The organism is Vreelandella sp. EE27, from assembly GCF_968206495.1.
Map to the genome: position 1 here is coordinate 2710335 of NZ_OZ309109.1, position 55066 is coordinate 2765400.

At 62.0% G+C, this 55066-nt stretch carries 59 protein-coding genes (2 of these 59 only partly in view); 18 read left to right on the top strand and 41 right to left on the bottom strand.

Annotation, left to right across the window (positions count from 1 at the left end):
• On the top strand, positions 1-1202 hold the 3' portion of the coding sequence (locus tag ACWHVV_RS12760; RefSeq protein ID WP_447926576.1) for a circularly permuted type 2 ATP-grasp protein. Its footprint begins 1192 nt before the window's first position; only the last 1202 of its 2394 coding nucleotides appear in the window; its start codon lies off the left edge, out of view; its stop codon occupies positions 1200-1202.
• The gene (locus ACWHVV_RS12765; protein ID WP_447926577.1) at positions 1199-2062 is read left to right on the top strand and encodes a transglutaminase family protein; all 864 of its coding nucleotides are present in this window, start codon (positions 1199-1201) and stop codon (positions 2060-2062) included. The genes ACWHVV_RS12760 and ACWHVV_RS12765 overlap by 4 nt, the downstream gene beginning before the upstream one ends.
• A gap of 20 nt (positions 2063-2082) precedes the next feature.
• Here ACWHVV_RS12765 and ACWHVV_RS12770 read toward each other — a convergent pair whose 3' ends face one another.
• Positions 2083-2790 (bottom strand): DUF3581 family protein, encoded by a 708-nt coding sequence (locus tag ACWHVV_RS12770; protein ID WP_447926578.1) that lies wholly within the window; start codon positions 2788-2790, stop codon positions 2083-2085.
• A gap of 209 nt (positions 2791-2999) precedes the next feature.
• On the opposite strand from ACWHVV_RS12770, the gene ACWHVV_RS12775 reads away from it, so the two are divergent.
• Entirely contained in the window at positions 3000-5819 is a 2820-nt protein-coding gene (locus tag ACWHVV_RS12775; protein ID WP_447926579.1) for a hypothetical protein, read from the top strand.
• A gap of 7 nt (positions 5820-5826) precedes the next feature.
• Here ACWHVV_RS12775 and ACWHVV_RS12780 read toward each other — a convergent pair whose 3' ends face one another.
• Positions 5827-6546, bottom strand: a complete 720-nt coding sequence (locus ACWHVV_RS12780) for a trimeric intracellular cation channel family protein (RefSeq protein ID WP_447926580.1) — start codon at positions 6544-6546, stop codon at positions 5827-5829.
• Between the two features lie 146 nt (positions 6547-6692).
• Between ACWHVV_RS12780 and ACWHVV_RS12785 the strand changes: the two genes are divergently transcribed.
• Positions 6693-7187: an NfeD family protein gene (locus ACWHVV_RS12785; protein ID WP_447926581.1), complete on the top strand. Its 495-nt coding sequence runs from the start codon at positions 6693-6695 to the stop codon at positions 7185-7187.
• Positions 7188-7189: 2 nt separating this feature from the next.
• The gene (locus tag ACWHVV_RS12790) at positions 7190-8251 is read left to right on the top strand and encodes an SPFH domain-containing protein (RefSeq protein ID WP_447926582.1); all 1062 of its coding nucleotides are present in this window, start codon (positions 7190-7192) and stop codon (positions 8249-8251) included.
• 84 nt (positions 8252-8335) lie between these two features.
• On the opposite strand, the gene ACWHVV_RS12795 is transcribed toward ACWHVV_RS12790, so the two are convergent.
• From ACWHVV_RS12795 to ACWHVV_RS12830, 8 genes are all read right to left on the bottom strand, one after another.
• A complete protein-coding gene (locus tag ACWHVV_RS12795) occupies positions 8336-9640 on the bottom strand; it encodes a DUF2252 family protein (RefSeq protein ID WP_447926583.1) in 1305 nt (434 codons plus the stop codon).
• A 71-nt stretch (positions 9641-9711) separates the two neighbouring features.
• On the bottom strand, positions 9712-11199 hold the full coding sequence (locus tag ACWHVV_RS12800; RefSeq protein ID WP_447926584.1) for a sodium:solute symporter family protein: 1488 nt from the start codon (positions 11197-11199) through the stop codon (positions 9712-9714).
• Positions 11192-11419: a hypothetical protein gene (locus ACWHVV_RS12805; protein WP_447926585.1), complete on the bottom strand. Its 228-nt coding sequence runs from the start codon at positions 11417-11419 to the stop codon at positions 11192-11194. Before ACWHVV_RS12805 ends, ACWHVV_RS12800 begins: the two co-directional genes overlap by 8 nt.
• A gap of 136 nt (positions 11420-11555) precedes the next feature.
• Entirely contained in the window at positions 11556-12470 is a 915-nt protein-coding gene (locus tag ACWHVV_RS12810) for a LysR family transcriptional regulator (RefSeq protein WP_447926586.1), read from the bottom strand.
• 16 nt (positions 12471-12486) lie between these two features.
• Positions 12487-12972, bottom strand: coding sequence for a GNAT family N-acetyltransferase (locus tag ACWHVV_RS12815; protein WP_447926587.1), 486 nt, complete (start codon positions 12970-12972; stop codon positions 12487-12489).
• A 37-nt stretch (positions 12973-13009) separates the two neighbouring features.
• A complete protein-coding gene (locus ACWHVV_RS12820) occupies positions 13010-13738 on the bottom strand; it encodes a DUF1963 domain-containing protein (protein WP_447926588.1) in 729 nt (242 codons plus the stop codon).
• Between the two features lie 162 nt (positions 13739-13900).
• The gene (locus ACWHVV_RS12825; RefSeq protein WP_447926589.1) at positions 13901-14377 is read right to left on the bottom strand and encodes a nuclear transport factor 2 family protein; all 477 of its coding nucleotides are present in this window, start codon (positions 14375-14377) and stop codon (positions 13901-13903) included.
• Between the two features lie 19 nt (positions 14378-14396).
• Positions 14397-15011 carry an NAD(P)-dependent oxidoreductase gene (locus ACWHVV_RS12830; RefSeq protein WP_447926590.1) on the bottom strand — a complete coding sequence of 205 codons (615 nt, stop codon included), beginning with the start codon at positions 15009-15011 and terminating at the stop codon, positions 14397-14399.
• Positions 15012-15167: 156 nt separating this feature from the next.
• Here ACWHVV_RS12830 and ACWHVV_RS12835 point away from each other — a divergent pair, with 156 nt between their 5' ends.
• On the top strand, positions 15168-15542 hold the full coding sequence (locus tag ACWHVV_RS12835) for a winged helix-turn-helix transcriptional regulator (protein WP_447926591.1): 375 nt from the start codon (positions 15168-15170) through the stop codon (positions 15540-15542).
• A gap of 50 nt (positions 15543-15592) precedes the next feature.
• Here ACWHVV_RS12835 and ACWHVV_RS12840 read toward each other — a convergent pair whose 3' ends face one another.
• Together ACWHVV_RS12840 and ACWHVV_RS12845 are read right to left on the bottom strand one after the other, a co-directional pair.
• Entirely contained in the window at positions 15593-16051 is a 459-nt protein-coding gene (locus ACWHVV_RS12840) for a GNAT family N-acetyltransferase (protein WP_447926592.1), read from the bottom strand.
• 79 nt (positions 16052-16130) lie between these two features.
• Complete coding sequence (locus ACWHVV_RS12845; protein WP_447926593.1) at positions 16131-16514, bottom strand: hypothetical protein; 384 nt, start codon at positions 16512-16514, stop codon at positions 16131-16133.
• A gap of 279 nt (positions 16515-16793) precedes the next feature.
• Here ACWHVV_RS12845 and ACWHVV_RS12850 point away from each other — a divergent pair, with 279 nt between their 5' ends.
• On the top strand, positions 16794-17681 hold the full coding sequence (locus tag ACWHVV_RS12850) for an alpha/beta hydrolase (RefSeq protein WP_447926594.1): 888 nt from the start codon (positions 16794-16796) through the stop codon (positions 17679-17681).
• 57 nt (positions 17682-17738) lie between these two features.
• On the opposite strand, the gene ACWHVV_RS12855 is transcribed toward ACWHVV_RS12850, so the two are convergent.
• On the bottom strand, positions 17739-18488 hold the full coding sequence (locus ACWHVV_RS12855; protein WP_447926595.1) for an NAD(P)H-dependent oxidoreductase: 750 nt from the start codon (positions 18486-18488) through the stop codon (positions 17739-17741).
• 86 nt (positions 18489-18574) lie between these two features.
• On the opposite strand from ACWHVV_RS12855, the gene ACWHVV_RS12860 reads away from it, so the two are divergent.
• Entirely contained in the window at positions 18575-19459 is an 885-nt protein-coding gene (locus ACWHVV_RS12860; RefSeq protein WP_447926596.1) for a LysR family transcriptional regulator, read from the top strand.
• 7 nt (positions 19460-19466) lie between these two features.
• On the opposite strand, the gene ACWHVV_RS12865 is transcribed toward ACWHVV_RS12860, so the two are convergent.
• Positions 19467-19808, bottom strand: coding sequence for a GlpM family protein (locus tag ACWHVV_RS12865; RefSeq protein WP_447926597.1), 342 nt, complete (start codon positions 19806-19808; stop codon positions 19467-19469).
• Positions 19809-19814: 6 nt separating this feature from the next.
• Complete coding sequence (locus ACWHVV_RS12870) at positions 19815-20336, bottom strand: MarR family winged helix-turn-helix transcriptional regulator (RefSeq protein WP_447926598.1); 522 nt, start codon at positions 20334-20336, stop codon at positions 19815-19817.
• A gap of 84 nt (positions 20337-20420) precedes the next feature.
• Between ACWHVV_RS12870 and ACWHVV_RS12875 the strand changes: the two genes are divergently transcribed.
• Positions 20421-21353, top strand: coding sequence for an EamA family transporter (locus ACWHVV_RS12875; protein WP_447926599.1), 933 nt, complete (start codon positions 20421-20423; stop codon positions 21351-21353).
• A gap of 44 nt (positions 21354-21397) precedes the next feature.
• Here ACWHVV_RS12875 and ACWHVV_RS12880 read toward each other — a convergent pair whose 3' ends face one another.
• Positions 21398-21823: a GNAT family N-acetyltransferase gene (locus tag ACWHVV_RS12880; protein ID WP_447926600.1), complete on the bottom strand. Its 426-nt coding sequence runs from the start codon at positions 21821-21823 to the stop codon at positions 21398-21400.
• 112 nt (positions 21824-21935) lie between these two features.
• Here ACWHVV_RS12880 and ACWHVV_RS12885 point away from each other — a divergent pair, with 112 nt between their 5' ends.
• Entirely contained in the window at positions 21936-22100 is a 165-nt protein-coding gene (locus ACWHVV_RS12885) for a YhfG family protein (RefSeq protein ID WP_447926601.1), read from the top strand.
• Positions 22100-22696 carry a putative adenosine monophosphate-protein transferase Fic gene (locus ACWHVV_RS12890; RefSeq protein ID WP_447926602.1) on the top strand — a complete coding sequence of 199 codons (597 nt, stop codon included), beginning with the start codon at positions 22100-22102 and terminating at the stop codon, positions 22694-22696. The genes ACWHVV_RS12885 and ACWHVV_RS12890 overlap by 1 nt, the downstream gene beginning before the upstream one ends.
• Before the next feature lie 4 nt (positions 22697-22700).
• Here ACWHVV_RS12890 and astB read toward each other — a convergent pair whose 3' ends face one another.
• The 5 genes from astB to ACWHVV_RS12915 are packed head-to-tail and all read right to left on the bottom strand — an operon-like array spanning position 22701 to position 28900.
• Positions 22701-24053 (bottom strand): N-succinylarginine dihydrolase, encoded by a 1353-nt coding sequence (astB, locus tag ACWHVV_RS12895; protein ID WP_447926603.1) that lies wholly within the window; start codon positions 24051-24053, stop codon positions 22701-22703.
• Positions 24050-25522, bottom strand: a complete 1473-nt coding sequence (gene astD, locus ACWHVV_RS12900) for a succinylglutamate-semialdehyde dehydrogenase (protein WP_447929150.1) — start codon at positions 25520-25522, stop codon at positions 24050-24052. Before astD ends, astB begins: the two co-directional genes overlap by 4 nt.
• Positions 25523-25533: 11 nt before the next feature.
• Positions 25534-26577 carry an arginine N-succinyltransferase gene (gene astA, locus ACWHVV_RS12905; RefSeq protein ID WP_447926604.1) on the bottom strand — a complete coding sequence of 348 codons (1044 nt, stop codon included), beginning with the start codon at positions 26575-26577 and terminating at the stop codon, positions 25534-25536.
• A complete protein-coding gene (locus tag ACWHVV_RS12910) occupies positions 26577-27668 on the bottom strand; it encodes an arginine N-succinyltransferase (RefSeq protein WP_447926605.1) in 1092 nt (363 codons plus the stop codon). Before ACWHVV_RS12910 ends, astA begins: the two co-directional genes overlap by 1 nt.
• Positions 27669-27685: 17 nt before the next feature.
• Positions 27686-28900, bottom strand: a complete 1215-nt coding sequence (locus ACWHVV_RS12915) for an aspartate aminotransferase family protein (protein WP_447926606.1) — start codon at positions 28898-28900, stop codon at positions 27686-27688.
• Positions 28901-29167: 267 nt separating this feature from the next.
• Here ACWHVV_RS12915 and ACWHVV_RS12920 point away from each other — a divergent pair, with 267 nt between their 5' ends.
• Complete coding sequence (locus ACWHVV_RS12920) at positions 29168-29962, top strand: SDR family NAD(P)-dependent oxidoreductase (RefSeq protein ID WP_447529465.1); 795 nt, start codon at positions 29168-29170, stop codon at positions 29960-29962.
• A 72-nt stretch (positions 29963-30034) separates the two neighbouring features.
• Here the strand turns inward: ACWHVV_RS12920 and ACWHVV_RS12925 are convergent, their stop codons facing one another.
• The 4 genes from ACWHVV_RS12925 to fabV all read right to left on the bottom strand — a co-directional run bounded on the left by ACWHVV_RS12925 (position 30035) and on the right by fabV (position 33693).
• Complete coding sequence (locus tag ACWHVV_RS12925; protein ID WP_447929151.1) at positions 30035-30955, bottom strand: GlxA family transcriptional regulator; 921 nt, start codon at positions 30953-30955, stop codon at positions 30035-30037.
• Between the two features lie 189 nt (positions 30956-31144).
• On the bottom strand, positions 31145-32065 hold the full coding sequence (locus ACWHVV_RS12930) for a PRC-barrel domain-containing protein (protein WP_447926607.1): 921 nt from the start codon (positions 32063-32065) through the stop codon (positions 31145-31147).
• Positions 32066-32188: 123 nt separating this feature from the next.
• Complete coding sequence (locus ACWHVV_RS12935; protein ID WP_447926608.1) at positions 32189-32401, bottom strand: hypothetical protein; 213 nt, start codon at positions 32399-32401, stop codon at positions 32189-32191.
• 86 nt (positions 32402-32487) lie between these two features.
• Positions 32488-33693 (bottom strand): enoyl-ACP reductase FabV, encoded by a 1206-nt coding sequence (gene fabV, locus ACWHVV_RS12940; RefSeq protein WP_447926609.1) that lies wholly within the window; start codon positions 33691-33693, stop codon positions 32488-32490.
• A gap of 178 nt (positions 33694-33871) precedes the next feature.
• Here fabV and ACWHVV_RS12945 point away from each other — a divergent pair, with 178 nt between their 5' ends.
• A complete protein-coding gene (locus tag ACWHVV_RS12945) occupies positions 33872-34255 on the top strand; it encodes a DUF7079 family protein (RefSeq protein ID WP_447896176.1) in 384 nt (127 codons plus the stop codon).
• A 10-nt stretch (positions 34256-34265) separates the two neighbouring features.
• Here ACWHVV_RS12945 and ACWHVV_RS12950 read toward each other — a convergent pair whose 3' ends face one another.
• Together ACWHVV_RS12950 and ACWHVV_RS12955 are read right to left on the bottom strand one after the other, a co-directional pair.
• Positions 34266-34760, bottom strand: a complete 495-nt coding sequence (locus ACWHVV_RS12950; RefSeq protein WP_447926610.1) for a glutathione peroxidase — start codon at positions 34758-34760, stop codon at positions 34266-34268.
• 87 nt (positions 34761-34847) lie between these two features.
• On the bottom strand, positions 34848-35465 hold the full coding sequence (locus ACWHVV_RS12955) for a LysE family translocator (RefSeq protein ID WP_447926611.1): 618 nt from the start codon (positions 35463-35465) through the stop codon (positions 34848-34850).
• 246 nt (positions 35466-35711) lie between these two features.
• Between ACWHVV_RS12955 and ACWHVV_RS12960 the strand changes: the two genes are divergently transcribed.
• The gene (locus tag ACWHVV_RS12960) at positions 35712-36443 is read left to right on the top strand and encodes a YebC/PmpR family DNA-binding transcriptional regulator (RefSeq protein WP_447926612.1); all 732 of its coding nucleotides are present in this window, start codon (positions 35712-35714) and stop codon (positions 36441-36443) included.
• Between the two features lie 9 nt (positions 36444-36452).
• On the opposite strand, the gene ACWHVV_RS12965 is transcribed toward ACWHVV_RS12960, so the two are convergent.
• The gene (locus ACWHVV_RS12965; RefSeq protein WP_447926613.1) at positions 36453-37304 is read right to left on the bottom strand and encodes a mechanosensitive ion channel family protein; all 852 of its coding nucleotides are present in this window, start codon (positions 37302-37304) and stop codon (positions 36453-36455) included.
• A 44-nt stretch (positions 37305-37348) separates the two neighbouring features.
• A complete protein-coding gene (locus ACWHVV_RS12970; RefSeq protein WP_447926614.1) occupies positions 37349-38497 on the bottom strand; it encodes a hypothetical protein in 1149 nt (382 codons plus the stop codon).
• A 204-nt stretch (positions 38498-38701) separates the two neighbouring features.
• On the opposite strand from ACWHVV_RS12970, the gene ACWHVV_RS12975 reads away from it, so the two are divergent.
• Positions 38702-38986: a hypothetical protein gene (locus tag ACWHVV_RS12975; RefSeq protein ID WP_447529474.1), complete on the top strand. Its 285-nt coding sequence runs from the start codon at positions 38702-38704 to the stop codon at positions 38984-38986.
• A 109-nt stretch (positions 38987-39095) separates the two neighbouring features.
• Here ACWHVV_RS12975 and ACWHVV_RS12980 read toward each other — a convergent pair whose 3' ends face one another.
• From ACWHVV_RS12980 to ybaK, 6 genes are all read right to left on the bottom strand, one after another.
• The gene (locus ACWHVV_RS12980) at positions 39096-40103 is read right to left on the bottom strand and encodes a zinc-dependent alcohol dehydrogenase family protein (RefSeq protein ID WP_447926615.1); all 1008 of its coding nucleotides are present in this window, start codon (positions 40101-40103) and stop codon (positions 39096-39098) included.
• Positions 40090-42036, bottom strand: coding sequence for an ABC transporter ATP-binding protein (locus ACWHVV_RS12985; RefSeq protein WP_447926616.1), 1947 nt, complete (start codon positions 42034-42036; stop codon positions 40090-40092). The genes ACWHVV_RS12980 and ACWHVV_RS12985 overlap by 14 nt, the downstream gene beginning before the upstream one ends.
• Positions 42037-42121: 85 nt before the next feature.
• Complete coding sequence (locus tag ACWHVV_RS12990) at positions 42122-43138, bottom strand: AbrB family transcriptional regulator (RefSeq protein ID WP_447926617.1); 1017 nt, start codon at positions 43136-43138, stop codon at positions 42122-42124.
• 110 nt (positions 43139-43248) lie between these two features.
• Positions 43249-44121 carry a PA4780 family RIO1-like protein kinase gene (locus ACWHVV_RS12995; protein ID WP_447926618.1) on the bottom strand — a complete coding sequence of 291 codons (873 nt, stop codon included), beginning with the start codon at positions 44119-44121 and terminating at the stop codon, positions 43249-43251.
• Between the two features lie 69 nt (positions 44122-44190).
• Positions 44191-45582 (bottom strand): ATP-dependent RNA helicase DbpA, encoded by a 1392-nt coding sequence (dbpA, locus tag ACWHVV_RS13000; protein ID WP_447926619.1) that lies wholly within the window; start codon positions 45580-45582, stop codon positions 44191-44193.
• Positions 45583-45687: 105 nt separating this feature from the next.
• Positions 45688-46155 (bottom strand): Cys-tRNA(Pro) deacylase, encoded by a 468-nt coding sequence (ybaK, locus tag ACWHVV_RS13005; RefSeq protein WP_447926620.1) that lies wholly within the window; start codon positions 46153-46155, stop codon positions 45688-45690.
• Between the two features lie 188 nt (positions 46156-46343).
• On the opposite strand from ybaK, the gene ACWHVV_RS13010 reads away from it, so the two are divergent.
• A complete protein-coding gene (locus ACWHVV_RS13010; RefSeq protein ID WP_447926621.1) occupies positions 46344-46529 on the top strand; it encodes a DUF3008 family protein in 186 nt (61 codons plus the stop codon).
• A gap of 60 nt (positions 46530-46589) precedes the next feature.
• Here ACWHVV_RS13010 and ACWHVV_RS13015 read toward each other — a convergent pair whose 3' ends face one another.
• Together ACWHVV_RS13015 and ACWHVV_RS13020 are read right to left on the bottom strand one after the other, a co-directional pair.
• Positions 46590-46859: a hypothetical protein gene (locus ACWHVV_RS13015; protein ID WP_447529482.1), complete on the bottom strand. Its 270-nt coding sequence runs from the start codon at positions 46857-46859 to the stop codon at positions 46590-46592.
• Between the two features lie 87 nt (positions 46860-46946).
• Positions 46947-47810, bottom strand: a complete 864-nt coding sequence (locus ACWHVV_RS13020) for a cation diffusion facilitator family transporter (protein WP_447926622.1) — start codon at positions 47808-47810, stop codon at positions 46947-46949.
• A 105-nt stretch (positions 47811-47915) separates the two neighbouring features.
• Here ACWHVV_RS13020 and ACWHVV_RS13025 point away from each other — a divergent pair, with 105 nt between their 5' ends.
• Both ACWHVV_RS13025 and ACWHVV_RS13030 read left to right on the top strand, forming a co-directional pair.
• Complete coding sequence (locus ACWHVV_RS13025; protein WP_447529484.1) at positions 47916-48785, top strand: LysR family transcriptional regulator; 870 nt, start codon at positions 47916-47918, stop codon at positions 48783-48785.
• Positions 48786-48959: 174 nt separating this feature from the next.
• Entirely contained in the window at positions 48960-50369 is a 1410-nt protein-coding gene (locus ACWHVV_RS13030; RefSeq protein ID WP_447926623.1) for a PhoH family protein, read from the top strand.
• 123 nt (positions 50370-50492) lie between these two features.
• Here the strand turns inward: ACWHVV_RS13030 and ACWHVV_RS13035 are convergent, their stop codons facing one another.
• The 4 genes in view from ACWHVV_RS13035 to ACWHVV_RS13050 are tightly spaced (each overlapping or abutting the next) and all read right to left on the bottom strand, a layout consistent with a single transcriptional unit that may run on beyond the window.
• Positions 50493-51494 (bottom strand): YihY/virulence factor BrkB family protein, encoded by a 1002-nt coding sequence (locus ACWHVV_RS13035; protein ID WP_447926624.1) that lies wholly within the window; start codon positions 51492-51494, stop codon positions 50493-50495.
• Positions 51491-53260, bottom strand: a complete 1770-nt coding sequence (locus ACWHVV_RS13040) for a proton-conducting transporter transmembrane domain-containing protein (protein ID WP_447926625.1) — start codon at positions 53258-53260, stop codon at positions 51491-51493. Before ACWHVV_RS13040 ends, ACWHVV_RS13035 begins: the two co-directional genes overlap by 4 nt.
• Positions 53257-54762, bottom strand: a complete 1506-nt coding sequence (locus ACWHVV_RS13045; RefSeq protein WP_447926626.1) for a proton-conducting transporter transmembrane domain-containing protein — start codon at positions 54760-54762, stop codon at positions 53257-53259. Before ACWHVV_RS13045 ends, ACWHVV_RS13040 begins: the two co-directional genes overlap by 4 nt.
• A protein-coding gene (locus tag ACWHVV_RS13050) for a complex I subunit 5 family protein (RefSeq protein WP_447926627.1) crosses the window boundary here: on the bottom strand, positions 54759-55066 show its 3' end. The gene runs 1183 nt beyond the window's last position; 308 of the gene's 1491 nt are visible here — the last part of the coding sequence; its start codon lies off the right edge, out of view; its stop codon occupies positions 54759-54761. Before ACWHVV_RS13050 ends, ACWHVV_RS13045 begins: the two co-directional genes overlap by 4 nt.

A 55066-nucleotide genomic window follows, 5' to 3' on the forward strand; every position in this document is an offset into this window, starting at 1 on the left:
CGACGGCCCCCGGCGCCCCCCGCGAGGAGTACCGGGTCATGCCCGGCGGGCTTTGCTGGCAGGGCGCGCCGGGCGCGCCGTCGCTCGAAAGCCCGGTGGTGAAGGATGTATGGGTGACCGCGGCCAGCGCCCAGCCCCACGTAAGCCAGCTCAAGCAGGCCCGCGGACCGATCGTGGTCACCCGCGACAACGAAGACCTGCCCAGCCGCGTGGCGGAAAGCCTTTACTGGCTGGGCCGCTACGGCGAACGCCTGGATAGCCGCGCGCGGCTTTTGCGCGAGGCACTGTTGCGGCTCATGGAGTACGACCAGGACGCCATCGCCGACCAGGTTCTGGACGAGCTTTTGCAAGCGCTCGACCTTTGCGACAAGCCAGAAGCGCAGGGCGCATCGTCTACCCGCCCCGCCGGCTTTTTGGCCAAGCAGACGGCGCTGCTAGTCCAGTTCGACAGCAGTGATCACCGCGCGCTACAGCCGCTTTTCTCGCAGCTTTTGCACAACGCGCAAAGCGTACGCGACCACCTGGGCGACGACTCCTGGCGCGTGATTCACCAGCTTCGCCACCAGCTCGATACGCTACATCCAAGTCTTGATACCCGCGGCGCGCGGCGCGCCTGCGAAAGCGTTTTTGCCCAACTGGCGGCTTTTTTCGGGCTTTGCAACGAAACCATGCCCCACCACTACGGCTGGCGATTTTTAGACATTGGCCGCTTTTTGGACCGCGCGCTGGGGCTTTTAGAGCTTTTGAAGCTCACCGTGAATGCCTTGCCGGAGCGCCGCCTGGCGATGTGGGAAGTGGTGCTGGCCACCACCGACAACTTCACCGCCTACCGGCGGCGCTACCGCAGCGAGCTTCACCCGGCGGCCATCATCGACCTTTTGCTGTTCGATGAGACCAACCCCCGCTCGGTGGGCTTCATGCTCAAGCGGCTCAATAAGCAGGTCGAGCGCCTGCCGGGTAGCGCCAGCCCTTACCGTAACGCCGAGCGCCGCCTGCTGATCCAGGCCAACGCTGCCCTTCACCTGGCCGACATCGACCGGCTCAGCCACCTAAGCGACACCCCGGAGGCGCAGCAGGCGCTCGGACAGTTGCTCGACGAGCTGCTAACGCCGCTCAACGCCCTCTCCGATGCGATCAGCCATAGCCACTTCAGTCACGTGGAGCGCGCCCGCCAGCTGGTCAACATGGAGCGCGACGAATGAAGTACGCCCTGCGCCACACCACGCGCTATCACTACAGCGCGCCGGTCACGCTATGCCATAGCGAAGCACGGATGCTGCCGCGCAAAACGCCCCACCAGCAGTGCGGCGCCTCGACGCTTGCCATTACGCCCACGCCCCACCACCAGGCCGAACGCCGCGACGTCTTCGGTAACCGGGTGCTCTATTTCGCGGTAGAAGCGCTTCATCAAACCCTCGATGTGACGGTGACCACGCCGATCAACACGCGGGCAATGGGCGCGTTGCCCGCGGCCTCGACAAGCTGGGAGCACACCGCCGAACTTTTAAAGACCACCCCGCGCTTCGAGACCGAACTTTACCGACTGGACTCGCCCTTCGTGCGGCGAAGTCAAGAGCTTGGCGACTTCGCTCGGCAGTGCTTTACCCCCGGTCGCGGGCTCATCGACGCGGCCATAGCGCTCAATGGCTACGTGTATGAACACTTCGAGTACGACCCCAGCTTCACGACACTAGCCACGCCGATCAACGAGGTATTGGCCAACCGCCGCGGGGTGTGTCAGGACTTTGCCCACTTGATGATCGGTGCGCTGCGCTCGATCGGGCTGGCTGCGCGTTACGTGAGCGGCTACCTGGAGACCGAGCCGCCACCGGGCCAGCCCCGGCTGGTGGGCGCGGATGCCTCCCACGCCTGGCTTGCGCTCTGGGTTCCCCAGTGGGGCTGGCTTGCATTGGACCCGACCAACGGGACGCTGGCCGGTGAGCGCCACCCGGTGGTGGGTTGGGGGCGCGATTATTTCGATGTCGCCCCGCTGAAGGGGGTGATGAATGGCGGCGGCGGCCACCACGTAGAGGTCGAGGTGGACGTGCTGCCGCTAGGCTAGACACCCGCCCACCAGGCGGCTCAGGCGGCCTCGTAGGCCGCTTTCAGCCGGTAGAACTCGTCGACGATGGCCGACATCTGGTCGTCGTCGTAGTCACAAAGCCCGCTGACCACGAGCTTTTTGGATCCGACCCCGACCGACTCCCCCTGGGACTCGATGGCAAACTCCAATAGCGCTTCGGCGCGCTTGCCCTGAACGCAAAGCGACGAGTCGGTCAGCGCCAGGTTGGGCGTAAAACCGTCCAGACGCGCCAGCGAGAAGCCCATGCTGTCGTAGATCACCAGCGGGCGTTTAGGATTGAACATGACGCCATGCTCTTCCATCAGCGGCTTCAAGTAGTGCGGGAAGTTCTTTCCCGAAAACGCCACGTAGCAGCGCGCGAAGCCTTCGACCACGTCCGGCTCGAAGGTGACATCGCCCTGGCGGGTAACATGCAGGTAGCACTTGCCCGTGTCGTCGCATACGCGGATCTGGCCGTCGTCGGCTTCGCAAAACTTCAGCGGTGTCTGTGCCGCGACCATGTTGGTGAAGCGAAATTCCATGTGGCGCGATAATCCAAACCTGGCTAAAACGAGTGTGAATAGCAGGTCACCGGGCACGCAGAAACGCCGCGCATCCGGATTATGGATAGGGTTGTAATCGCCGGCGACGCCTTTGGCGAAACGGCTGGCCTGCTCGGCGGAGATCACCACATAGTCCCCGCGCTGCGTGTAAAAATCCTTGAACATGGCTTTGCTGCCTGCCTAGCGTTGAAATCGAAAACCCATCTCAGTCCCTTGTCGCGCATAATGCCATAAAACATGCGCCGAAAGGAGCCATTATCAAAAGCCGATCGTCCCGCAAAACCGCTCCTTACCCGCGATGGCTACTGGCACTGATTATAGTCCTAATCAGCGCTTTCGTACTTTCTGTTACCTGGTGGCTTGCCACGACCCTGGTGCTCAACAGCCAATGGATGGCCGGTAAGCTCTCGAACCTCGACGGCGTCGACATTCATTGGCAGCGCGCAACGAGCCCCCACCCGGGCCAGTGGGAGGTCGAAAACCTCACCCTGACCCGCCAGGACCAAGCGCTTCCCGTTAGCCTCGAGGCCGAACGCGCTACCCTTTCGCTCTCTTTGCTGGCGCTATTACGCGGTGCGCTGCACATTCACGCCCTGGACGCCGAGGGCATACGCCGCTTTCAGGTAGGCGATATCGCCCTGGAAGCCGAAGGCGAGCTCCACCTGCGAGACAGCGAGCTAAGCGGCGACACGCTGGCAGCCCGTGAGCTCATGCTAGCCGTCACGCAAGGCCGCCTTTTGCGCCCAAGCGATGGCGCAATACTCGCCCGCGACATCCAACTGAATGCCCGGGCCACGTTGGCGCCCGTCGTCACGCGCCTTGATAAGCCGCAAACCCTCACCCCCGCCCTGCTCGAGGCACTTTCAGCGCGGCTGGACGCCTCGGCCAGCGCCGATGCCTGGGATGTCTTCATGCCCTACCTCGAGGCGCTTCCCTGGCTTGGGCTTTCCGGCAGCGGCGCCCTCGAGGCCTCGCTTGGCCTTGATAACGGCGTGCTCACCGAGCAAAGCGAGCTGGTTCTGAGCGCGCCAGCGCTTCGCTTTAGCGTGGATACCGGGCCACTGCTCGATGTGGCCCAGTCGCAAAGCGACGCCATACAAAGCGCCACGGGAAACGGCCAGGTACGCCTGGGGGTGGACGATAGCAAGCTTCACTTTTTGGCCACACTCAAGGACGTCGTGCTGGCCGACAGCGCCCCTTATGCCACCGATACCGCGCTAAGCGTGGCGACCTCGATACCCAATCGGCGCATCGACCGGCTCGCGCCCCCCAACGGCGCCACACTCGAACTCGACGGCCGCGTTACGCGGCTGGACATTCTCGACCGCTACGCCAGCGCCGCCGCCCCGGCGCCGCTGGCCTTCACCGGCCAGGGGCGGCTGCGCGCCTACGCAGAGGTGCAGGACGCCGCGCTTTACCGGGGTGAGATCCGCATCGAGGCCCAGGCGCTAAGCGCCGCCTATCAGGCGTTTCAGGCCCGAGGCGACGGCGTCCTTACCGCCGAGCGTCTACCCAATGCGCCGCTAAAGGCGCGGCTCGCCCTCGATAAGGCCACCCTGTCCCATCACGAGCGCACCCTGCTGGCGGATGCCGAGATAGCGCTGGACCTTGAAAGCCCGCTGGACGACGTGGGGCTGGAGCACGTTAGCGCCAACCTTGCCTGGCAAAACGCACGCCTGCCAAGCATTGCCGCGCTCACCCCCTACCTTGACGCCGCGCTGCCAGAGCCCGGCGCGCTTGCCCTCGTCAGCGGCCAAGCCCGCAGCCAGGGTGCGCTCTTGATCGACAACGCCCTGTTGAGCGGCGAAGTAACGCTTGCCGGCGAACGCTGGGTCACCCGCCTGGCCGATGATACCCAGCCGCGCACGCTGACAAGCGACGCCGAGCTTGCGCTCACGATCGCCAGCGCCTCGCTCGACGGTGAAACCTTCGATTTGAGCGGCTCCTCGCTTCGCTGGCAGGTGGAAAACGCCGACGCCCCGGGGGAGCGCCTGGAGAGCGCGCTGCTGCTTCGCCAGGGGCTTTTTCAGCGCCAGGGCGGCGTTACCGCGGGGCAGTTCAACCTGCAAGGCGGCGTTCAGCAGCTCGGCTTTTTGAACGCCTTTTTGCCCGAGGGCCACGGCCTGGCGCTGGCCGGGCGCGGCGAGCTCTTTCTGGACGGCGCGTTTCGTGGTGCTGAGCTACTCGCCCCCACTCGGCTGCGCGTCAATGCCAACGCTTTAGAAGCGCACTTTTTGGACTACGTGGCCGCCGGCCGGGGCGAGCTGACCGCCGAGATCACCAGCGCCGACGACGCCTCGCTGACGCTGGGTATTCCCCAATTCACGCTGCTGCGCGAAGGCGACGACCGCGCCGCACTCGCCGGGCGCCATCTAGCGCTGACCACCCAAACCGCACATTTTCGCCAGGCCCGGCAGTCACCGTCCCCGGAACACTTCACGACGCGCATTGCGCTGCCGGTGGTCGAGGTGCCCGACATCACCCGCTACAGCGACTACCTGCCGGATACCGACGGTTTCGCGCTGCTGGGCGGCCAAGCAAGCCTTGAAAGCGAGTGGCGCCTGACCGGCTACCAGGCCGAAGGCGAGATCACGCTGCGCGCCTTCGGGACCGAGCTTTCACTTCTCGAGCAGCGCCTGCGCGGCGACATCGAGCTTCACCTGGCGCTCGGCGAAGGCGACTGGCAAAGCCGGCGTTTTCGCGCAAGCGACTCCTACGTCAAACTCGAAAACGTGTTCCGGCTCAGCGAGCAAGGCGCCCAGGACGCCGGCTGGTGGGTGCGCCTGGCGATGACCGATGCCGCGCTCACTTGGGGCGAGCCCATTCATTTGGAGAGTTCGCTGCGCCTTTCCATGCGCGACTCCGGCCTGTTGGCGCGGCTCTTTTTGACCCGCGCGCGACAAAACGACTGGTTGGGCCGGCTGCTCGACGTGCGCGGCATCGAAGGCGAGGCGCAGCTTGATATGAGCGGCGAGCGTATCGCGCTTCACGGGATCACCCTGCGCGGCGGGCCGCTGCTGCTGCTTTCGGATATCACCCTCGAGCAAAAAAGCGTCAGCGGCGGCCTCTATGTTCGCCTGGGCGCGCTTGGCCTGGGCGTCGAGCTGGTGGAAAGCGAACCCAGCCTGCGCCTTTTGCAGCCCAGGCGCTGGTTCGACCGCTGGCGCCAGGCCAGCCGCTACCCACGCCCGTGACAGTGGGTCAGCGCTTGCGCTCAGGGCGCTCCCGGCGAATCATGCGTACTCGCTCCCGGGCCTTTTGCGAGGTCGACAGGGGCGCGCCGCTGTCATCGGCTTTGGGTGCCACGTTGACCCAGGCAAACTGCGGCAGCGCCAGGTGCCAGCGAATGGCGGCCAGGCGAAGGCCCAACGTGACCGCCAACGAGGCGGCGATAGTGATAGAAAGCGGCGCGGCCAGCGTGTAGAGCCCCGCATAGACGATGGCGCCGGCCATAGCGGCGGTGGCGTAAATTTCCTCGCGCAGCACCATCGGCACGCGCTGGGCGAGCAGGTCGCGCAGCATGCCCCCGGCCACGCCGGTCATGATCCCCATGACCACCGCCACCACGCCCGAAAACCCTAAAAAAAGTGCCTTGTGCGTGCCGATCACCACGAAAAGCGCCAAGCCGAAGGCGTCCGCGACGGGCAGAAAACGCCGCGAAAGACGATGCATGTAGTGAAAGCCCAAAAGCGATACGCCGACGGTCGCCAGGATGACCCACAGATAGGTCGGGTCGCTCACCCAGAAAACCGGGTGAACGCCGAGAACCAGATCGCGCAGCGTGCCCCCGCCGATGCCGGTCACCGCCGCCAGCACCAGCATACCGAACGGGTCCATTCGCGAACGACAGGCCAGCACGACCCCGGACAGCGCAAAGACGATAACCCCGGCCATATCAAGCCAATACACCACTCCCGACACGTGACTCTCCTCGTGATTGCGCGCACCCAAACAGGGCGCACGGCGGCTTTTATTGCGGTAAGCTAGCATTAACGCGCATTTTTACCTACGCGCGAGCGCCATTGGCTGACGGTTTGAAACGGCGCCTTAACGAAGGAGGAACGTCTATGGAGTGGAACCCCGCCTACGGCTGGCTGGTGCTGGCCCTGCTGCTTAGCCTGGCCGAGCTTACCTCCGGCGCGATGCTGCTGCTGGCGCTGGGCGTGGCCGCCGCGTTGACGGCGATGGTCACCCTATTGGGCCTTAACTTTCCCTGGCAGCTCGTTAGCATGGGCGTATTTGCCGGCCTGATGGTGCCCCTGGGCGTGATGGTCATACGCCCGCGCTTTTCACCCCGGGGCGTGGCTTACGGCACGACCGGCACCGGCGTAGAAAAAGGCAACCGCTACACCACGTTAAAGCGCGATTACGATAACGCCACGGGCATCAAGGTCAACGGCGACTTCTACCGCCTGCGCGTGCTCGAAAGCGGCGAAACCGAACTTCCCGCCGGGTCTCCAGTGATCTTCAAACGCTTCGAAGGCACCACTGCCCTTGTCGTGCTTACACCCCCACCCGAACCTTCCTATCCCCCTGATAACGCCAACCACGAGGAACCCTGACCATGGATCTACCTATCAGCCCAGGCTTGATCATAAGCCTCATCATCGTCGTGATCGGTATCACGATCATCGCCAAAGGCCTGGTGATCGTTCGCCAGTCCGAAGTCATGGTGGTCGAGCGCCTTGGCTCGTTCAACCGCGTACTGGAAAGCGGGATCAACATCATCATCCCGTTCATCGAGCAGCCCCGCGCGATCACTATGCTGCGCTATCGCAAGCTCGGTGAAGAGTACCAGGCGATCACCACCGACGAGACGCGCATCGACCGCCGCGAAACGGTCATGGATTTTCCGGGTCAGCCCGTGGTGACCACCGACAACGTCACGGTGCGCATCAACGGCGCACTCTACTTCCAGATCATCGACCCCAAGCGGGCGGTGTACGAGGTGGCGAACATGAGCCAGGCCGTCGAGGTACTCGCCAAGACGACGCTGCGCTCGGTGGTCGGCAAGATGGAGCTCGACAAGCTGTTCGAGTCCCGCGCCGAGGTGAACAACGAAATCCAGGCGGCGATGGAAGAACCCGCCTCCAAGTGGGGGGTGAAGATCTCGCGGGTCGAGGTGCAGGATATCGCCATGCCCGACGAGGTCGAAACCGCCATGCGCTTGCAAATGGCCGCCGAGCGTAAGCGCCGGGCCACGGTGACCGAGGCCGAGGGCGAGAAATCCGCGGCGATCGCCATGGCCCAGGGCCAGCGCGAGTCCGCCATCCTCAACGCCGAAGGCGACAAGCAGTCCGCGATTCTGCGCGCCCAGGGCGAGCAGGAGTCGATCAAGCTGGTGCTCAATGCCATCGGCGAAAGCGAAGACGACAAGCGTACCGTGGTGGGGTATCTGCTGGGCCAGAGCTACATCAAGGTGCTGCCCAACATGGCCAAGGACGGCGAGCGCGTGTTCGTGCCCTACGAATCCTCGGCGCTTTTGGGCTCGATGGGCATGTTCCGCGAAATGGCGGGCTCCCCGGAAGACACCGTGAAAAGCCACCTGCGAAACAGCGATTTCACCCGAGCCGAGCGCCAAAGTGCGTTTCAAAGCGGCGTGGTGGGTGGCGCCGCCGGCCAGTAAAGCGCCTGGGCGCAGGTTCTACTAAAAGCGCCTTATCGAAAAGCCGAGCCTCAATGCTCGGCTTCTTTATGCCGGCTGTCCTGGTCAGCTAGCGCTTGTCATGAAGTGTTCGATAAATAGCCGGTAATCCTGCTCGACGCAGTCGGCATAGCCTTTGGCAAAGCGCGACACGCTGTCGATAAACGCGGCCTCGCGCCCTTCGATACGCTGACACACCGCATCGGCGAAGCCTTCCTCCCCTCGCGCCAGCGCTTTGGCCCCCTGCACGTGCAAAGCGGCGAGAATTTCGCCCCATTGGCGCGCAAACTTGCGATACGCCTTGGCTCCCTTGAGCTTTTTGGCAGGTAGGCGTTTGGCAAAGCCGGGCATGCGGCGCACACCAAACACCCGGTCGTTCAGCGTCAGCCAGCCCAAATACGCATCGTCGTGAGCGGCCAGGGCGTGAAAGGCGGCGGCGTGGCGCAGCCCCTCGTTGGGGAAGAGCTTTCGCCAGCCCTGCTGGTCGGCCTTGCCCAGCAGGTGATACGCCTGGGGCGGGCGCTGCTCCCTGACCTCGATCAGCACATCGTCGTGCTGGCCATCGCCTCCGCCCTCCAGCAGCACGTAGTAGTGCTCGAGCCCCGAGGCGTTTAGCCGCCGGGCGGTATCCTTCACCCGAAAGTGGTTCGCATCCCCCTCCTTGGCGCTGGCTTGCAGGGTTTGTTGGTATTCGTTTTCGATGATGCGCTTGAGCTTGCTGGCCACGTCCGCCGGCAGGTTGGCAAGCTTGCCCGGCCGCGCAGCGAACTGGCGCCCTTTGGTATCCGTAAGCTCGGTCCATTTCTCCAGCGAGCGCTGGGGGTGCTGCTTGTCCGCCACCTTGCCGAGAAAATCCTTGAGCGGGCCCTTGGCGCTTTTCAACCCGCCCCCCTTGAGGGGTTTACCCTCGCGGTGCGCGCTCAAGGCTTCAAGATAGCCCGTGGCGAGCTCATTCAAGGCCTGGTCGACGGCCTTGGCGGAGAGCCCGGCGTTTTCCCGCGCTTCCAGCACCAGGCTGGTGGCCAGGCGCCAAAGATCGAACTGGTAGTCGCCGATCAGAGCGTGGTCCACACCCTGTAGTCCAAACCGGACAGGCTCGCCAGGGTAGGCCGATGCAGCAAAGCGGCAAAGCTGAGCGTCGCCGTGCAGCCAGGTTTGCGTTGCCGGCCAGCCGCCGAATAGGGTAAAGCGCCAGTCGCTCCACACGTCCTGCCAGTAAAGGACGTCCGCGGCGTCAAAAAACCGCGCCGACGAGGCCGCCATTTTGGCGAATTGGGTCTGACGCTGGGCGCTGGAAAGCGCTTCATTGGCGCCATAAAGCGCTCCGATGACCTGTTGAGGGCGATTGCGCCCGGCTAGCCGTTGGCTCATGGCACTGCCTTGTTGGGTGAACGTTGTCGATACATGCTGACCCTCCATCCTCGCCTTTTTTCATTAAAGGATTAAGACAGTGACCTGCCTTGCCGAAAGCCCCGGGGGGCGGCGATGCGGAAAAACCGCTCGACCACGCTCGCCTCGACCGCCGGTGTGACAAGCGAGACCGCCACGAACACCGGTAGGTTGAGCATCAAGCCCCAGAAACCGGCGTGAATCCCCAGCGGATGCGACCACACCGTGGTGAACGCCACCGTGATGACGAACCCCGCCAGAATCCCCGCCATGACGCCGAGCTTCGAAGCCCGCGGCCAGAAGAACATGCCGATGAACGCCGGCAGCACTTGCGATGCAAAGCCCAGTCCCACGAGCAAAATCATTACCAGGCTGCCCGGCTCGGCAATCGCCAACGGGGCGATAATGAAGGCCATGACCGGCAGCAGCAGCCAGCGGGCCAGCTTCGCGGTGAATGCATCGGAAAGTTTAAACAGCGGCTGCAGCACATCCTTGGTGGTCGAGAGCGCCACCGAGTGGATGAACGGCTCGCTCGAGGACATCGAGGCGGCCAGCGTCCCCGCACCCAGAAGCCCGACCAGCACCACCGGCAGATGCGCCATGGCGTACTCCAGCACCACGGTGTCGGCCCGGGCCAGATCCGGCAGCGAGTAGATACCGATAAAGCCGACCACCACCATGGGCAGGATCACCACGTAGTAGGTCGGCAGCCAGGTGGCGCTGCGGCGAATGGTGCGTGCCGAGCTTGCGCACATCCACTGGGTCCACACCGGGGGCATGAACGAGAACATCGAGACGATGATCGACGTGGTCCAAAAACTGAAGCTCATGTCGCCGCCGGCACCCGGTAGCGTGAGAAACTCGCCGTGATCCGCCTGAATACGCTCGAACACATCGGTAAAATTCAAACCACCGGTCGCACTGTGTACCGCCCATAACCCAACCGCCCAAGCCACCACCAGCATGAGCGCGCCCTGAAAGGCGCTGGTCCGGCCGATGGCACGCTGGCCGCTGACGTAGAGATACACTGCGATGCAGGCAAGCACGATGATCACGCCCAACCAAACCGGTATGGCGCCGCCGCTCATCACGAACAAAATGTAGGCCGAGCCCACGGTCTGCAGCACCGCGTAGGCGACAGACCCTACCGCCATGACCAGCGCGGCCAACGCGCCCAGCGCCGGGCTCTGGTAGCGATCCGCAATGGCGCTTGCCTGGGTCACGTGGCCAAACTGCTCACCGAACTGCCATACCTTGGGGCCGAAGTACCAGGCCACCAGCGCCAGATACGCGAGATAAATCGCCACGTAGAACACCGCCACGCCCTTGGAATAAGCCCAGCCCGGCGCGCCCATGAAGGTGTAGGCGCTCACGCTGCCCGCAGCAATCAGTAAGTAAAGCGTGACCGGCCCCATGCTGCGCCCGGCCACGCCCCACTGCTCGAGGGTATCCATGCGGTGGCCGGCGCGCGCCCTCAAGCCGATCGTCATGGCGATGGCGACGTACCCAAGCGTAATGACCAGCGGCCAAAAACTATTCATGGCCATCCCTCTCGACGATCCGGTTGCCCGCAAGCATCACACCTACGCAGGCGAAGATGACCCCGTAGCTCCACACGATCAAAAGCGGCAGCCCCCCTACCAGTACCCCCCGGTTGACCAGACCGATCACAGGCCAGGTACCGGCCAGCACCAAAACGATAAAGGCGATCAAAAGCCCCCACCCGGCACGGGAGGTGGGCAAGACGAACGAACGTCGCATAACGGTTCCCCTGATGTCGCTATTGCGTCAGCGTTGATGATTCATGAGATGGCAAACAGCGCCCTGGACACACAGGCGCACACCAGTGCACCTAATATTTCAATTTTTATAAGCGTGTGTCCACTTTTTGTGTGCGCTATTGGTCTAATGCGGCGTTTAGAGCCTGGAGGGAGTCGGTTAGAAGGGCGAGGCAGGTGTCCACCGCGACGCTTTGCGTGCGGTGACGATAGATGCATAGATCCATACGGGCAGGCTCCAGCTCGTTGGGCCCTAGCGGTACGCTGACGAGTTCACCGCGCTGGCACTCGCGGGCCACCGTCATGGGCGGCAAAATCAGCACCCCCGCCCCGTTCAGCGCCAGCGCTTTCTGGGTTTCAAGCGAGGCGGTATCGAACGATGGCAAGAGCTGAATGCCCGCCCGATGGGCGCTGCGCTCGAAGGCCTGGCGGGCACCGAACGTCTCGCCGGGCAAAATGATGCGGTGCCCGGCCAACGCCTGGAGCGAGACTTCATGAGCGCTTGCCAAAGGGTGATCCGCCGCCATGACGGCGTGATGCTCGAGCCGCGTGCTTTCCAGAACGACGATATCGTCGTGGCGCGGCGTGAAAAACGAAAGCCCGATATCCGCGGTACCCAGACGAAGCTGCTCGACGACCTGCCCGGCGCTGGTAATGGCGATATCGAAACGTAGCCCCGGGTAGCGCCGCCCCATGTCGGCCAGGGTGGGCGCCAATAGCCCGGCCACCACGCCTTCAGCGGCAACCAGGCGAACACGCCCGGTACGCCGCCCCTGCAAGTCGGCGATATGCTCCTGAACGCGCTCCATATCGCGAAGGGTATGCCGGGCCTGGGCGGCGAGCAGCTCACCTGCCTCGGTCAGCTGGATGCCGCCAGGGCCGCGCTCTAAAAGGGGCGCACCCAGTTCCTGCTCCAGCATGTCGATCTGGCGGCTGATGGCCGTCGGCGCGATATTGAGCCGGGCCGCCGCCTGGCGCAGCGAGCGGCATCGCGCCACGGTATCGAAATAGTGCAACGCGCGGCCGCTGATCATATCGCCTCCTTAATCCTTAGCTATTCTCTGCAACGAAATGGCACGCCATGATCGTCACCGCTTCGCCACGATACTCGACTTGCTCGATATCTTGCCAACCCAGCCGCCGATAGAGCGCCTGCTGGTCCGGGGTGTAAAGATAAAAGCGTTCGATACCGGTGGCCCGGGCTTCCTCCTCCACACGCTTGACCAGCTGCGAGGCGATCCCCTGCCCGCGCTTTTCAAACGGCACGAACACCGAGGCAAGCCAGGGACCCAGCTCGGGTCGCGTCGACATATCGTCTTCGATCAAGCACGCCGTGCCCACCGCCACGCCGTTCTCGAGCGCCACGAACGTCGTCGGCACGCCCTGCTCACCACACTCGGAGCGAATGAACGCGATCTGTTTTTCGAGAGTTTGCTCGGGGTGCAGATACCCCCAGGTCTCGAAAGTCCAGGTCGCCACGACCGGTACGAAGGGGCTGTCGGCGCTCAAGCGCTCGATATTCAAGCGGTTTTCCATAGAGTTTCCTGATGATTCATGGTGAGGATCTGACGGCTCACGTATTCTGCCTTACAAACTCGAAGGTCTGCGGGTGCTGCGCGCAGTAAAAAACGTAGATGAGTCCGCACGCGCCCCAATCCAGGTTCGCCTCCTCCTCGGAGTCGATCTGCACAAAGAACGTCATGGGCGCCTGGCAGTGCGGGCAATCGGGCACGTGTTCGCCCTGTAAATAGTGCGGATAGCCGCCGCGCCAGCTCTTTAGCTCATCGAGACAGCCCGCCCGCGTCGTGGCATCGTTCAGCGCCTCCCAAGGGCTTTGCGGGTCGAGCTCGCCGCAAAGGGTCTCGGCTTTCGGCGAGTGAGTATAGAGCCCTTCCCAGTCCGGCAGCACGCGCGCCGTCTGCGTGGTTATCCGACAGGGCGTGGTGGCATCAACATCGACGCAGGATCGCTCCAGGTGGGTCTGTTTCGCACTTTCGGGCGCCTTGAACCACTGCGCGTGCCAGAGGCCCCGGTCGCGCGGGTCGTCTCCGGCGGGCAGGCAATGATGGCAATAATAGAAGACAAACATGGCGTTCGCCGAGGCATCGAACAGCTGCAAAATGAACGAGAGCGGCTGCTCGCAGAGGCGGCACATGGGCCACGCGGTATCTGCCTCGGCGTAAGGTGCGCCGCCGAACTTGCTCTCGAGCGAAGGCTCTTTCATGGCCGGGTCGGCGTGGGACGTTACTACCTGCGCGTTTTGGATCAGCGGGGCGAGCAACGTGTCGAGTCGTTCTCTCATGGGCGGCTCCGGGCATCTATTAGGCGACTCTAACCTAAAACCCGCCGAGCGATAAGCGCCCCGGTTCGAGCCTTCGTCTATTGGTGTGCTTCAGGCAGCAAAAAGCCGGGCAGTCGCCCGGCTTCACGTTCTTGTATCGAAAAGCGGTGCGTTAGCGCTCGCTTAGAACATGGTGTTTTCGTTGGCCGCCTCTTCCGGCACCGCCTGGATGACGTCCCAGTGCTCTTTGATCATTCCATCTTCCACGCGAAAGATGTCGATCACGGCTTCGCCGCGGTCATCATCATCGTTGGTGGAGTGCACGTGCAGCCAGACCAGATCACCATCGGCGGCGCTGCGCTTGATGTCGGAGCGGGCGTCCGGGTTCTCTTCGAAAAAGCCGGTGAAGTAGGTGACAAGGGGCTCCTTGCCGTCCGGTACCCCCGGGTTGTGCTGGATGTAGTCGTCGGCCACGACCTCGGCCGCTTCGACGGTTTCGTGGTCGTTGAAGAAGCGCTCGTAGAACTCGACGACCAGCTCGCGGTTGGCCTCTTCGGCCTCCAGGTCGCGCTCGTCGGCCTGGGCGAACGCCGCGCCGCTGATCAGTGACGTCGAAAGCAGCAGTGCCGCCGAGGTCAGAACGGTTTTTTTCATGAACATGTGCAGGTCCTTTTCTTCTTTAGTAGCCAACGGTGAAACGTTGGCGGGGGTGCTGGTTTTTTTCCAGCTCGTCCACCAGGGCGATGGCGTAGTCTTCGAACGTGATGCGGCTGTTGCCGTCGCTATCGACGAGCAACTCGTCCTGGCCCAGGCGGAAATGACCGGTGCGCTCGCCGGGCTCGAACTCCGCCGAGGGCGACAGGAAGGTCCACTCGAGATCTCCCGCTTGCTGGAGTTTTTCAAGAAATATCGAACCGCTTCCGGCTTCCGGCTTGTAGTCATCCGGGAAGTCAGGCTGGTCGATCACGCGCTGGCCGGGGCCCACCAGTAGGCTACCGGCGCCGCCCACCACCAGGTAGCGATTGACGCCGGAATCCTTGACCGCGCCGATCAGCTTGTCCGGGTCGCTTGTCGAGAACGGCACAGCGCTAATGACGGCATCCACCCCCTCGAGCAACCGGGCGAGAGCGGCGCGATCGTCTGCGTCGCCCTGCACCGCTTTAACGCCGTCCAATGTGCTGATCTTATCGGAGTGGCGGGCAATCGCCGTGACCTGATGGCCGCGCTCGACGAGTTCTTTCAGGATGCGTGAACCAGCGTTACCGGATGCGCCAACAAGAGCTACCTGTGCCATTTGAAACCTCCACGTACGTGTTCGATGGTTTTGTCAGCATACCAGGTCTATAAAAAAGACCGTAAAGCGATCATAATCCAACGCCGGATCGAACCACAAGAAGTCACTTTTTACTTACCAGGTCACCCTACGCTGACCATGGAGTTCCGACAGACCATGCCCAACACGAACGCCTCGACCACCGGCTACATCTTTGAACAGCCCTGCCCCATTCGCGATGTGCTGGACCGTATCGGCGATCAGTGGAGTCTACTGGTGCTGGAAGCGCTCGAGGTACGCACGCTGCGCTTCAACGAGCTTGGCCGCGAGATCGGTGATATCTCGAAACAGATGCTTTCCAAAACCCTCAAACATCTGGAGCAGGACGGCTTTATCGAGCGTACGCTCTACCCGGAAGTACCGCCGCGAGTGGAGTACCGGCTGACCGCGCTGGGCCACTCGTTTCTGGCACCGATGAAGCAGCTCGTGGGCTGGGCGGATACCCATCACCAACGTATCTGCGAAGCGCGAGCGCGCTACCAGAGGGGATGAGTCTCACAGAGTAAACGGATGTCGAAAGCATCCGCCATAGGGAACTCCGCTTAACGATCGACGGGGGGCTTTAACATATCGATATGCAAGATGCCGTCTTCGTCGTAGGCCTCCCCCACCGTTTGAAAGCCCAGCGATTCGTAGAAGGTAGTGAGATAGACCTGCGCGCCGATACGAATGCCCAGGCCCGGGTAGCGCTCTTCGGTGAAGCGAATCGCCTCCGCCATCAAGGGGCGCCCGTACTGATGGCCCCGGTACGCCTGAACGGTCATCACTCGCCCGATCGAAGGCTCGGCGAATTTATCTCCCGGGCCCACCAGACGAATATAGGCGGCAAGCTTTCCTTCGAGCGTGGCGCGCAGATGCCACGCCAGCGGGTCGAGCTCATCGATCTCCTGATAGGCGCAGGCCTGCTCGACCACGAATACTGCCTCGCGTGCGCGGGCGATCGTGTAAAAGGCATGGACATCGAGTTCATTGAAGCGCGACCAATTGAATTCCAGCGACACAGAAGCCTCTCTCTAAAGGGTGATCGGACAAATACGTCGCAGTATAGTAACAACGCGCACGGCGCTAACTATCGACTTGTCACCAGTTACCTACGGTCAACGGATAAAGCGCATATAACGCAACGTAGAGCAGGCCCGCCAGGGCGGCACCGAAAGCCATGTGTGCGGCGTTCTTTGCCTTGTCGGTGCGACTCGTGCCGGAGGTATCAAAGACGGCGACGTCTTTACGCGCCGTGAGTAACACCAGCAAAAAGCAGAGGCCAGCTACGACAATCCCTGCCCAGACGCTCACCATGATCGTTAGACCAACCAGTAGAAGTGGCGCAACAGGCAGCAGTACCAAAAGCGGAAAAAGCGTTTTTTGTCGGCCGAACTCATCGTACATCGCGGACTCGGCGTACAAATTTCGCATGATGCCGGGAGTGAAAATCAGAAAACCTAAAAACGCTGCGATATCTACCATGGGAGGACTCTTTTGATCATTCGCCTTTGAACGTACTCATTCGAACCGGATGACCTGAGCTTGCGAGCGCGGGCCGTTACTCTTTCATTAATATCAATTATCGTTAACATTAACATTTTATCTATTTAACGACGATATCAACGCCGCGCGAGGTTACTCCTGACCTGCAAGCGTTGGATTAACCTTCATGGGAGTTTCATGATCCTTCCCTCGACGTGCGCTACGGCGTTCCGCATTCTGCCCCTTCTTCTGCTCACGATGCTCTGGAGTAGCCCTACCTTGGCCCAGCAACGCGATCCGCAACAGTCCATAGGCCACACCGTTTTGGATGAACGGCTGGAAACGTACCGCTTCGAGCGCTTTTTGGTCGGAAGCGAAAAGCGCTGGCGCGTCACGCTGGGCATTCCGACAGAAAGCGCTCCTGAAAACGGGTTTCCGGCGTTCTGGATGCTCGACGCCAACGCCGCGCTGATGGAGTTCGATACCGCCCTGCTCGACTCCCTCGGCGAGCAGAGTGTTCCATCGGTATTGGTATTCGTCGGCTACGACAACGACCTGCGTATCGACCGCCGACGGCTACAGGAATACACCTTTACCGCGCGCCCTCTCGAGGACGGCGAGACTCCGCCAGAGCACCCGGGCGGCGGCGCCGACGCCTTTCTGGAGGTAATCGAGGGCCAGGTCCGCGCGGAGATCGAAAAGCGCGTGGCCACCGACCCGGCGCAGCAAACGCTCTGGGGCCACTCGTTGGGCGGGTTGTTCGTGTTACATACGCTGTTTACCCGCCCTGACGCGTTCACCACCTACGCTCCGGGTAGCCCATCGCTTTGGTGGGCCGACGGCGCCCTGCTCGGCCAGCCACAGCACGACTTCACGACCCGCTACGCGGGCCAGCCGGTACGGGTGCTGCTGAGTCTGGGTGGCAGCGAGCGCGACCACAGCCACCGCGACCTGAGCGACCCGCGCGTGCAGGCGCACATCCAGCGCATTTCGAGTGTGGCACCGGATGCCCCGGAAAGACTGGCCAAGCGCCTCGACGCCATGGACGGCATCACGGCAAGCTACCGCGAATTTCCAGGCATGGGCCACGGCCAAACCTTTCGCGCTTCACTGATGGAGGCCCTTCATCAGGTCACCGGCGTCACCATTATCGACGCGCCGCGTTAAACACCCGCTACTCTTTCCGCCCGCCGGCCCGGCCTATGGCGGGGCGCCTTGCCAGCGCTAACCCACCCGCCAGCGAAGCGGCGCCGTGTCCTCGAGCACGCCCGTCTCATCCCAGTCGTCCCAGCCGGCGAAGGGGATCGGCCGCTCCTGGGTAAGCTTTTGCACGCGCTCGGCCCAACGCTCTTTGCACCTTTGTAGATGTTCGACCAGCGCATCCTGTTGTTGATACTCGATACCGCCGCCCTGTACCCCAAAACTCACCTGGGGCGCCAACACCTCGAACCCCACGTAGTAGAGCGAGGAGTGGATCGGCCAGAGCCAGGCGGCCATGTCGCCTGCCCGGCCAAAAGGCTGGAAGGCGTGTCGGGGTGAGCCGGCGGTCACCGAGAGCAGCGCACGCTTGCCCTTGAAGTAGCCCTGGTCGTAACGCATCCGGCTGGTGTAACGCCCCCCGTAAACCAACACACGATCGAACCAGCCTTTCAAAATGGCCGGCTCTGCGTGCCACCAGAGCGGAAATTGAAAAATCACCAGGTCCGCCCACTCGAGCCGCTCGAGCTCGCGCGCAACCTCCGCCGGTAGCGCTTGTTGCTCGTAGTGCGCGCGCTGTTCATCGAGCGGGGCGAAAACCTCGTCATTGTGGCGCCCGTAGTGTTCGGCGCGCTCGACCGGGTCGAAGCGCTCGGCGTAGAGGTCGTCGACCGCCACTGTATGCCCTGCTCTTTCCAGCCTGGAAACCGCCGTTTCGGCCAGCGCTTTATTGAACGAGCGCGGCTCGGGATGCGCCAGAATGATCAATACGTTCATGCCAACTCCTCTGTCATCGGTTTGGGTGACAGGCTAACCTGTTCGTATTTGCCGACCCATTCCCTAAAAATGACAAGTGGATTTGCATGAATGCACAGCAATTGAAGTGGGATGACTTACAGGTGGTGCTCGCCGTCGCCTCACAGGGTTCGCTCTCCGGCGCCAGCCGAGCGCTGCACGTTAGCCACGCGACGGTATTTCGTCGGCTCAACGCGATTGAAAAGCGTCTGAACGTCACCCTGTTCGAGCGCCATCGCCACGGCTATACCCCAACGCTTGCGGGCGAAGACCTGGCGGCCACTGCCGAGCGCGTTCAGCATGAGGTGTACGGCGCCGAGCGGCGCGTGGTCGGCCAGGATCTCACGCTTTCGGGCACGCTACGCATCACCACTACCGACACACTGTTCGCCGGGCTTTTAAGCCCGGTGTTCGCTGCGTTTCGCAAGCGCCACCCGGACATCGACCTCGAAGTGGCGATCTCCAACCAGCGCCATAGCCTCTCGCGCCGGGAAGCGGACATCGCCATCCGCCCCACCCGCACGCCGCCGGAAGCGCTGGTCGGGCGTCCGCTCGGCGAGGTGGCCCTGGCAGTGTATGGCCAGCGCGCGCGCTGGCAGGCAACGCCCACCCCGCGCCCGCCCGGCGCCCTACTCGATGAGTGCTGGGTAGGCCCGGACGTTCACATGGGCGACGCCGTTCTGGAGGACTGGATGAAGGATAAAAACGCCGCCTACCGGCTGGATAGCCTGCTGGGCATGCAATCAGCGGTACGCGAGGGTGCTGGCATAGCGGTACTTCCCTGCTACCTGGGCGACGGCGATAGCGCTTTGGTACGCTTGAGCGATCCTATCGAGGCGCTCGCAACGCCGCTTTGGCTGCTAACCCACCCGGATCTTCGCCAGGTAGCACGCGTACGCGCTTTTATGGAGACGGTGACGCAAGCAATCCGGCGCACGTCTATTTATAGTTGAGCGCCTTTTAGCCGGCGTAAAAGCGCGTCCAGCCCCATAGCAAAAGCAGCGCGAAAAGCAGCCAGACCAGGGTGGCCACGGTCAGCGTGCCGGTCAGGGTGAGCCGGTAGCTTACGTAGTAGATGGCAGCCAGATAGGCTGCGTATGGGATCAGCGAGCAGAGGCCGAACAGCGCCGTGGTGCGCAGATCCGCCATGCCGCGCTCGGAACCTACGATATAGTGCGCAATCAGCGCAAAAGTGGGAAACAGCGGCACCAACCCGGCGATGAAAAAGCTTTTGGTGCGCGACAAAAGTGCAATGAGCAGCACCGCCAGCGCCCCAAGCAGACATTTCAACAAAAGCGCCATCGCACGTTACCTCTCGTTTTCCTGGGTGTCGTTTTCCTGGGTGCGCTGATCAAGACTTTCCAGCATCTGCTTGAGCAACGCATCGAGCTCGCCGCGCTGCGCATCATCCAGGCTGCTGACCAGCGTCTGCTGCGTTTCGACGTGAGCGGTCACGGCGGCATCGATCAGCGCAAAGCCTTCAGTTGAAAGTGAAATCAAAAAACCGCGCCCGTCGTCCGGGTTTTTGACTCGTTCGACGAGCCCCGCTTTTTCGAGCTGCTGAATCCGATGGGTCATGGTGCCCGAGGTCACCATGGTCGAGGCCATAAGATCGCTTGGTGAAAGCGCGTAGGGCGGGCCTTCGCGCCGGAGCGTGGCGAGCACGTCAAAGCTCGAGTCGCTCAGCCCAAACGCCGCCCAGGTGGGCTCCATGGCGCGCATCAGGGCATTATGCAGCCGCTTGAGTCGGCCAAGCGTGCCCATGGGCGCCACGTCCAGGTCCGGGCGCTCTTGCTGCCACTGTTTGAGTATTTTATCGACGTGATCCATACGCCAAGCTTACGTTTTTTTATCTTGACGTCAAGGTAAAACCCCAGATACCTTGATATCAAGATACTTAACCAGAGGCTTGTCATGCAGCGAACCACCTCTTACCCAGCCGCCGTCAGTGCGGTCACTTCGAGCCGCCTCGTGCCGCTTGCCTATTTGCTCGCCGGCGGCATGCTGCTGGGGCTTTCCACCAACCTGGCCAAGCAGGCCGGGGAAATGGGCATTTCACCGTTAGCGTTTCTGTTCTGGTCGCTGGGCGGCGCCGCGTTTTTGCTGCTCGCACTGGGCGCGATGCGTGGGCGGCTGCCGCCGGTCAACGCCCGAACGCTGGAGTACTACACGGTGTCGGCGCTGGTCGGCGTGGCGGGCTCCAATCTGCTGTTCTTCTCAGCGATCGCGCATATCGGGGCGGGGTTCGTGGCACTCATCATCACTTTGCCTCCGCTGCTCACCTACCTGGGCGCGCTGGTTTTAAAGATGGAGCGCTTTCAGCTTAGCCGCGGCCTTGGCGTGCTGTTGGCGCTGGCCGGGGCGATGACGTTGGCCGCACACAAGGTGGCCGCCCCGGATGCCGACGTGCGCTGGGTGTTGCTGGCCCTGCTTGGCCCGGTGCTACTCGCCGTGGGCAATCTGTATCGCACGCTGCGCTGGCCGGCGGGGGTCTCCGGCGAGGCGCTTGCCCCGGGTATGCTGGTCGCCGCCGTGGTGCTTTTGCTGGGAGTGAGCCTGCTGCCCGGCTTCTCGCTTGGGCTGCCCGCTCTGCGCCCAGGCGTGGTGGCGTTGATGGCGCTGCAAGCGGCGGTTTTTGCCGGCCAGTTTTTGCTGCTCTTTTTGCTACAAAAAAGCGGCGGCCCGGTGCTTTTAAGCCTGCTGGGCTCCGTCGGCGCGCTGTTCGGCGTGCCGGTGGCGATTTTTCTGCAGGGCGAAAGCGCCCCGCAAGGGTTGCTGGCCGGCGCGCTGCTAATCGGCGCGGGTATTGCGCTGCTCAATTTAGGCAAAGCCAGGCCGCTTTCCTGAGTTCGGTTATCAACCAGGAAGGTTTTGAGGATGAGAAGGGGCGTTCAGAAAACCGGGCGCTCCATATAATGGGTGTTATCCTGGGTTTTACGGATATGAAACCCCATGCGCTCGTAGAGCGCCCTGGCCGGGTTGATGCAAAACACCCGCAAGCGCAAGGCAGAGACCCCCTCTCGCCGCGCTTTATCATGGGTAAAGCGGATGGCCGCCGCCCCCAGCCCCTGGCGCTGCCATGTTGGGGCAATCTGCAGCTCGCGAATGTAGTACGCATGGTCGTCGCGGTTGATACATAAAAGCCCTACCGGACACGCGTCGATCACCAGTTGATAGCTTTCGAGCTCGCGCCAATCGCGATCGAACACGGCGTCGTCCCAGTGCATGTCGAGCCGCTTGTAATAGCACGTCATGTTGTGCTGAATGAGCCGTGAAGCAAACGCCTTGTCGCGGGTTGGCTGAAAGAGCGGCGTCATGGGATAGAGTGTCCTTGAACGGCCTGAACGTTAAAGCGCCCCGTTATAAGATGAGCGCTCTTTCTTGATCCGCTATACTCACTATTAGCAAAGCCATAGCGAAGGATGATTGATGAACAACGTATCCATGGAAACAAAACGCCGCTATCAGGCAAAGGCAAGGCGTTCCAATTATCAGGCGAGTATGGAGCTGGAAGGAATCACTGTCGATTATCAAGCACGCAAAGCGAATAAAGCCGAGGTGTTAGCGAAATATGGGAAGCATAAAGCTCGCTGATGGATAAATACGGCACCGGGCAGGATCCTTATTGCTATACGGGTACCGGTGTTCTGCGCAATAAGCTGGAGATTATCGATGCCGAGGAGCTCGAAGCGGCAGAACTTGAGCTTTCCCTGATAAACGCTGACAGCATTGAGCTTTCATCGCCCCCCTACGATTTCGAATATCTAAAACATCTTCATTACCAGCTTTTCAATGACCTTTATAGTTGGGCGGGTAATGTCCGTACCATTGATATCGCCAAGGGCAATACGCGATTTTGCAATGTCAATCGCATCCCTCCCGAAGCAGAAAAGCTTTTCGCAAAACTGGCAGAGCAGCATTACTTCGCAACGCTCAACAAAGCAGATCTCATATCGGCCTGTGCCGAGTTGTATGGTGATCTAAACGTTTTGCATCCCTTTCGCGACGGCAACGGTCGCGCCCAAAGACTGTTTTTCGAGCACCTGATCATCAACTGTGGTTATCAGCTTTCGTGGCATCATCTCGAACGCAGTGAATGGATTGAGGCCAATATCGCAGGTGTTCATTGCAACTATCGGCCTTTGGCATCCCTCTTTGAGCGCTGTATCGGCTCACCTCTGCCGAGTTGACCTGCTACCCCAACTGAAACGGATACACCGAGCCGATCTCGAGAAGCTGCGTGAGCTCGTCGAGGGCGGTGAGCGACTCACGAGCAAGCTGCGGGTCGGCGAGATCTTCCGCGGCCAACCGATCGCGATAGTGGCGTTCGACCCAAGCGCTAAGATCCTCGAACAGCGCGGGCGTGAGCAGCACGCGGCCATCGATCGCGTCGCGTTCGACCTCGGAAAGCACCACACGCAAGCGCAGGCACGCGGGGCCGCCGCCGTTTTGCATGCTCTGCTTGACGTCCTTGACGATCACCTCGCTGATGGGGTTGTAGCCCGCCAGAATCAGATCCTGAAGCGGCCGCCATACCGCCTCGTTCTCCTGGCACTCGCCGGGCACGACCAGGGTCATGGTGCCATCCGGGTTGGAAAGTAGCTGCGAGTTGAACAGATACGAGCTCACCGCGTCGTCCAGGCTGACAGCCTCCTGGGGCACGCGCACCGCAATCAAAGGCGTGGTCATTTTGGCGCGTAGCGCGTCGAGCGTCGCCTCTTCGTCCAGAAACGCCATCTCGTGGTAGAGCAGTACGGGCCCGTTGCCCACGGCGATCACGTCGTTGTGGAACACGCCGGCATCGATGGCGTCCGGGTGCTGCTGGGCGAACACGGTTTGCGCCTCGCCCAGGCCGTGCTGGCGAGCCACGGCCTGGCTCGCCTCCAGCGTTTGCCGCGCCGGGTAGCGGCCAGGCTCGCGCTCGCCGCCGAACGCCTTACGCCCGTAAACGAACAGGTGCACGCCGGGTTCGCCGTACTCACCGCAAAGCCTGGTGTGATTGGCGGCGCCCTCGTCGGAAAAGGCCGGCGTGGCGGGCAGCGCCGGGTGATGGCTAAAGTGGCGCTCATTGGCAAAAATCGAGCGAAGCACGCGCCCGGTGGTATCGGGCTCCAGAAAGCGGTGAAAGCTCGACTGCAGGTTGGCCGAGGTAAAGTGCGCGCGGGCGTCCGGCGAATCCATACTGGGCGTGACGGTGGCGGCGTTGGCGGTCCACATGCTGGAAGCCGAACAGACGGCGCGCAAAAGCTGGGGGGCATCTTGCCCGGCGCGCGCCAGCACCTCGCCGTCGCTTCCGCTAAAGCCCAGATCGCGCAGCGCGCCGACATCCGGGCGCTGCTGGGGCGGCAGCACCCCTTGGGCGTAGCCAGCCTCCATGAGCGACTTCATCTTCAAAAGCCCCTGCAGCGCACCCTCTTTAGGGTTGGCCACGTGGCCTTCGTGGCGCTTGGAGGCCAGATTGCCCGCCGCCAGCCCGGCGTAGTTATGGGTGGGGCCGACCAGGCCGTCGAAATTGACCTCGCGAACATCCGCCTGGCCGTGGCTCATAGCGTGACTCCCGGCGGCAGGGTCTCGGGCATCTCCAGCGACTCGGCCTCCATGGAGGCCACCGGGTAGGCGCAGTAGTCCGCCGCGTAAAAGGCGCTCGGACGGTGATTACCGCTGTCGCCTACGCCGCCAAAGGGCGCATCCCCGGAGGCCCCGGTGGTCTGGCGGTTCCAGTTGACGATCCCCACGCGAATGCGCAGCAAAAAGTCGTCCCAGTCCGCCTGAGTACCGCCGATTAGCCCCGCGGAGAGCCCGAAGCGGGTGTCGTTGGCAAGCGTGATCGCCTCGTCCCAATCACCGTAGCGATGAATTTTCAGAAGCGGGCCGAAGTGCTCCTCGTCGGGCACGTTGAGCCCGGTCACGTCGATCAACGCCGGGCTCAAAAGGCTGGTGTTCTCTTCCAGGCGCTGCATTCGGTTGATCACCCGGCCGCCCAGCGCCTCGAGGTCATTTTGGGCCTCGAGCAGGCCGTTCGCGGCGGCAACGCTTACAAGCCCCGCGTAAAACGGCGCCGGGTTCTCTTCAAAAGGCCCGGCCACGTGCAATTTCTCGATTGCCGCGGAAAGCGCCGCTACCAGCCGGTCACCGGCCTCGCCTTGGGGCACGATCAAACGCCGGGCGCAGGTGCAGCGCTGCCCGCCGGAGAGAAACGCGGATTGCAAAATGGTCAATACGGCGGCGCGCTCGTCCTGCACGTCCTTGACCACCAGCGGGTTGTTGCCGCCAAGCTCTAAAGCCAGGATTTTATCCAACTGGCCGGCAAACTGCTGGTGCAGCATGCCACCGACCTTGGCGCTGCCGGTAAACAGCAGCCCGTCGATATAGGCGCTGCCCGCCAGCGCTTGGCCAACCTCGGCCCCGCCCTGCACCAGGTTGATGACCCCGTCGGGCAGGCCCGCCTCCAACCAGCACTGCAGAGTCAGGTCCGCGGTCAGCGGGGTCTGCTCACTGGGCTTGAAGACCACGGTGTTGCCCGCCAAAAGCGCCGGTACGATATGTCCGTTGGGAAGATGACCGGGAAAGTTATAGGGGCCGAACACCGCCATCACGCCGTGAGGGCGATGGCGCAGCACGGCCTTGGCGCTGCCGACTTCCTTCTCGCGCTCGCCGGTTCGCTCGGTGTACGCCCGGGCAGAGAGCGCGACCTTACCGACCATCGCGCCGGCTTCGGTACGCGCCTCCCAAAGCGGCTTGCCGGTTTCTGAAGCGATCGCCAGGGCGAGCTCTTCACTGCGCGACTTGAGCACCTCGGCGAAGCGCTCGGTCAGCGCGCGGCGCTCTTCAAAGGATGTGCGCGCCCAGCTCTCAAAGGCCTGGCGCGCGGCCGCGACCGCTTGCCCGACCTGGTCGGTACTTGCGCCTTCGCCTTGCCAAAGCGTTTGCCCGCCGACCGGGTCTCGTTTGGTCAAGGCCGCGCCTTCACCGGCCTGCCACTGGCCGCCGATCATCTGCTGCGCTTTGGCGTTCAAAGAAGATGAGGTCATGACGTCTCCCTGGTATCGAGTAGTCTGAGCGATTCGCCGGTGCCGACGCCAAGGCGCCGGGCCTCTTCGTCGCTGAGCACGAGCGTGCCGTTGTCGTCGGGCCCGCGGCCCACCCAGGCGGCGCGAAAATCGCCCATGGCGGTGGTCGCGGCTAGCCAGCGGCTCACGCTTTGGGGCGCGGCGTTTTTAACCACCTCTACCGGGCACACTCGCGAGGTACGCACGGCGCGCACATCGTCGATATACGCTTCGACGGTGGGGCCGCCGTCGAAAATATCGATATAACCCTCCCAGCGAAGCCCCTCTTTTTTGAGCATCTCGAGTGCCGGGCGGGTGTGGCGGTGCACCTGGCCGATACAGCCGCGGGCCTGTTCGGACATGAAGGTGGTGTAGATCGGAAACTTGGGCATCAGCTCGCCGATGAAGCTCTTCTGACCCAACCCCGTCAGCCGGTCGGCTTCGTTGAAGTCCATCGGAAAGAAGTGCTTGCCCAGGCTCTCCCAGAACGGGCTTTTGTTGTGCTCGTCGAATACCCCGCGCATTTCCGCCAGCACTTTATCGGGAAAACGGTCGCGGAACTGGGCGATGAATAGCCACCGCGCCTTGGAAAGAAGCGCCCCGTTTCGCAGGTGCTTGTTCGCTTCGCCGCGGTACTCCGGGCGCACGAACAGCGAACACACCTCGGCGTCGCCGGTGTGATCCGAGCTCAAAAAAAGCGTGTCGATGGTGCGGTGCAAGTCGAGCTGTATCGAGGAGTGGGCAAGTGTGCCCAGCCGGTAGTGATAAAACGGCACGTCGCGGCCGATCTGACCCACGATGGCGCAGCAACCGGCAAGCTCCCCGGTGATGTCGTCTTCGAGCACGAAAAAGTAGAGCCGGTCGTCGACCGGCGTGCGCTCTTCAAAAGCGCGCGCGGCGGATTCGATTTTCTCGACGAGAAACTCGCGGTTGTCGGGCAGCGAGGTAAACCCCACCCCGGCCTGCTGCGCCAGCACCTGAAGCCCTTCGATATCGTCACGGACAATGGGCCGAATGCGCATTACATCTCTCCCTCGTCAAGAACATCCTGGGCGCTGGGCAGCGCAAGCGGGGCCACCAGCACCGCCCGGCCCTCTTCCACGTTGAGCCGCTTTGCGTGCTCGGGGCTAAGCATCAGTTGGCCGGTGGGCGACAGCGCATAGCGCGCTACCAGGCAGCGAAAATCCTCGCCCTGATTGGCGATGAGCGCGGGCTCGGCATCCGGCAGCGTATGCGCCGGGCGGATACGCACCGGATGCCACCCCGCCTGGCGAAAGGTCTCCAGGCGTTCGCGCTCGGCCTTGACGATCGGCCCGGCGTCGAAAATATCGACATGGCGCGAGCGCACGAACCCTTCATTCAGAAGCTCCTGCAAAGGCGCCTCGTGGGCCGGGTGCTCGCGGCCGATCGCCGCCCGCGCCTGGGGCGTCAAAAGCGGCAAGTAGAGCGGAAACTGCGGCATCACCTCGGCGATGAAGCTTTTGGAGCGCATCCCCGCGATGTGGTTGATCTCCTGAAAGCTGCGCGCGAAGAAGTGATTGCCCACGCTCTCCCAGAACGGCGAGCGCTGCTCGCCATCCAGGTAGCCGGGAAACGCCACGGCCAGAATGCGCGAGAAGCGCTCCGGGTACTGGGCGATGAACATTAGCCTGGCCCGGCGCAGCAGGCTCTCGGCGCTGGTGCCCTGATAGCGTGGGTCGAGGGAGAACGCGCAGAGTAGCGTGGCGTCGGACACCTCGTGGGAAAGCGCCAGGGTCTGCACCTCGCGGCGCACGTTCAGCTGCTGGGAGGCGTGAATCAGCGTTTCCTGGCGGTAGGTGTAGTAGGCATCCGTGGCGCCAGCCTGGGCGCGTACCGTCGCCGTGCCCAGCACCCGCGCCGCGCCTTCATCGCTTGCCTCTTCCAGCACGAACATATACTGCTCGTCGCCGGGAAATTCCGCCTGACGGGCGAACGCTTCCAGCGAGCGCTCGATGCGCTCCTCCAGGCGTTCCCGATTGGCCGGCAAGTTGGTCAGTTTAGGCACGGCGTTTTCGGCCAGCGCCATCAGCGCGTCGATGTCCGCCATCGCCACCGGACGAACGATGCGTAACCCTACCCGCTCTGACGGCATGGTTGCGTCTGCCCGGCTCATGAAGCGTGAACGAGGCGTTTTATCGCGCGCTCCAGGCGCACCATGGCCTCTTCTATATCGGCTTCGGGGATCACCAGCGACGGCGCCAAACGCAGCACGTTGGGCCCGGCGATCAGCGCCATCAAGCCCTCTTCGAGGGCCAGCGGCAGAATATCCTTCGCCCGGCCATCGAAGTCATCGCTCATCTGCGCGCCGATCAAAAGCCCCATACCGCGAACTTCCTTAAAAACGCCATATTTTTCGTTGATCGTTTCGAGATGGCGACGGAAAAGCTGGTGACGCGTCTCGACGCCTTCGAGCACCTCGGGGGTGTCGATCACCTTAAGTGCAGCCAGCGCCACCGCCGAGCCCAGGGGGTTGCCGCCATAAGTGGAGCCGTGAGTGCCAAAGCCCAAAGAGGCGCCGATCTTGTCCGTGGTGAGCATCGCGCCGATGGGGAAACCACCGCCCAACGACTTGGCGCTGGTGAGGATATCCGGGGTCACGCCGTAGCGCTGGTAAGCGTAGAGCTTGCCGCTGCGACCCACACCGGTTTGTACCTCATCAAAGATCAACAGCGCGTCATGTTCGTCGCAGAGCGCGCGCAGCCCTTCCAAAAATTCCTGGCTAGCGGGAATGATACCGCCCTCGCCTTGCATGGGTTCGACCATTACCGCGCAGGTGTCGTCCCCCATCAGCGCGCGCACGCTTTCCAGGTCGTTGAACGTGGCGTGCTGAATACCGCCGGGGATCGGGCCAAAGCCCTGGGAGTACTTGGGCTGGCCACCGACGCTGACGGTAAACAGCGTGCGCCCGTGAAAGGACTGGCTAAAGGAGATGATCTTGTCCTTGTGCTCGCCGACGTGATCCACGGCGTAGCGGCGCGCCAGTTTCAGCGCGGCTTCGTTGGCCTCGCCCCCCGAAGAGCAGAGATACACTTTTTCGGCGAAGGTGCTATCGACGAGCTTTTTGGCAAGCTGCAAAGCCGGCTCGTTGGTATAGATGTTGGAGAGGTGCCAGAGCTTTTCGCCCTGCTCCTTGAGCGCGCCCACCAGCGCCGGATGGCAGTGGCCCAGCGAGTTCACGGCGATACCACCGGCCAGGTCGATATACTCGCGCCCGTCCTGATCCCACAAGCGGCTACCCTCGCCGCGCACCGGCACCACCTGCTGGGGCGAGTAGTTGGGGGTCATGTAGGTATCGAAATCCTGACGGCTTGGCGTATGGCTCATTGAGGGTCTCCAGTCGGGGCGAAAGGGTTTTAGTATACGCAGCCTGGCAGGTTTCGCACTTTCACGAATGGGACGGGTAATTATGGAAAGCGGCAGTTCGCCGGCAAAGACTGATGACCACGACCCATCAAAAAAGAAGCGCTTACGCCCCTGGAAGGCCGCTTGATTTTTGATGATCAGCCGCCATAGTTGTTATGCGTTGAAGATTCGCGTAAACGCGACGGTTTCATTAGGCGGCCATCCAGTTGCTTATTCAAGGAGAGCGAGATGCACATCGACTTAAGCGGTAAACGGGCAGTAGTGACAGGCTCTACCGCAGGTATCGGCTACGCGATCGCCAAAGGGCTCGCCGCGGCGGGTGCCGAGGTAGTGATTACCGGGCGCACCAAAGAGCGCGTCGACCAAGCGCTCGAATCCTTGAGTCGCGAGGTGGATAGCGCCAACGCCACCGGCGTGGCAGCAGACCTGGCAACGGCAGATGGCTGCCAAAAGCTAATAGAGCGCGTGCCCGAGGCCGATATTTTGATCAACAACGTGGGGATCTTCGAAGGCGGCGACTTTTTTGACACCGACGACGACACCTGGCAGCGCTTTTTCGATACCAACGTGATGAGCGCAGTACGCCTGTCGCGCCATTACGCCAAGGGCATGCGCGAGCGCAACTGGGGCCGGGTCGAGTTTATTTCCAGTGAATCGGCGCTGAACATTCCCACAGAGATGGTTCACTACGGCATGACTAAATCCGCCCTGCAGGCGGTCTCTCGCGGGCTTGCCAAAACCCTGAGCGGCACCAACGTTACGGTCAACGCCATCCTGCCCGGGCCCACGCGCTCTGAAGGCGTCATGCGCCTAATGGAGGCGCAGGCCAAAGAGAAAGGCATCTCGCTTGCAGAGGCCGAAACGCAGTTCATTGACGAAAACCGCCCTTCTTCCATCATCCAGCGCCTGGCAACGTCGGACGAGGTCGCCAACCTGTGCGTTTACGTAGCGTCTGAACAGGCCAGCGCCACCACCGGAGCGGCGCTTCGCGTGGAAGGCGGCATCGTGGATACCATGGCGTAGCGTTACTCGAAAAGCGTACCGGAGGAAGAAAAGGCCGCTCGACGCGGCCTTTTTGCCGAACGCTCGGTGCGCTCAAGGCACCAGTCGTTCCTCCCGAGGCGTAAGGCCGAAGTGATTACGGTAGGCGGTGGAGAAGTGCGCCCCGGAGGAGAACCCAACCGCCAGCGCGATATCCCCCACCGGCTGGTCGCTTTCCCGCAGGCGCTTGCGCGCTTCTTGCAGACGCAAGTCCAGGTAGTAGCGGCTGGGCACCGCCTGCAGGTACTTCTTGAAAAGCCGCTCGAGTTGGCGCCGTGAAATGCCCAGATGCTCGGCAAGCTCGAGGGTCGAAAACGGCTCTTCGATATTGGCTTCCATCAGCGCGACGGCGTCTATCAGACTTTGCGGCGCGTGGCCCAGGCGGCTGCGTAGCGGCACGTGCTGGGGCTCGTCGGCCATGCGCACACGCTCGTAGGCAAAGTGCTCCGAGACTTTTCGGGCAAGCTCCTCGCCCAGGTCCCGGCGAATCAGCGTCAGGCTCATATCGAGCGCGGCGGTGCCGCTGGCGCAGCTCAGCCGGGTGCGGTCGATTTCAAACAGCGTCTGGGTGAAGGTGACCGCCGGGTAGGCCTGGGAGAGCGCGGCGAAGCGCTGCCAGGGGAGCGTTGCCCGGTAGCCGTCCAGCAGCCCGCAGCGTGCTAGCACCTCGCTGCCGCCGGCAACCCCTCCAAGCGCCGTTTTGCTGGCAAGCGTTCTAAGCCACTCGACAAGCCTTGGAGAAAGCGGATAGGGCAATGGCGAAGGCGCGGCTATAAAGACGCTATCAAGCGCTACGGGGGCGCTTTGCAAGCCGTACTCGACCTGGGTGGTGAGCGCGGCGGCGCTGCGCACGCTGCCCTCGTCAAGGCCCAATGTGACGATCTGATAACGAAGCTTACCGCCAAGCTGGTTGGCCAGCAGCAACGGCTCGACCAAACAAGAATGAGAGAGCAGCGAGAAGCCGGGCAGCAGCAACACCCCGATACGATGGCCGGCAAACGAACGAGCAGAATGTAGCGACGCTTGCGCCATGGGGAAACGACCGGTTGATGACAAAGTCTCATCTTAACCAACAAAGCGTTTTAAATCAGCGTGAAATAGCGGGCAAGAAAAAGGGCAAGGGGGGAACCCCTTGCCCTGCTGCCTCGATATTTTAGCCAGGCGTTACTGGTTACGATTGGGGTGGTTGGCCACCTCGCCTACCTGCATGTCGCCATCGACCTGGCTGTAGTTATCCTCGTTATACTCTTCGGTGGCGGACTCGATTTCGTCGCTGCCGTAGGTCGTTTGCATGACGAGCTGGTCGTCCTCGACGTTGATTTCCTGAAGCGCCAGCGCCACATCCGTGGCACCGAAGCCCCAGAATCCGCCAATGGAGACGATCGCGTAGAGATCGCCAGAGTCGTTGTGCTCGACAACGTTATCGACGCTACCGATCTCTTCGCCTTCCTGGTTGACCACGGTCATGCCTTCGACCTCGCTGATCGTCAGCGACATCAAGCCACCCTGGGTATCGTTTTCGGCCAGGCTTTCATCGGATTCGCGGTTATCCGGGTCTTCCATGGCGTTCGGCGAGCGACCTTCATTGTCGCCCATCTGGCCGTCGCTGGCGGTGGTTTCGTCGTCGTCCACCGCGGTGTCGTCCGCCATGGTTTCTTCGGTGTTCATGTCGTTATCGGTGGGGCTGGGCTCGCTCTCCATTTGACCCGCACTATCACCCCCGGCGGCGTCGTCGCTCATGGCGTCTTCGTCGGTATCCATGCCCTGGTCATCGCTCATCTGACCCTGGCTGTCACCCGTCGCACTGGTATCAGTACTGGTATCGGTGTCTGTGTCTGAATCGGTGTCCGTACCCGAATCGGTGTCCGTGTCACCGCTTTGCATCTCGCCGCTATCGTCTTCGGTGCTCGTCTGGCTTTGCGCGCCCTGGGCGCCCTGGGCGCCAGCGCCGGAGGTCTGCTGCTGTTCCGTCGAGCCGCCCGCGGCTTGGTCACCTTCGCTGGCCGACTCTTCCTGGGCCAGCGCATGGATCGACATGCCTGCACAAATCGCCGCGATGGCAACCGCCAATGTAGTCCGTTTCATGGGGTGTCTCCTTAAAGTTAAGATGCTCTATTGAAGCTAGTGAGCAAACCCGCGATACGCAATAAATATTGCACCGAGCCAGTCAACGCAGACGCCTGGAGATACGCAGAGCGCGTTAAAATATTAGCCGCCGTTGACGATTCCCAGAATGATCACCAGTGCCAGCACGACGGCCAGCACGGTGATGACGATAGGCAAAAGCTTATGCAAGCCCTTGGAGGAGCGCTTGGCTTCGGGCTGCAGGTGGGCGGGTTTTTGAGGCTCTTTTTCGGGGACACGCTGGCCCAGTACGTGTTCTTTTTTCTCGCCGGGCGTGCTGCTTTCTTCGGTATCCATACTCGCCTTCCTCGGGCGGGCGCCCCTTGCCTCACCCTCTTTTCGATAAAGGGCGCCCGCCTTTCGTTAACCGCCGGGGCTTACGGTCAAAGCGATACGACGTCGAACTCGACCTCCGGGTTAACGTCGGCGTCGTAATCGACGTCGGTGCGCTCAAAGCCAAACAATTTCAAAAAGTCATGCTTGTAACCAGCATAGTCGGTAATTTCGAAAAGGTTATCGCTGGTGACTTCCGGCCAGAGATCCTGGCAGGCTTTTTGAACATCGTCGCGAAGCTCCCAGTCGTCGAGCCGGAAACGACCCATGTCGTCGAGCCCTTTGTCGACAGAGGAATCGGCATAGAGGCGCTCGCCAAAGAGGCGGTTCAACTGGTCGATGGTACCTTCGTGCAGGCCCTGCTCTTTCATGATGCGATAGACCATGGCGATGTAGAGCGGCATGACCGGGATCGCGGCGCTCGCCTGGGTGACCACGGACTTGAGCACTGCCACGTTCGCCCCGCCGCCGCTTTGGCTTAGCGTGTCGTCGATGGCGGTGGCGGCGCGGTCCAAATCTTCCTTGGCCTTGCCAAGCGCGCCGTGCCAGTAGATCGGCCAGGTGATCTCGGTACCGATGTAGCTAAACGCTACGCTTTTGGCGCCCTTGGCGAGCACGCCGGCTTCATTAAGGGCGTTCATCCAAAGTTCCCAGTCTTCGCCGCCCATCACGGTGATGGTGTCGTCGATCTCGGCCTGGGTGGCGGGCTCGACTTCTGCTTCGATGATGGCGTCTTTATTGGTATCGATGGCCGTTGCGCGGTAGGTCTCACCAATCGGTTTCAAACTCGAGCGCTTGAGCTCGCCGGTATCGGGCATTTTGCGCACCGGGGATGCCAGCGAGTAAACCACCAGATCCACCTCGCCCAGGTCCTGCTTGATCAGTTCGATGGCTTTTTCGCGAGCCTCGTGAGAGAAAGCGTCGCCGTTGATCGCCTTGCTATAAAGGCCTTCCTGCTTGGCGAACTTGTCGAAGGCGGCACTGTTGTACCAGCCGGCGGTGCCGGGTTTCTTTTCACTGCCCGGTTTTTCGAAGAACACGCCCAGCGTATCGGCGCCATAGCCGAAGGCGGCGGTCACGCGCGCCGCCAGGCCGTAGCCACTGGAGGCACCGATCACCAGAACCTTTTTGGGGCCTTTGCTTTTATCCAAACCGCGCGCTTTGGTCGCTTCGATCTGCTCGAGCACGTTCTGCTCGCAGCCCTTGGGATGGGTCGTCGTACAGATAAAACCGCGTACTTTGGGTTTGATAATCACGAAGGATCTCCTTATCGAAAATGGGCGTTCATCAGCGGGCAGCGCCGCCGCGTTAGCGCCTATTCTATCCGTCTCGACCGGCGCTGTCCGCCCTTGAGCTTCGCGTCCATTAGCGTCAGGATACGCAATGAATGCGACACCCCCGATAAGGCGGCTAAAAAAGAGTGATGAACGCTTGATGAATGCACAGCAGTTAGTGGATGAGCGCGGCGATTTGTGGCTAGCGCTTGCCCCGTTATGGCTCGACCGCGAGCCCGGCGAGCGCGATTACGCGAACATGGTCGAGGTCATCGAGGCGCACACGATGTCGTTCAAGGAGCTCGAGTGGATGTTTCGCCTGGAGCTTGCCCCGGTGATGGCGCGCCACCAGCTCTCCATCGCCAGCGAGTGGCGTCAGTTCGACGATCGCAAGCTGATGCAGCAGCTGGTGTCGCACAACCTGCGTTTGACTGGCTGGCGGCGCAAGAGCTGGGCGCTATTCTCGGGCTTGACCACGATGATGGTGCGCCACCGCTGGGCAGCACTGATGAACCGTTTGATGGTCGCGCGCGGCCAGGTGTAGCCCGCCCTCGCTAAGCGGTGGGGCTTTTATCCAGCGCCGCTTCGAGCGCCCGGCGCAGCGGGTAGCCGTGCTCCTTGGGCCCGAACCGGGCCACCACCTGGCCGTCGCGGTCGACCAGAAACTTGGTGAAGTTCCACTTGATCATCCGGGTACCCAAAAGCCCCGGCGCCTGCCCTTTTAGCTGAACGAACAGCGGGTGTGCGTCCGGGCCGTTCACCTTGACCTTCTCCATCAGCGGAAAGTGCACGCCGAAGCGCTCCTCGCCCAGGCGGCAAAACGCCTCCGCGCCTTCCGGCGATTGGCGGCCGAACTGGTTGCAGGGAAAGCCAAGCACGGTAAAGCCGCGGTCGCGGTAGCGCTGGTAGAGCGCTTCGAGCTCTTTTAACTGCGGAGTAAAGCCGCACTGACTGGCGACGTTGACCACCAAAAGCACCTGTCCTTGCAGCGCGCGCAGGTTGAAGGGTTGGCCCTGATGGGTGTAACAGTCCTGCTCGAAAATCGTCATCACAAGCCCCTGCTTATATATCTGAATCACTGTGTATCATGATCGAGGCGGGAAGACCATGTAAGCCAGAACACGGCCCCCTTCCGCTTAGACCAGCGGCCCGGCCACCACGCGAAGCGCCAGGGCGATCAAAAAGATACCGGTGACGCGATTGACCCAGTGCGAGTAGCGCTGAAGCCAGGGCAGTATCGAAGAGTGGGAAAGCCCTAGCGCCACCAGCAAGTACCAGCCGCCGTCTATCACCATCGCCGTGATCACGACGATCGCCTTGGCGTCAAAGCCCATCTGCGGGGTGACGAACTGGCTGAGCAGCGCGACGAAAAACAAAATAAGCTTGGGATTACAAAGCGCCACCAACAGCGCCTCTTTGACCGCCTGGCGCTGGGTCGTGGCCGCCAGCGCCGGCGACAGCACCCCGGCGCTGCCCGCCCGCAGCGCTTTGATGCCAAGCCAGGCAAGGTAGGCCGCCCCAAGCCAGGTGATCCACTGAAACACCTGGGGGTGGCTTGCGATCAGCGCACCCAGGCCCAGCACCGTGAGCAGCGCGTAAAAGCCCACGCCCAACGCGTGGGTGAGCGCCGCGGTGACGCCTCTGATACGCCCGCCGCCCAGCGTATGACGTAGCACGAGCGCCAGGCTCGGCCCAGGTGACATCGCCCCCATCACGCATATCGCCGCCAGCGAAAGCCATAAGGATAGCTGCATCTTTTTTTCCGAAGAATTGTCGTCGAGCGCCGACACACGTCACGCTTGCCCTTAAATAACGCTTTTAGCATGGTACCCTGTTGGGTAAAATTTTTCCCTTTTGATAAACAGTGCTCTGATGAACCTCGTTCTGATGAACAGTATTCTGATGAACAGTGCTCTGATGAATCCTGTTTTGATGGACATAGCTCGGACGAACATAGCGCCTGACGTTCAGGCGGCTTTAGGCGACGAAAGGACGTTAACATGGGTAGGGCGTTTCAAAACCGTAAAGAGTCAATGGCCAAAACGGCCGCGGCGAAGACCAAGGTATACAGCAAGTACGGGCGCGAAATTTATGTCGTCGCCAAATCCGGCGGCACCGACCCGAACAGCAACCTCGCCCTGCGGGGGTTGATGGAGCGCGCCAAGAAAGACCAGGTGCCCTCGCACGTCATCGACAAGGCGCTGGACAAAGCCAACGGCGCCGGTGGCGAGGATTTTTCCACCTCCCGCTACGAAGGCTTCGGCCCCGGCAACGCCATGGTGATCGTGGAGTGCTTGACCGATAACGCCAACCGCACCTTCGGCGACGTGCGCGGCTGCTTCACCAAAACCAAGAGCAAGATCGGCACGCCCGGAAGCGTCAGCCACATGTTCGATCACTGCGCGATCTTCGCCTTTCAGGGCCAGGACGAGGAAGCGGTGCTGGAAGCGCTGATGGAAGCCGATGTGGATGTCACCGATATCGAGCAGGAAGAGGCGCACATTACCGTCTTCGCCCCGCACACCGAATACGCCAAGGCCAAGCAGGCGCTGCTCGACGCCTTTGGCGAGATCGATTTCGAAGCGGACGAGATCCAGTTTTTGCCCCAGACCACCACCCCATTAGAAGGCGACGATGCGGTGATGTTCGAGAAGTTTCTGGATATGCTCAACGACCTGGACGACGTGCAGAACGTCTTTCACAGCGCGGAGCTACCCGAGCAGGACGCTTAAAGCGCGCGCTTAGCCGCGCGGCTTGCTCGGCGCTCCAGCCATTTCGCCGCTGGAATCAAGCGCAGTATCCGGCGGCAGCAGCGCTGATTGGACGCCGGCCTTACTCAGCACTTTTTTGCCGCGAACGGTAAGGTCGGTGATGAACAGAAACTGCTGGCGCGGGTCGACCGGGTAGGCGCGAATGCGGTAGTGGGTTCCCCAGGGCTTCTCCTCGGCCACGATGGTGATGGGTGCTTCGAACTTGAGGTAGGCGCTGGTCAGCGCCACGTCCTTCAGCGCCTGGCGCACCCAGCCGGCCTGCTCCTCCACGTAGAGATAAAAACTCGCTACGCACTGAAGCGTGGGCCCGCCGTTATTGGCGTTATAGACCGGCGTCTCCCACAGTTTGAGGTGCGGCATGGAGACCAGATCGTCGTCCGGGGTCTGGATATGCACCGTGCGCATCCCCACATGCTTGACCTCGCCGTAGGTATCCTCGATCTGCACCCAGTCTCCGGGCCGATAGGGAAGCTCTACCGCCGACACCACCCCGGCGATCAGGCTGCTCACGTAGTCCTTGAGCGCAAACCCCACCGCCAGGCCTATGGCGCCGAAAAGCGTCACCATGTTGCGAAGCGAAGGGTCGATGACGATCGGCACGATCAAAACGATGGCCGCGATCAAAATCAACAGCCTGGTCAGCGGGACCAGCGCGAAGACGCGAAAACGCAGTTGGCCGTGAAGCCGGTTCGCCAGCCAGTTGAGCCCGCGCTGGCTTAAAACGATCAACAGCACCGTGGCCAGCAAAATCGCCAGTACGGTGAGGATCGCGGGGGTATCGATATCGTTGAATAACCTGGCGTACTGTTTGCGCTCTTCCATGGGTCTCTCCTGGAATCTCTCCTAAACACTCACCTGCGTGTACGCTATAGCGCATCCACCAGATAATTTCGCGATACCAGCAGTTCGCGCACGCTTGCATAGCTCAAGGGGGCCACCTGCCAGCGCCCCTGATGCTCACCCAGCACCTTCAGGCGCGTCAGCGTGAGCCGGGCATTGAGGGTCTCGTGGTAGGAGAACGGCAGTACCGCGGCAAGTGCCGCGTCGTTCAAGCCGCCATGAATCAAAAGCGCATGAAGGACCAGAATCGCTACGTCGCCGGTATCGTTGGTCAGTTCGGCCTCGTCGAGGGCGTCGATCAGCCAAAGTTCGTTATCGTCGCCGGTGCTTGAAACAGGCTCGCGCAGTCGCTCGCGCCAGTAGTACCACGCCACGCCCAGGTGGCCCCGGCAGTAGGCCGCCAGGTACTGTAGCTCGCTTTTGCTTTTGGCACTTCGCTTGTCGCGCCGTTGGTTGGAAACCGGCTTGCCGGTGCGCGTACTGTAGACCGTCAGCGCGTTTTGGCCCTCGCCCAGAAAGTACTCGGCCAACTGCTCGCCCTCCACGGCCTGAAGCGTTAGCGCCGGTACGCTATCGAGCCCCACCACGTGTTTTAAATAGGCGTAGCTCCAACTATCGCAACCGATCACGCCCCGCCCGAGCTGTCCGGCCAGAGCACTTTCCAGCAACGCGCGCACGCCCTGTATGCCTTGGCTTGTGCGCAAAAAACAGTGCTGTAAAGCAGGGAGCACCCAGCGGGATTTGCCGTCGAACTGCGCCATCCAGCTGCTATCGCCGTCGAGTAGCGCCTCGATGCTCGGCGCCGCACAGGTATCTATAGCGTGCAGCCGCGCCCAGTGCGCGGCCACGTCGCCGTGGCCACCAAAAGGCGGGGTAATGAAAAAAACGACCGGTTCGCTGGCATACTCGGCGGTAATGACGGCGTCCAGCGCGCGGGCAGCCCGGGACCAATCGATGGGCGGCACCAAATGCGCCAAGCGCACTTCCGGGAGTTTACGAAGCTTTTCTTCCTCGATCGCCTGACGCTCGGCGGCGCGCTTGCCGGTCAGCCAGGTTTTGGCGGCGCGAAGGTAGCGCTGGCGTCTCGAGTGCTGGGTTTTCTCCGGGGTGGAAAACGCTTCGAGTTGGACGACCTCGCCCAGCGGGTGAGCAGCATTTTCCGAACGCTTCGCCATATAACGTCTCAAGTGACTGTATCGACCGTAAAGAGTAGCACGGCAAAAGCGCTAAAGCGGTGCTTATCGAACTTAACCAAGGCGCAACGGTCTTAGCTTGGAGGTAACGTAAAAGCTCACCAACGCAGCCATTACCCCGGATTCGAGCCGCAAGCCTCATGCGACGAGGCGGGCGCTGGGGGCAGTGCTAAACGGGAGGTCGCAATGAGCGTTGTTCCGGTTAATCAAAGAGAGCTTCACGATAAGCTCACCAAGTGTATTGCGGGCGAGCGGGTGCTGATCGACCACCAGGGCAGCCGCTTTAGCGCGCGGATCCAGCACGCGGGTATCAAAGGCGTGAAAGTGATTCCCGAAGCGCTGATCAATAATACCGCCGGGGACCCTGGCGATATCGAAGGCGTGGTGCATCCCTACGAGGACATTATGGAGCTCGAGGTCAAGGGCGTGGTGTATAGCCGTACCACCGAGCCGACCGCGCACAGCGCCTGATCCGGCATTCGCCCGCATGGCGGGCCTTGCCAAAAAATAATCCCTGCACGCCTTACGGCGTGCAGGGATTTATCGTTTTAAAGCGGGGGTTAGCCCATCTCCGGCGGCGTTAGAACGTCAGGCAGATTTTGCCGAAGTGCTTGCCGGATTCCTGATGGCGAAACGCCTCGGCGATCTCTTCAAGACCGAACTCGCGATCAATCACCGGGCGCATGCCCGCGGTATCGATGGCGCGAATCATCTCGATCTGGTCGCGGCGGCTGCCCACGATCAAGCCCTTGAGCGTAGCCTGCTTGGCCATCAGCTTGGCGGTGGGAATATCGCCTTCGCGCCCGGTCAGAATGCCGATCAGCGCCATGTGACCGCCAATCTTGATCGCCTCGATGGACTGGGGTAGCGTCGCCGGCCCGCCGACTTCGACGATATGGTCCACGCCTTCACCGTTGGTCAGCGCCTGGACTTCCTTGCCCCACTCCGGCGTCTCTTTATAGTTGATGGTGTGCTCGGCGCCCATTTCCCGCAGGCGTTCGAGCTTCTCGTTGGAGGAGGACGTCGCAATGACCCGCGCGCCCATCATTTTGGCAAACTGCAGCGCAAAGATGGAAACGCCGCCGGTACCCAGCACCAGCACGGTGTCGCCGGCCTTGATGTTGCCGTCCACTACCAGCGCCCGCCAAGCAGTCAGGCCTGCCGTGGTGAGCGTGGCAGCTTCCGCGTGGCTGTAGCCTTCGGGTTGATGGGTAAAGCCGCTGGCCGGGCCGGTCACTTCTTCCCGCGCGTAGCCATCGACGCCATCGCCTGGGGTAGTGGCGAAGTTATCGACCCGCGCCGGGCCTTCGAGCCAGGTCGGGAAGAAAGTGGAGACCACCCGATCACCCACGGCGAATTCCTCGACGCCTTCGCCCACGGCTTCTACCACACCGGCGCCGTCGGACATCGGAATGCGCCCGTCGTCGGTCGGGATCATGCCCGCAGCCACCGCGTAGTCGTGGAAGTTGAGCGAGCTTGCGTGCAGGCGCACCTTGATTTCTCCGGCTTGAGGCGCTTTCGCAGGCGCCCCGTCAACGGCCGTGAGCTTATCCAAACCGCCCGGTGCCTGTAACTTAATCGTTTTCATGACGACCTCCTTGATCCGTGTATGGGAATGAGGTGGGGGCATCCTGGTTCAGATCAAGGCCCTCGTCCAACTCCTGGGCCAGGAACCCGCCGGACTGGCGCTGCCAGAGCCTTGCGTAGATACCGCCTTTATCGAGCAACTCCTGGTGAGTGCCGCTTTCCACCAGCTGGCCCTGGTCGACCACGATGAGCCGGTCCAGCATGGCAATGGTGGAGAGCCGGTGGGCGATCGCGATCACGGTCTTGCCCTCCATCAACGCGTCGAGCTGCTCCTGAATCGCCGCCTCGACCTCGGAATCCAGCGCCGAGGTCGCCTCGTCGAGCACCAGAATCGGCGCGTTTTTTAGAAGCACCCGGGCAATGGCGATACGTTGGCGCTGGCCGCCGGAGAGCTTTACGCCGCGCTCGCCGACGTGGGCATCCAGGCCGCGCCGACCGGAAGGGTCGACCAGGTCATCGATGAAGGTATCCGCGTGGGCGCGGCAAACCGCGCGCCACACGTCGTCGTCGCTGGCCTCGGGGCTGCCGTAGCGAATGTTGTCTCTGAGCGAGCGGTGCAGAAGCGAGGTGTCCTGGGTCACCATGCCGATCTGGTGGCGAAGCGAGGTCTGGGTGACCTCGTCGATGTTTTGGCCATCGATACGAATGCGCCCGCCCTGCAGGTCGTAAAAACGCAGCAGCAGGTTGGCAAGCGTGGACTTGCCGGCCCCGGAGCGCCCGATCAGGCCGATCTTCTCGCCGGGTTTGATGGTCAGATCGAAGCCGTCGAACACGGTCTTGTGCTCGCCCTGGGCCTGGGCGTAGTGGAAGGTGAGCGCATCGAATACGATCTCGCCGCGGGGCACCTCGAGCGGCGCAGCGTCAGGGGCGTCATTGATGCTCGGCGCCTGGGCGATGGTGTTCATGCCGTCCTGCACGGTACCGATGTTCTCGAAAAGCCCGGCGACTTCCCAAAGAATCCAGTCGGACATGAAGCGAATGCGCATCACCAGCGCGATGGCGATGGCCAGCACCCCGAGCGAGATCGCCTCCAGATACCAGGCGCTGATCGCCATACCGGCAATGCCCACCAGCAACATCGTGTTTAAAAGCGTCAGGCACACGCTCATCACCGTCACCAGGCGCATCTGGCGGTGCACCGTGGTTAGAAACCCCTCCATGGCGTCCTTGGCGTAGCGCTGCTCGCGCACGGTATCGGCAAAGAGCTTGATGGTTTGAATGTTGCTGTAGCTGTCGACCACGCGCCCGGTCATCTCGGCGCGGGCATCGGCCTGGGCCATGGAGACATCGCGAAGGCGCGGCACGAAGTAGCGCATGATGCCCAGATACCCGAGAAGCCAGAGCCCCAGCGGCAGCAAGAGCCAGGGGTCGGCGCGGCCCAACAAGAAAGCCGCACCGGTGAAATAGACCAGCGCGTAGACCATCAGGTCCATCACCTTGGTGACGGTCTCGCGAATGGCCAGTGCGGTCTGCATCACCTTTTGCGAGACGCGCCCGGCAAACTCGTCCTGGTAGAACGCCAGGCTTTGGCTGAGCATATGACGATGCGAAAGCCAGCGGCCGATCATCGGGTAATTGCCGAAGATGCTTTGGTGGGTAATCAAGGACTGCAAGAGCACCAAAAGCGGCAGTCCCAGGATGACCACCAGGCCCACCCCGGCAAGCCACAGGCCGTTTTCCTGCCAGAACCCGGCGCGCTCGACATTACCCAGCCAGTCCACCAGCTCGCCCATGTAGCTGAAAAAGAACACCTCGGCGGCGGAGACCGCGCCGGTGACCAGCGACATCACCAAAAGCAGCGGCCAGATCGGTTTTGAGAAGTGCCAGATAAACGGCAAAAGCCCCTTCGGCGGCGTCTCGAGCGCGCCTTCCGGGTACGGGTTCACACGGCTTTCAAAGGTGTGAAAAAGCGATTTCAGCGTGCGAGCGAGCATGGAAAGTCCTTATGGATAGCCCTTATGGATAGCCCTTAAAGCCCAGGATTTAAAAGTACCGAACGTGACTCCTGCCACGGCTTTATTAGCGGCGCATTAAAAAACGCGCCCAGAAAGGCGCCACGATCATCAGCGTGATCATGCGTAAAAGATGATGAAAGGCAACGAACACCGGGTCGATATCCAGCGCCACGGCGAGAATGGCGATTTCACCTATGCCGCCCGGCGCCAGCGCCAGAAACGCCACGTCGCGCCCTACGCCCAACAACTGATGAATCAGTTCAGCGAAGACGGCCAGCACGGCTAACGCTGCCAGCGTCGCCACGCCGGATTGCCACAGATAACGCCCGAGCGTACGCCCGGTCAGGCCCTTGAAGCGCGAGCCGATCGCGCTACCCAGCACCCAAAGCATCACATTCATGCCCCCATCGGGGAGCGTAAGACTTGCGATATCGAACCCCGAGAGCACCGCGGCGGCCAAAAGCGGCGCCAGCAGCGCTGCGCTTGGCAGGCGCATCCAGCGCCCCAGTGGCAGCAAAAGCGGGATCAACAGCAGCATCCAGCCGTCGGTCAGCGCAGCATCGACGCCGCCCGGGCTTTCGCCGCTGCCGCTGGAGACCCAAAACAGCGGCGGCAGAAATAGAATCACTAAAATGACCCGCAGCGACTGGGCGAGCGCAATGCGCTGCGGGTCGCCGCCGGCCTTGTCGCCGAGTAGAATCATCGCGGTCATGGCCCCGGGGGCGGCGCTGAACCAGGCGCTGGTCGAATCGAACCCGCAGCGGCGGTACCAGCGCGCCGCGACCGCCGTGGAAGCCGCCACCCCCAGTAACAAAAGTACCGCCGAGACCGGCCAATCCCCCACGCGGTGGGCCAATTGCGGCGTGACCTGGCTGCCCAGCACCAGCCCCATCACCGCCAAAAACACGTTGCGAAGCCCCTCGGGTACCGCCACGTGAACGCCCCGGGACGAGAGCAGCAGGTTCGCGGTCAGCGGCCCCAGCATCCACGCAAGCGGAAGGCCGGTGAGCTGAAAAAGCACACCGCCCACCACCCCGGCACCCAGCGATATCCCCAACGCGCGTGCCGTGCGCCTGCTCATCGTCATCCCTTTCACTTCGCCACCCCAAGCGCTACCGCGCCCTTCGTTAACCCGCTAAACAATGCTCCAGCTTAGCATTTTGGCGGCGAAGTAAGGTTAATAGCGCAAGGTCAGTACGGGTAGCCGTCGTCGTCCCCATCGTCGTCGCGAAGGCGTGCCTGGCGTTCGGCCTCCTCTTCTTTGGCGTCGTCGATGACGTCCATAAGCTCGCCTACGTCGGCCAGGTGGGTATCGAACTCGAAGTGGCCGGTCAGTTGGCTATCCGGGGTCAGCTTGCCGGCCTCATAAAGCGCCCACATCTCTTTAGCGTAGTGGGTCTCTAAAAGCGACGGGGCGTAGCGGCCGAAATAGGCGCGCATGTTGTTCACATCGCGCTCGAGCATGGCGGCGGCGCTGTTGTTGCCCGCCGCGTCCACCGCCTGGGGCAAGTCGATGATCACCGGGCCTTCGCCATCGACCAGCACGTTGAACTCGGATAAATCGCCGTGGACAAGCCCGGCGCACAGCATCAGCACCACGTCGTTGATCACCTTGGCGTGATAGGCAATCGCCTGCTCTTCACTCAGCGCTACATCGCCCAGCCGCGGGGCCACATCACCGTTGGCATCGGTGATCATTTCCATCAACAGCACGCCATCGACGAAACCGTAGGGTTGGGGAACGCGTACGCCGGCGCCTGCAAGCCGGTAAAGCGCATCGACCTCGGCGGAGAGCCAGGCCTGCTCCTGCTCTTTCTGGCCGTATTTGGTCTTTTTGGCCATGGCCCGCGCCCGGCGGCTGTTGCGCTCCTTGCGCCCTTCCTGGTACTGAACGGCCTGCTTGAAGCTACGCTGCTTGGCCTCCTTAAAGACCTTGGCACAGCGTTTTTCACCGCTGGATCGAACGACATACACCTGCGCTTCCTTGCCGCTCATCAACTGCATCAGCACCTCTTCCACGAGGCCGTCGTCGACCAGAGGCTGTAATCGTTTGGGTATCTTCATAACGTGCGGCGGTCACTCCTGATGGCGGATGCGTGCGTGGAGAATACGTAAGCGTTCAATACATTCATGCTAAAGGCGGCGTACGCGAAAGGCGCGGCCCTTGAGTTTATCGCGCTCGAGCTTGCCAAGCGCTTTATTGACCACTTCGCGGTCGACCGCCACGAAAGCACTGCGTGCCTGTACCTTGATCTTGCCAACCTGGTCCCCGCGCAGCCCCCCTTCGCCGGTCAGCGCGCCGAGAATATCGCCGGGGCGCAGCTTGTCCTTCTTGCCACCGTTTAGCTGAAGCGTCGCCATGGCGGGCTCGAAAGGGGTTTGCTGGCGGGGTTTGGGCAGTGCCTCTAACGTGAACACCTCGCTTAGATACTCACCGAGGCGCTCGAGGCGGTAGTGCTCTTCCGGGGCGACCAGGGTGGCGGCAATGCCGCTCTCTCCGGCGCGGCCGGTGCGCCCGACCCGGTGGACATGCACGCCCTGCTCGCGGGCAATCTGGTAGTTGAACACGGCGTCGAGCTTGGCGATGTCGAGCCCGCGCGCGGCGACGTCGGTGGCCACCAGAATCGACACGCTCTGGTTGGCGAACATCACCAAAATCCGGTCGCGGTCTTTCTGCTCCAGATCACCGTGCAGCGCCACGGCGCTAAAGCCCGCGTCGCTTAGCTCCTCGGCGACCTGATCGGTTTCGCGCTTGGTGTTGCAAAACACCACGCTGGTGGTCGGCCGGTAGTGAAGCAGCAGATCCACCAGCCCTTTCATGCGCGCTCGTTCGCCGTTAACGGCAAAAAAGTGCTGCTCGATGGTAGTGTCGTCGTGGGTCTCGGTGACCGCCACACTGACGTGATCGCGCAGCACCCCTCGGGTCATCTCGGCAAGCTCACCGCCGGCGTGCTCATCCGGGAAGGTTGCGCTGAACAAAAGTGTCTGCCGGTCGGCAGGTGTGGCGCGAATGATCGCATCGATCGACGGACGAAAGCCCATATCGAGCATACGATCGGCTTCGTCCAGCACCAGCGTGGACAGCCCATCCAGGCTTAGCGAGCCCTTGCGCAGGTGCTCTTCGATGCGCCCGGGCGTGCCCACCACGATGTGCGCGCCGTGCTCGAGGGAGGCAAGCTGCGGGCCAAAGGGGGCGCCGCCGCAAAGCGTGAGCACCTTGACGTTGGCAAGCGTGCGGGCAAGCCCGCGAATCGCCTCGGCCACCTGGTAGGCAAGCTCGCGGGTGGGGCAAAGCACCAGGCTCTGAATGTGTGAGCGTTCGAGCCGCAATTGGGCGAGCAGCGCCAGGCCGAACGCGGCGGTTTTACCCGAGCCGGTTTTGGCCTGGCCGAGCACATCGCGACCCTCGAGCATAGGCGGCAAGCTTTGCGCCTGAATCGGCGTCATCTCGTGGTACGCCAGAGACGCCAGGTTATCGATAAGAGCGGGGGGCAGTGCCAGAGAGGCAAAAGAAGTATCGGCCACGAAAAATTCCTGAAATGGGCGAAAGCGCCTTGCTCATGGGCAAGGCGGCGCCGGTAATACGCTTAACGGGCACCATACCAGAAAGCGGCCTCGTTTGCCCTCGCGCTATACGCCGAGCGCTGTAAAGCGCGCCTGACAAAGCCTGGCAAGCGTCTCCGGCGCCAGGGCGATTTCGAGCCCGCGCCGCCCGGCGCTGACGTAGATACGCGAAAAGCGCTGGGCGGAGTCGTCGATAAAGCTCGCCAGGCGTTTTTTCTGACCCAACGGACTCACCCCACCCAGCACGTAGCCGGTCGCGCGCTCCACCGCCTCCGGGCTTGCCATGGCCGCTTTCTTGGCCCCGGCCGCCTTGGCCACCTGCTTCAACCCCAACTGATGGGTGACCGGCACCACCGCCACCGCCAGGGTCTTGCCATCGAGCTCCACCACCAGGGTTTTGAACACCTGCGCCGGGTCGACCCCCAGCTTTTCCGCGGCTTCCAGCCCGTAGGAGGCCGTCCCGCTTTCGTGGCTGTACTCATGGATGTCGAAATCGATGCCCGCTTTTTTGGCGGTGTTGATCGCTGGCGTCATGGAACTCTCGTATCGTTTCAGTAGTGACCGTTTTGGCGTTTAGCACCTACATCTGGCGGGGCGATAAAGCGCTGCTAAACTTTAGCAAAGCGTTATAACGAAGGCACACGAATACCCTGTCCAAAAGGATTATCCCAAAGGACTATTTCAAAGGACTATCCCAAAGGACTATCTAAAAGGAGCTTGGCATGCCGGCAAAATCGAAAGCGCAGCAAAAAGCGGCGGGCGCGGCCCTTTCGGCCAAGCGCGGTGAAACGAAACCAGGTGAGCTTGTGGGTTCGTCCAAAGAGATGTACGACTCCATGAGCGAAAAAGAACTCGAAGACTTCGCCAGCACCCAACGTAAAGGCAAACCCGAAAAAAAGCGCGATTAAACCCAAAAAGCGGCGCCCGGCATTGAAGTGCCGGGCGCCGCTTTTCGACAAGCCCAGGGCCTACTGGCAGGGCACGACCTTGCGCAGCGTGTCCTTGGCCCACAGGGTCTGGCCATCCGGGGTGCGGCCCTGCTCGTTCCAGCGCTCGGTGCTTTCCAGGCAATAAGAGCCCAGGTCTTCGGTGCGCGGGTCGGGGTTGGAGGGGCGCTCGCCGCCCACGCGCATGATATCCGGGTTGCTCGACGTATAGCGGGGCGCGACGGTGGAGCTGGCGCAGCCCGCTACCAACAGGGTAGCCAGCAGCGCGGGTAGAAAGCGGCAAAGTAGCATGTCATTGAAACCCTCTAAATTCCGATGTAATTACCGGTAGGGCTAGATACCACCGCGCTTCAAAAGCGTCAATCGTTTTAGTACCGCTTAAGTCACCAGCGTGATACTGGTGACCGGGCGCAGCTGGCGGTAATGGCAGTGGCGGGTCACGCTTTCGACGATTGCCTCGGCGTCGTCGATCTGCGCTTTTTCAAGCTGAATGTCGACCATGAGAAAATTACCGACCCGCGCCAGGCGTACGTCGCGCTCTGCCACATCGAAATCCGCGACATGGCGCGCAAGCTCCTGGCGCATACCACCGCCGGGCTCGCCGAACATCAGCTCCTTGAGCGCGCCGCGCACCATCTTCACCGGCATGGGCATGAAGTAGGCGACGATCACCAGCACCATCACCGGGTCGGCAAAGCGGGCATAACTTGCCCAAGGGGTATAGGTGAGCCCAAAGGTGAGCATGAACCCGATCAGCACCGCGCCGCTTAGCCAGGTGTCCATCTGCCACTGCTTGAGCTCCGCGGCCATCAACGAAGAATGCCGCCCCCGGGCGTAGCGGCCAAGCCGCCACCAGGTAAAAAGACACCCCGCCACGTTGGCCAGGCCAAACAGCAGCGCCAAATCCAGGGTGACCATACGCCCGCCCCGGTAAAGGCTCCAAAGCGCCGAGACCAGCGAGAACAGGCATACCAGCGCAATCACCACGCCCTTGAGCAGCACCGCCAGCGGCTCCACGGTCAGCCGGCCAAAGGGGTAGCGCTCATCCGCGGGCTTTTGAGCATGACCCAGTGCCACCAGCGAAAGCGAGGCCAGCACCAGGCTGAGTAGCGAGTAGCCGCTGTCGAATAAAATGGTGATGGAGCCGGAGGCCAAGCCGATAAAGAGCCCGGCAAACGCGAAGAGCGAAGCAGAGAGCGCCGAAAATCTGAGCGCACGGCGCTCGAGCGTTGAGGAAGACACGCGAAAACCATCCAATAAGGGGTGAAAGGTGCGCCATAATAGGCGCCAAGAACAGCACTTACCAATCGCTCAGCGCCAATATATTTGGCACTCGACGGGGCATCCATGCGAATCGAACAGATCCAGGCGTTTATCGAGGTCACCGAGCAGCGCTCGTTTGCCGGCGCCGCCCGCCATACCGGTATGAAACGCAGCACGCTTAGCGCCATGGTGAGCGCGCTGGAAGACCACCTGGGCGTGGCGCTTTTCGAGCGCTCCGGCAATAGCCTTACGCTTTCGCCCATGGGGGAAAGCATTCTGCCCGACTGCTACCGCTTGATGACCAGCGCCGGGCGGATCAACAAATATTGCCAGCAGCAACGCCTGGGCGTTGAAAGTCAGCTCTGTATCGCCCGGGACGACGCCCTGCCCGAAACCTTTTGGCAAAACGTGATGCACGACATCAAGGCGCGCTATCCGCTCACCGCCATTTCTGTTTACCTGGCCCCGCCCCAGGCCCACCACGCGCTGATCGCCCGCCAAACCGTGGATATCGCCTTTGGGCTCTACGCCGCGCCAAGCGTAGTTTTAAATGCGCAGAGCCTGGCGCCGGTGGACATGCGCCTGGTCGCCGCCCCGCACCACCCGCTGAGCCGCTTGCCAAGCGTTCGCCGCGATGACCTGGCCCAGTACACCCAGATCTGTTTGAGCCACGTTCAGGATGACAAGCTGGTCAGCGAAGCGCTTTTTTCCGCCAACTACTTGAGCCTGACCATGTTCGAGCTGATTCGCGACGCCGTAATTCAGGGCACCGGCTGGGCACTGCTCCCCTCACTGCTGGTGAGCGAGGCGTTAAGTGCCGGTACGCTCAACCGCCTGCCCCACGAGCTTGCGCTGGAGAGCTACCACTACCGCACGCTCGAAGGCGAGCACCAGGGGCCGGTGGCTACGGTGTTGCTTAACAAAGTGGCGCAATTTTTGGCCATCGAAGCTTAGCGCCGGTTTCGTTGAAACGCGGGAGTGGCGAAAAGTAGCGGCGCCTTCCACTCTATAAAAAAGCCACAGAGGAGATTAATGACACTCGAAAGACTCAACACAGGCAGTGTCATTGATGCGTAAACAAGCCCTGCCAGTGTCGATGTTGCCGTCAACTCAGGAGCGACTTCCCCGATGGTCAAACTCGATAAGAAAGCCAAACGGCTCTATGTTCTCGATACCAATGTCCTGATCCACGACCCCGCCGCCCTTTACCATTTCGATGAGCACGACGTGGTCATTCCCATGACCGTTCTAGAGGAGCTCGATAAGCACAAAAACGGCATCCGTGATATCGCCCGCACCGCCCGCCAGGTCAGCCGTACACTCTCGGAGCTCACAAGCCAGGTCACGTTCCGGGAAGTTCAAAACGGCGTTCCCATCCCGCGTATTAGCGGCCAAAGCGGCTGCTTACACTTTCTCTGCTACAACGATCTCAAGCTTTTAAACGAAGTCAGCGACACCGCCGACAACCGCATTCTGGCCGAAACCTGCCGGCTGCGCGACGAACGTCCGGACGCCTCGGTCATCCTGATCACCAAGGATATCAACCTGCGCATCAAGGCCGCCGCGCTCAAGGTGCCGGTGGAGGATTACCACAACGACCGCGCCTTCTCGGACAGCGACGCCATGATCGAAGGCGCCAGCATCGTCGATCACGCGGGGCTTGAAGGTACTTCGCTTTGGGAGACGCTCAATGTCGAGGTCCAGGTCGAACGCGCGGGCCACCACACCTTTTACCACCTCAAGGGCGAGATGCCCGTCGAGTGGCACACCGGCATGCTGGTCTCGGATAGCGAAAACGGCGCCGAGTTCGAGGCGGTCGTACGCGAGCTGGGCCCCAAAAGCGCCACACTCCAGCTTCTGACCAACTACCGCCACCACGCCGGCGTTTGGGGCGTACACGCCCACGATAGCCGCCAGAACTTCACCCTGAACCTGTTGATGGACCCGGAAATCGACCTGGTCACCATCGCCGGAAGCGCCGGTACCGGCAAGACCTACATGACGCTGGCCGCCGCGTTTCAGCAAACCCTGGACGCCAAGCGCTTCGAGCGCATCGTGTTCACCCGCGCGCCGATCCCCATGGGCGAGGATATCGGCTTTCTACCCGGCACCGAGGAGGAGAAAATGTCGCCCTGGATGGGGGCGTTTCACGACAACATGGACAACCTTCTGCGTAACGACGACGGCGAGTCGAGCTGGGACAACGGCGCCACCCGCCAACTGATCGGCTCCCGGGTCCAGATTCGCTCGCCGGGCTTCATGCGCGGGCGCACCCTGAACGACACCTTCCTGATCATCGACGAGGCGCAAAACTTCACCCCTAAACAGCTCAAGTCTTTGGTTACGCGCGCCGGGCGTAATACCAAGATCGTCTGCCTCGGTAACGTCGGTCAGATCGACACGCCCTACCTCTCCGCCAACACCTGCGGCATGGCCGCCGTGGTCGAGCGCTTTCGCGACTGGCCCCACGCCGGACACATTACCTTGAAATGCGTCGAGCGCTCGCGCCTGGCGCTGGCCGCCGAAGAACTTTTATAAAAAGAGCATTTATAAGAAGAGCCTTTATAAAAGGCCCGCCACGCTAACTGGATAAATCTCTTAAACCTCACCTACAAAAGCGCCGCCTAACAGGCGGCGCTATGGCTATCCGGTGACGGGCGTCTACTTGCTATCCTGGTTTTTCCGGTCCTCCCCCATCGGGTTGGTCACCCCCACCGTATCCGCCGCGAAGGCTTCGCGCTCGCCCAACGGGCGGGGCTGGCCCACCGTCGTATCGCTCAGGGTTTGGCGCTCGAGCTCGCAGTTGAGCTCGGCGCCAAACAGGACGGTAAAGGCCGATAACCAAAACCACATCATCAGCGCCACCACCGCGCCCAAAGAGCCGTAAAGCTCGCTGAAAGCGCTGAAGTTACGCACGTAGAGCGAAAGCGCCGCGGAGCCAACCAGCCAGGCGGCGGTCGCCAGCAGCGTACCGTAGTTGATCCACTCCCAGCGGGGTTTGCGCCGGTAGGGGGCAAAACGGTAAAGCAGCGCGATCAGGACACTCATCAAAATGAGCAGCGCCGGCCAGCGCAGCCACTTCAGGACCCGGTCCACGGGGGGTTCGATAGTGAGCGAATCCACCGCCATGGGCACCAGCGCAATGAACGCAAGCGACACCAGGGTCATGACGATCAGCCCAAAGGTCAGCGTGGTCAGCAGCACCGTGCGGTGCAAAAAAGGGCGTTTTTCGCTCTCGCCGTACACCACGTTGAGCCCCACCACCAGCACCGCAACCCCTTTGGAGGCGATGAACATGGCGACCGCCAGCCCAATCATCGCCGCCATGAAGTTCCCCATTTCGGTGCTCTCGATCACCTGCTCGGCCTGTTGATCCATAAGCCCCGCCGCATCCGGCGGCATGAACCGGCTAATTTCGTAAAGCTGCTGGGCCGCCTCGAGCGGGTCGAACAACAACCCCCACAGTGAAATCACCGCCGCGATGGTGGGGAAAAACGCCAGTAAAGCGTAGAAGGCCGCCCCCGCCGCCAGCATGGTCAGCCGGTTGCGCCGGGCGGCGCGTATCACCCGCCAGCCGACATCCATCAACCCTACCTTCGGGATATCCTCGGGGGCGCGGGCGCGCCGGCCCCGGGACGTGCTTTTTTGGTGTGATCGGCTCATCCCAGGCCCTCCCAAATCAGTAAAAGTGCCAATAGCACGGCAAAGGCCATCATCAAGCCGCTGCCGTGCCGACGCATCCATCCCTCGCCTTGCAGGGTTTCAACCAACTGTGTCATAACGCGCGCTTCCAAAGCGAGCGCGCGTTCGACGCTGGCGTGCTTCGCCCGTTTCATCTTATTACTCACGCCCTTACAAAAGGCCACGCTTTTCAAGCCGACGGGGCGGTACATCCACCACAGATCCCCGGGCGGTAGCGGCTTCAAACCAAGCACTCGGGCAAGCCAGTACCCCACCACCACGGCCAGCACACCGGCGGGCAACGGCCAGACCAGCGACCAAAGCGAAGAGAGCCCCGGTACGTGCACACTGCCCTCGGGCAGCGGCAGCCACCAGGGCACAAAAAGCGCCCCGGCAATCGCCAGCGCCCAGCCGCCCAGTTGGAAGGCGTCACTGCCGCCTTCGCCGCGCTGCTGCCACTGGCGCCAAAGGCATACGCTCACCAGCGCCGTGGTGCCCACCGCCGCCAGCGTCAACAGCATGATCACCTGGCTATGGTGCATCTCCTCTAGTGCGTGTTTGACGCTGTACTTGCTGATGATGCCCGCGCCAAAGGCGCCGGTGAGCGAAAGCCCGGGCAACGCCAGCGCCAGCCATAAAATCACCGGGGGACGTCGCGGCAGGTGTTCGCTGATGCTGGTGCCCAGAAAGAGCGCCCCCTTGGCCAGCGCGTGGTGGCCGGCAAACAGTACGATACCTGGCAGTAACAGCGGCCAAAGCGCGGCGTTGACCAGGCCCATGGCCACCAGCGCCGTCATCATGCCCATTTGGCTAATGCTCGAGTAGGCCAGCACTGCCTTGGGATGGTGCTGGCCCACGCCGTAAAGCGCCGCCCCAAAAGCCGCGGCAAAGCCGGCGACGAGCATCACCTCGCCAAGGGTTTCGAGCTCGGCGGAAAGGCCTTCGGCGCCCAGCGGTAAAAGCACTAGCCAGCCCAAAAGACCGGCCTTGATCATGGCCCCGCTAAGCACCGCGCTCGCCGGGGCCGGGGCCGCCGGATGGGCCAGCGGCAGCCATACGTGAAGCCCCACCACCCCCGCCTTGACGCCAAACCCCAGCCACAGCAAAAGCGCCATCCACGCCCCCTGGGGCGCATCGAGAATCCCTTCGCGCACCCCGGCAAGCGTGGTCGCCTGGGACTCCCCCGCGGCCCAAAGAAGCCCCGCCAAAATCAGCCCCTCGCCGAGTACCGCCAACAGGATATAGGCGCTCGCCCCACGTTGGGCGCTCGCATCCTGGTTGTGCAGTACCAACGGGTAAGCCGCAAAGGTCATCAGTGCAAAGCCGAGGTAAAAGCTTGCGATATCCTGGGAAAGGATCAAGAACGCATTGCCCAAAAACGTCAGCGGCCAGAAAAACGTAAAGCGTAACAGCCGAGTGCCCTCTGTCGCCTCGCCCTCGCGGGCCCGCGCCAAGGAGCTCTTGAAATAGCCGCGGGCGTGCAGCGCCGCCAGGCTCCATAAAAGCGCGGTAAACCCAAGCCAGGCGCGGCTCAGCGCGTTGAGCTCCCAGTGGCCGCCCAGCATCCAGGCCGACCAGCTCCACTGGGCCTCGCCGACAAACGCAAGCGCCAGCGCAGGCCAGCCAGCACTTAGCCACCAAACGTTAAAAAAGCCGCGCTTCGCTGCAGGTACGCGCAGCGCCTGCCAGATAACGCCCGCCGCCACGGCCACGGGCCAGCCAAGCGCGAGTAGAAAGAGCGCCGTCATGGCAGATACTCCCCGACCGCGACCCGGGTCGCCCAGTCCAGCGGACTAAACGGCAGCCCTGCCAAAAGCCCGGCGCCCAGGCTCACCACCGCGGTAAACACCGCCGGCCACAACAGCCAGCCATGGGTCTCCAGCCGCCCCAGGCGCTGCTCCTGGGGCCACTCGCCCACCCCGTGAGCGGGGCCCTCACAAAACCAGAGCCGGTACACGACGGGTAAAAAGTAAATCGCGTTGAGCACACTGCTGGCTACCAGCACCGCCACGACCCAGTACATCTGGGCCTCGATCGCGCCAATCCCTAGGTACCACTTGGTGATGAACCCGGCGGTCGGCGGTAGCCCCATCATGCCAAGCGCGCCCACGGTAAACGCGATGCTGGTCAGCGGCATGCGCTTGCCGGCGCCGTTCATTTCATCGATACGGTGAATACCGAGCTCCTCGGCGTAGATACCCGCGCAGAAAAACAGCGTCACCTTCATCAACCCCTGGTGAAGCAGATGCGCCAGCGCCCCGATCGTGCCGAAGGGCCCGACCAAACACACCCCTAGCACCACGTAGGACACCTGGCTGATGGTGGAAAACGCAAGCCTGGGCTTGAGCTCTTTTTGGGTAATTGCGCGCAGCGAGCCGTAGATGATCGTAAAGGAGGCCAGTACCGCCAGCACCGTGGTCACGCCGAGCTCGACGCTTAGCTCGATGCCGTAAAGATCGTAGATGATACGCAAAATGCCGAACGCCCCGGCCTTGACCACGGCCACGGCGTGGAGCAGCGCGCTGACCGGCGCCGGGGCCACCATCGCCCGGGGCAGCCAACCATGCAGCGGCACGATCGCCGCTTTGACCGAAAGCCCCCCGACCAGCAGCGCGAAGATCACGGTCAAAAGCACGCGGTGGTCGTCGAGATAACGCGTAAGGCCACGCTCGGAGGCGAAGGATTGATCGCCGGTCAGGCTATAGAGCAGCACCACGCCCAAAAGCAGCACGACCCCGGCGCTGAGCGTATAGCGCAGATACACCCGTCCCGCCGCCAACGCCTTGGCACTGCCCGCGTGGGCCACCAGGGGGTAGGTCGAAAGCGTGAGCATCTCGTAGAAAATCAGGAAGGTGAACAGATTTCCCGCCAGCGCCACGCCCAGGGTGCTGGTCACGCAGAGGCTGAAAAAGCCGAAAAAGCGCTTACGGTTGGCCGCCCCTTCCAGGTAGCCGATCGCGTAAATGGTGGTGCAGAGCCACAGAACCGAAGAGAGCCCGGCGAACATCACGCCCAGGGCGTCGGCCCGCAGCACGAAATCGATGCCGCCAATAATCTGAAAACTAAAGGTGTCTTCATAACCGGCCCACACCCGCCCCACCATCAGCGTTACCAGCGCTACCTTGCAAACGGCAGCGCTCAGGTTGATGACGGTTCGAACCGCGCGGGCCTCTTCCGGCAAGGCAAAGATCATCGTGGCGGCAAACAGCGACACCAGCAAAGCCGCCAGCGGTAACCAGTCCATATTCATGCACCACCCCCGTGTAATAACGACAGCGGCAGATGCGCCAACAGCCCAAGTGCCAGCGCACCCAGCGCAAGCGCCATAGCGATCACATCCATGCCCGGCGCTAGCGGCTGGTAGCGATGGTGCGGGGCCGTTTCATCGAAGGAGTAACGAAATACGCGAAATATGTAGGCCGCGGTTAATAGCGTGCCGGCCAGCAGGGCAGCCACGGCCACCCACTGCCCTGACAACACCATGGCGTGTAGCAAAAGCCACTTGGCAGTGAACCCCGCGCTCGGCGGCAAGCCCATCAGCGTGATCGAGGCGA

Bases quoted from the DNA above. Each gene is read 5' to 3' on its own strand.
- ACWHVV_RS12770 (WP_447926578.1), bottom strand. From the start codon at position 2,790: ATGTTCAAGGATTTTTACACGCAGCGCGGGGACTATGTGGTGATCTCC.
- ACWHVV_RS13010 (WP_447926621.1), top strand. From the start codon at position 46,344: ATGCCGGCAAAATCGAAAGCGCAGCAAAAAGCGGCGGGCGCGGCCCTT.
- ACWHVV_RS12870 (WP_447926598.1), bottom strand. From the start codon at position 20,336: ATGGATCACGTCGATAAAATACTCAAACAGTGGCAGCAAGAGCGCCCG.
- ACWHVV_RS12800 (WP_447926584.1), bottom strand. From the start codon at position 11,199: ATGAATAGTTTTTGGCCGCTGGTCATTACGCTTGGGTACGTCGCCATC.
- ACWHVV_RS12985 (WP_447926616.1), bottom strand. From the start codon at position 42,036: ATGCTCGCTCGCACGCTGAAATCGCTTTTTCACACCTTTGAAAGCCGT.
- ACWHVV_RS12845 (WP_447926593.1), bottom strand. From the start codon at position 16,514: ATGGTAGATATCGCAGCGTTTTTAGGTTTTCTGATTTTCACTCCCGGC.
- ACWHVV_RS12950 (WP_447926610.1), bottom strand. From the start codon at position 34,760: ATGACGATTTTCGAGCAGGACTGTTACACCCATCAGGGCCAACCCTTC.
- ACWHVV_RS12855 (WP_447926595.1), bottom strand. From the start codon at position 18,488: ATGAACGTATTGATCATTCTGGCGCATCCCGAGCCGCGCTCGTTCAAT.
- ACWHVV_RS12790 (WP_447926582.1), top strand. From the start codon at position 7,190: ATGGATCTACCTATCAGCCCAGGCTTGATCATAAGCCTCATCATCGTC.
- ACWHVV_RS12990 (WP_447926617.1), bottom strand. From the start codon at position 43,138: ATGAGCAGGCGCACGGCACGCGCGTTGGGGATATCGCTGGGTGCCGGG.
- ACWHVV_RS12795 (WP_447926583.1), bottom strand. From the start codon at position 9,640: ATGAGCCAACGGCTAGCCGGGCGCAATCGCCCTCAACAGGTCATCGGA.
- astA (WP_447926604.1), bottom strand. From the start codon at position 26,577: ATGCGCATTCGGCCCATTGTCCGTGACGATATCGAAGGGCTTCAGGTG.
- ACWHVV_RS12980 (WP_447926615.1), bottom strand. From the start codon at position 40,103: ATGAAAACGATTAAGTTACAGGCACCGGGCGGTTTGGATAAGCTCACG.
- ACWHVV_RS12785 (WP_447926581.1), top strand. From the start codon at position 6,693: ATGGAGTGGAACCCCGCCTACGGCTGGCTGGTGCTGGCCCTGCTGCTT.
- ACWHVV_RS12960 (WP_447926612.1), top strand. From the start codon at position 35,712: ATGGGTAGGGCGTTTCAAAACCGTAAAGAGTCAATGGCCAAAACGGCC.
- ybaK (WP_447926620.1), bottom strand. From the start codon at position 46,155: ATGACGCCAGCGATCAACACCGCCAAAAAAGCGGGCATCGATTTCGAC.
- ACWHVV_RS12820 (WP_447926588.1), bottom strand. From the start codon at position 13,738: ATGAGAGAACGACTCGACACGTTGCTCGCCCCGCTGATCCAAAACGCG.
- ACWHVV_RS12885 (WP_447926601.1), top strand. From the start codon at position 21,936: ATGAACAACGTATCCATGGAAACAAAACGCCGCTATCAGGCAAAGGCA.
- ACWHVV_RS12910 (WP_447926605.1), bottom strand. From the start codon at position 27,668: ATGCCGTCAGAGCGGGTAGGGTTACGCATCGTTCGTCCGGTGGCGATG.
- ACWHVV_RS12920 (WP_447529465.1), top strand. From the start codon at position 29,168: ATGCACATCGACTTAAGCGGTAAACGGGCAGTAGTGACAGGCTCTACC.
- ACWHVV_RS12835 (WP_447926591.1), top strand. From the start codon at position 15,168: ATGCCCAACACGAACGCCTCGACCACCGGCTACATCTTTGAACAGCCC.
- ACWHVV_RS13045 (WP_447926626.1), bottom strand. From the start codon at position 54,762: ATGAATATGGACTGGTTACCGCTGGCGGCTTTGCTGGTGTCGCTGTTT.
- ACWHVV_RS12930 (WP_447926607.1), bottom strand. From the start codon at position 32,065: ATGAAACGGACTACATTGGCGGTTGCCATCGCGGCGATTTGTGCAGGC.
- ACWHVV_RS13035 (WP_447926624.1), bottom strand. From the start codon at position 51,494: ATGAGCCGATCACACCAAAAAAGCACGTCCCGGGGCCGGCGCGCCCGC.
- ACWHVV_RS12875 (WP_447926599.1), top strand. From the start codon at position 20,421: ATGCAGCGAACCACCTCTTACCCAGCCGCCGTCAGTGCGGTCACTTCG.
- ACWHVV_RS12815 (WP_447926587.1), bottom strand. From the start codon at position 12,972: ATGGAAAACCGCTTGAATATCGAGCGCTTGAGCGCCGACAGCCCCTTC.
- ACWHVV_RS12965 (WP_447926613.1), bottom strand. From the start codon at position 37,304: ATGGAAGAGCGCAAACAGTACGCCAGGTTATTCAACGATATCGATACC.
- ACWHVV_RS12955 (WP_447926611.1), bottom strand. From the start codon at position 35,465: ATGCAGCTATCCTTATGGCTTTCGCTGGCGGCGATATGCGTGATGGGG.
- ACWHVV_RS12890 (WP_447926602.1), top strand. From the start codon at position 22,100: ATGGATAAATACGGCACCGGGCAGGATCCTTATTGCTATACGGGTACC.
- astB (WP_447926603.1), bottom strand. From the start codon at position 24,053: ATGAGCCACGGCCAGGCGGATGTTCGCGAGGTCAATTTCGACGGCCTG.
- ACWHVV_RS12880 (WP_447926600.1), bottom strand. From the start codon at position 21,823: ATGACGCCGCTCTTTCAGCCAACCCGCGACAAGGCGTTTGCTTCACGG.
- ACWHVV_RS12865 (WP_447926597.1), bottom strand. From the start codon at position 19,808: ATGGCGCTTTTGTTGAAATGTCTGCTTGGGGCGCTGGCGGTGCTGCTC.
- ACWHVV_RS12970 (WP_447926614.1), bottom strand. From the start codon at position 38,497: ATGGCGAAGCGTTCGGAAAATGCTGCTCACCCGCTGGGCGAGGTCGTC.
- ACWHVV_RS13025 (WP_447529484.1), top strand. From the start codon at position 47,916: ATGCGAATCGAACAGATCCAGGCGTTTATCGAGGTCACCGAGCAGCGC.
- ACWHVV_RS12915 (WP_447926606.1), bottom strand. From the start codon at position 28,900: ATGAGCCATACGCCAAGCCGTCAGGATTTCGATACCTACATGACCCCC.
- ACWHVV_RS12830 (WP_447926590.1), bottom strand. From the start codon at position 15,011: ATGGCACAGGTAGCTCTTGTTGGCGCATCCGGTAACGCTGGTTCACGC.
- ACWHVV_RS12935 (WP_447926608.1), bottom strand. From the start codon at position 32,401: ATGGATACCGAAGAAAGCAGCACGCCCGGCGAGAAAAAAGAACACGTA.
- ACWHVV_RS12825 (WP_447926589.1), bottom strand. From the start codon at position 14,377: ATGTTCATGAAAAAAACCGTTCTGACCTCGGCGGCACTGCTGCTTTCG.
- ACWHVV_RS13015 (WP_447529482.1), bottom strand. From the start codon at position 46,859: ATGCTACTTTGCCGCTTTCTACCCGCGCTGCTGGCTACCCTGTTGGTA.
- ACWHVV_RS12975 (WP_447529474.1), top strand. From the start codon at position 38,702: ATGAGCGTTGTTCCGGTTAATCAAAGAGAGCTTCACGATAAGCTCACC.
- ACWHVV_RS12805 (WP_447926585.1), bottom strand. From the start codon at position 11,419: ATGCGACGTTCGTTCGTCTTGCCCACCTCCCGTGCCGGGTGGGGGCTT.
- ACWHVV_RS12860 (WP_447926596.1), top strand. From the start codon at position 18,575: ATGAATGCACAGCAATTGAAGTGGGATGACTTACAGGTGGTGCTCGCC.
- ACWHVV_RS13040 (WP_447926625.1), bottom strand. From the start codon at position 53,260: ATGACGGCGCTCTTTCTACTCGCGCTTGGCTGGCCCGTGGCCGTGGCG.
- ACWHVV_RS12765 (WP_447926577.1), top strand. From the start codon at position 1,199: ATGAAGTACGCCCTGCGCCACACCACGCGCTATCACTACAGCGCGCCG.
- ACWHVV_RS12810 (WP_447926586.1), bottom strand. From the start codon at position 12,470: ATGATCAGCGGCCGCGCGTTGCACTATTTCGATACCGTGGCGCGATGC.
- ACWHVV_RS12945 (WP_447896176.1), top strand. From the start codon at position 33,872: ATGAATGCACAGCAGTTAGTGGATGAGCGCGGCGATTTGTGGCTAGCG.
- ACWHVV_RS13030 (WP_447926623.1), top strand. From the start codon at position 48,960: ATGGTCAAACTCGATAAGAAAGCCAAACGGCTCTATGTTCTCGATACC.
- ACWHVV_RS12995 (WP_447926618.1), bottom strand. From the start codon at position 44,121: ATGAAGATACCCAAACGATTACAGCCTCTGGTCGACGACGGCCTCGTG.